This window comes from Sphingomonas trueperi (assembly GCF_011927635.1).
Taxonomy (GTDB): domain Bacteria; phylum Pseudomonadota; class Alphaproteobacteria; order Sphingomonadales; family Sphingomonadaceae; genus Sphingomonas; species Sphingomonas trueperi.
In genome coordinates this window covers 162,492-220,162 of sequence record NZ_JAATJB010000006.1, presented here as the reverse complement: position 1 = coordinate 220,162, position 57,671 = coordinate 162,492, and the positions used below count along the sequence as shown (strand labels likewise).

The 57,671-nt window shown below is 67.1% G+C and carries 45 protein-coding genes, 1 tRNA gene and 1 pseudogene (2 of these 47 cut by a window edge); 29 read left to right on the top strand and 18 right to left on the bottom strand.

Annotated features, from left to right (window positions below):
* The 3 genes from prfA to GGR89_RS12240 form a co-directional block, all read left to right on the top strand.
* Window positions 1-350 carry the 3' portion of a peptide chain release factor 1 gene (gene prfA / locus GGR89_RS12250; protein ID WP_125975897.1) on the top strand. Its footprint begins 724 nt before the window's first position, so the window shows 350 of its 1,074 coding nt (coding positions 725-1,074); its start codon lies beyond the left edge, outside the window; its stop codon occupies window positions 348-350.
* A gap of 30 nt (window positions 351-380) precedes the next feature.
* Entirely contained in the window at window positions 381-1,208 is an 828-nt protein-coding gene (gene prmC / locus GGR89_RS12245; RefSeq protein WP_241213356.1) for a peptide chain release factor N(5)-glutamine methyltransferase, read from the top strand.
* A 260-nt stretch (window positions 1,209-1,468) separates the two neighbouring features.
* A complete protein-coding gene (locus tag GGR89_RS12240) occupies window positions 1,469-2,287 on the top strand; it encodes a DUF4167 domain-containing protein (RefSeq protein ID WP_125975893.1) in 819 nt (272 codons plus the stop codon).
* 82 nt (window positions 2,288-2,369) lie between these two features.
* Here GGR89_RS12240 and GGR89_RS12235 read toward each other — a convergent pair whose 3' ends face one another.
* Window positions 2,370-3,431 (bottom strand): SDR family oxidoreductase, encoded by a 1,062-nt coding sequence (locus GGR89_RS12235; protein ID WP_125975891.1) that lies wholly within the window; start codon window positions 3,429-3,431, stop codon window positions 2,370-2,372.
* Between the two features lie 99 nt (window positions 3,432-3,530).
* Here GGR89_RS12235 and GGR89_RS12230 point away from each other — a divergent pair, with 99 nt between their 5' ends.
* On the top strand, window positions 3,531-3,911 hold the full coding sequence (locus GGR89_RS12230; RefSeq protein WP_125975889.1) for a winged helix-turn-helix transcriptional regulator: 381 nt from the start codon (window positions 3,531-3,533) through the stop codon (window positions 3,909-3,911).
* A gap of 150 nt (window positions 3,912-4,061) precedes the next feature.
* On the opposite strand, the gene GGR89_RS12225 is transcribed toward GGR89_RS12230, so the two are convergent.
* Window positions 4,062-5,858, bottom strand: coding sequence for an IlvD/Edd family dehydratase (locus GGR89_RS12225; RefSeq protein ID WP_125975886.1), 1,797 nt, complete (start codon window positions 5,856-5,858; stop codon window positions 4,062-4,064).
* A gap of 102 nt (window positions 5,859-5,960) precedes the next feature.
* On the opposite strand from GGR89_RS12225, the gene GGR89_RS12220 reads away from it, so the two are divergent.
* From GGR89_RS12220 to hemW, 6 genes are all read left to right on the top strand, one after another.
* On the top strand, window positions 5,961-6,887 hold the full coding sequence (locus tag GGR89_RS12220; protein ID WP_125975884.1) for a Gfo/Idh/MocA family protein: 927 nt from the start codon (window positions 5,961-5,963) through the stop codon (window positions 6,885-6,887).
* Between the two features lie 170 nt (window positions 6,888-7,057).
* Window positions 7,058-8,296, top strand: a complete 1,239-nt coding sequence (locus tag GGR89_RS12215; protein WP_125975882.1) for an efflux RND transporter periplasmic adaptor subunit — start codon at window positions 7,058-7,060, stop codon at window positions 8,294-8,296.
* A gap of 6 nt (window positions 8,297-8,302) precedes the next feature.
* Complete coding sequence (locus tag GGR89_RS12210; RefSeq protein WP_125975880.1) at window positions 8,303-11,500, top strand: efflux RND transporter permease subunit; 3,198 nt, start codon at window positions 8,303-8,305, stop codon at window positions 11,498-11,500.
* A complete protein-coding gene (locus GGR89_RS12205; RefSeq protein ID WP_125975878.1) occupies window positions 11,497-13,014 on the top strand; it encodes an efflux transporter outer membrane subunit in 1,518 nt (505 codons plus the stop codon). Before GGR89_RS12210 ends, GGR89_RS12205 begins: the two co-directional genes overlap by 4 nt.
* A 38-nt stretch (window positions 13,015-13,052) precedes the next feature.
* Window positions 13,053-13,126: transfer RNA gene (locus GGR89_RS12200), tRNA-Gly, on the top strand.
* Between the two features lie 11 nt (window positions 13,127-13,137).
* Window positions 13,138-14,280: a radical SAM family heme chaperone HemW gene (hemW, locus tag GGR89_RS12195; protein ID WP_125975876.1), complete on the top strand. Its 1,143-nt coding sequence runs from the start codon at window positions 13,138-13,140 to the stop codon at window positions 14,278-14,280.
* 124 nt (window positions 14,281-14,404) lie between these two features.
* Here the strand turns inward: hemW and GGR89_RS12190 are convergent, their stop codons facing one another.
* Window positions 14,405-15,604, bottom strand: coding sequence for a penicillin-binding protein activator (locus GGR89_RS12190; RefSeq protein WP_125975874.1), 1,200 nt, complete (start codon window positions 15,602-15,604; stop codon window positions 14,405-14,407).
* An 11-nt stretch (window positions 15,605-15,615) separates the two neighbouring features.
* Here GGR89_RS12190 and rsmI point away from each other — a divergent pair, with 11 nt between their 5' ends.
* The 12 genes from rsmI to GGR89_RS12130 all read left to right on the top strand — a co-directional run bounded on the left by rsmI (window position 15,616) and on the right by GGR89_RS12130 (window position 30,203).
* Window positions 15,616-16,449 carry a 16S rRNA (cytidine(1402)-2'-O)-methyltransferase gene (rsmI, locus tag GGR89_RS12185; protein WP_125975872.1) on the top strand — a complete coding sequence of 278 codons (834 nt, stop codon included), beginning with the start codon at window positions 15,616-15,618 and terminating at the stop codon, window positions 16,447-16,449.
* Window positions 16,446-16,799: a YraN family protein gene (locus GGR89_RS12180; RefSeq protein WP_125975870.1), complete on the top strand. Its 354-nt coding sequence runs from the start codon at window positions 16,446-16,448 to the stop codon at window positions 16,797-16,799. The genes rsmI and GGR89_RS12180 overlap by 4 nt, the downstream gene beginning before the upstream one ends.
* 31 nt (window positions 16,800-16,830) lie before the next feature.
* Window positions 16,831-17,784, top strand: coding sequence for a glutathione synthase (gshB, locus tag GGR89_RS12175; RefSeq protein WP_126001301.1), 954 nt, complete (start codon window positions 16,831-16,833; stop codon window positions 17,782-17,784).
* A 15-nt stretch (window positions 17,785-17,799) separates the two neighbouring features.
* Window positions 17,800-18,387 (top strand): DedA family protein, encoded by a 588-nt coding sequence (locus GGR89_RS12170; protein ID WP_125975866.1) that lies wholly within the window; start codon window positions 17,800-17,802, stop codon window positions 18,385-18,387.
* A gap of 224 nt (window positions 18,388-18,611) precedes the next feature.
* On the top strand, window positions 18,612-19,574 hold the full coding sequence (mdh, locus tag GGR89_RS12165) for a malate dehydrogenase (protein ID WP_125975864.1): 963 nt from the start codon (window positions 18,612-18,614) through the stop codon (window positions 19,572-19,574).
* Window positions 19,544-20,143 (top strand): hypothetical protein, encoded by a 600-nt coding sequence (locus GGR89_RS12160; protein WP_125975862.1) that lies wholly within the window; start codon window positions 19,544-19,546, stop codon window positions 20,141-20,143. Before mdh ends, GGR89_RS12160 begins: the two co-directional genes overlap by 31 nt.
* The gene (gene sucD / locus GGR89_RS12155; protein WP_125975860.1) at window positions 20,144-21,028 is read left to right on the top strand and encodes a succinate--CoA ligase subunit alpha; all 885 of its coding nucleotides are present in this window, start codon (window positions 20,144-20,146) and stop codon (window positions 21,026-21,028) included. It begins immediately after the preceding gene.
* A gap of 64 nt (window positions 21,029-21,092) precedes the next feature.
* On the top strand, window positions 21,093-24,023 hold the full coding sequence (locus GGR89_RS12150) for a 2-oxoglutarate dehydrogenase E1 component (protein WP_206431123.1): 2,931 nt from the start codon (window positions 21,093-21,095) through the stop codon (window positions 24,021-24,023).
* A gap of 2 nt (window positions 24,024-24,025) precedes the next feature.
* Entirely contained in the window at window positions 24,026-25,246 is a 1,221-nt protein-coding gene (gene odhB, locus GGR89_RS12145; protein WP_125975856.1) for a 2-oxoglutarate dehydrogenase complex dihydrolipoyllysine-residue succinyltransferase, read from the top strand.
* Between the two features lie 95 nt (window positions 25,247-25,341).
* Window positions 25,342-26,736 (top strand): dihydrolipoyl dehydrogenase, encoded by a 1,395-nt coding sequence (gene lpdA, locus GGR89_RS12140; protein WP_167712949.1) that lies wholly within the window; start codon window positions 25,342-25,344, stop codon window positions 26,734-26,736.
* Window positions 26,737-26,825: 89 nt separating this feature from the next.
* Window positions 26,826-28,010, top strand: coding sequence for a BaiN/RdsA family NAD(P)/FAD-dependent oxidoreductase (locus tag GGR89_RS12135; RefSeq protein ID WP_125975852.1), 1,185 nt, complete (start codon window positions 26,826-26,828; stop codon window positions 28,008-28,010).
* A 165-nt stretch (window positions 28,011-28,175) separates the two neighbouring features.
* Window positions 28,176-30,203, top strand: coding sequence for a TonB-dependent receptor plug domain-containing protein (locus tag GGR89_RS12130; RefSeq protein ID WP_241213355.1), 2,028 nt, complete (start codon window positions 28,176-28,178; stop codon window positions 30,201-30,203).
* A 127-nt stretch (window positions 30,204-30,330) separates the two neighbouring features.
* On the opposite strand, the gene metH is transcribed toward GGR89_RS12130, so the two are convergent.
* From metH to GGR89_RS12110, 4 genes are all read right to left on the bottom strand, one after another.
* A complete protein-coding gene (gene metH, locus GGR89_RS12125) occupies window positions 30,331-32,931 on the bottom strand; it encodes a methionine synthase (RefSeq protein WP_125975850.1) in 2,601 nt (866 codons plus the stop codon).
* Window positions 32,932-33,061: 130 nt separating this feature from the next.
* Window positions 33,062-34,108: a homocysteine S-methyltransferase family protein gene (locus GGR89_RS12120; protein WP_125975848.1), complete on the bottom strand. Its 1,047-nt coding sequence runs from the start codon at window positions 34,106-34,108 to the stop codon at window positions 33,062-33,064.
* Between the two features lie 134 nt (window positions 34,109-34,242).
* Window positions 34,243-35,142, bottom strand: a complete 900-nt coding sequence (metF, locus tag GGR89_RS12115) for a methylenetetrahydrofolate reductase (protein ID WP_019368396.1) — start codon at window positions 35,140-35,142, stop codon at window positions 34,243-34,245.
* Between the two features lie 14 nt (window positions 35,143-35,156).
* On the bottom strand, window positions 35,157-36,107 hold the full coding sequence (locus GGR89_RS12110) for an ArsR/SmtB family transcription factor (protein ID WP_125975846.1): 951 nt from the start codon (window positions 36,105-36,107) through the stop codon (window positions 35,157-35,159).
* A 116-nt stretch (window positions 36,108-36,223) separates the two neighbouring features.
* On the opposite strand from GGR89_RS12110, the gene GGR89_RS12105 reads away from it, so the two are divergent.
* Genes GGR89_RS12105 through GGR89_RS12095 form a run of 3 tightly spaced genes read left to right on the top strand, consistent with a single transcriptional unit; the run spans window position 36,224 to window position 37,673 of the window.
* A complete protein-coding gene (locus GGR89_RS12105) occupies window positions 36,224-36,457 on the top strand; it encodes a hypothetical protein (protein ID WP_125975844.1) in 234 nt (77 codons plus the stop codon).
* 38 nt (window positions 36,458-36,495) lie between these two features.
* Window positions 36,496-37,446, top strand: a complete 951-nt coding sequence (locus GGR89_RS12100; RefSeq protein ID WP_125975842.1) for an aldo/keto reductase — start codon at window positions 36,496-36,498, stop codon at window positions 37,444-37,446.
* Window positions 37,446-37,673 (top strand): hypothetical protein, encoded by a 228-nt coding sequence (locus tag GGR89_RS12095; protein WP_010543862.1) that lies wholly within the window; start codon window positions 37,446-37,448, stop codon window positions 37,671-37,673. The genes GGR89_RS12100 and GGR89_RS12095 overlap by 1 nt, the downstream gene beginning before the upstream one ends.
* Before the next feature lie 56 nt (window positions 37,674-37,729).
* Here the strand turns inward: GGR89_RS12095 and GGR89_RS12090 are convergent, their stop codons facing one another.
* Window positions 37,730-40,039: a TonB-dependent receptor domain-containing protein gene (locus tag GGR89_RS12090; protein ID WP_125975840.1), complete on the bottom strand. Its 2,310-nt coding sequence runs from the start codon at window positions 40,037-40,039 to the stop codon at window positions 37,730-37,732.
* 260 nt (window positions 40,040-40,299) lie between these two features.
* Between GGR89_RS12090 and clpB the strand changes: the two genes are divergently transcribed.
* A complete protein-coding gene (clpB, locus tag GGR89_RS12085) occupies window positions 40,300-42,879 on the top strand; it encodes an ATP-dependent chaperone ClpB (RefSeq protein WP_125975911.1) in 2,580 nt (859 codons plus the stop codon).
* A 3-nt stretch (window positions 42,880-42,882) separates the two neighbouring features.
* Here clpB and GGR89_RS12080 read toward each other — a convergent pair whose 3' ends face one another.
* Complete coding sequence (locus GGR89_RS12080) at window positions 42,883-43,608, bottom strand: 2OG-Fe(II) oxygenase (protein WP_125975838.1); 726 nt, start codon at window positions 43,606-43,608, stop codon at window positions 42,883-42,885.
* 64 nt (window positions 43,609-43,672) lie between these two features.
* On the opposite strand from GGR89_RS12080, the gene GGR89_RS12075 reads away from it, so the two are divergent.
* On the top strand, window positions 43,673-44,404 hold the full coding sequence (locus GGR89_RS12075) for a 2OG-Fe(II) oxygenase (RefSeq protein WP_125975836.1): 732 nt from the start codon (window positions 43,673-43,675) through the stop codon (window positions 44,402-44,404).
* A 119-nt stretch (window positions 44,405-44,523) separates the two neighbouring features.
* On the opposite strand, the gene GGR89_RS12070 is transcribed toward GGR89_RS12075, so the two are convergent.
* The 5 genes from GGR89_RS12070 to xseA all read right to left on the bottom strand — a co-directional run bounded on the left by GGR89_RS12070 (window position 44,524) and on the right by xseA (window position 53,492).
* A complete protein-coding gene (locus tag GGR89_RS12070) occupies window positions 44,524-47,376 on the bottom strand; it encodes a TonB-dependent receptor domain-containing protein (protein ID WP_125975833.1) in 2,853 nt (950 codons plus the stop codon).
* A gap of 364 nt (window positions 47,377-47,740) precedes the next feature.
* Complete coding sequence (locus GGR89_RS12065) at window positions 47,741-50,680, bottom strand: TonB-dependent receptor domain-containing protein (RefSeq protein ID WP_125975831.1); 2,940 nt, start codon at window positions 50,678-50,680, stop codon at window positions 47,741-47,743.
* 241 nt (window positions 50,681-50,921) lie between these two features.
* A complete protein-coding gene (locus tag GGR89_RS12060) occupies window positions 50,922-51,746 on the bottom strand; it encodes a M23 family metallopeptidase (RefSeq protein ID WP_125975829.1) in 825 nt (274 codons plus the stop codon).
* The gene (locus GGR89_RS12055) at window positions 51,743-51,943 is read right to left on the bottom strand and encodes a DUF2093 domain-containing protein (protein WP_066721469.1); all 201 of its coding nucleotides are present in this window, start codon (window positions 51,941-51,943) and stop codon (window positions 51,743-51,745) included. The genes GGR89_RS12060 and GGR89_RS12055 overlap by 4 nt, the downstream gene beginning before the upstream one ends.
* Window positions 51,944-51,983: 40 nt before the next feature.
* A complete protein-coding gene (xseA, locus tag GGR89_RS12050) occupies window positions 51,984-53,492 on the bottom strand; it encodes an exodeoxyribonuclease VII large subunit (RefSeq protein ID WP_125975827.1) in 1,509 nt (502 codons plus the stop codon).
* Between xseA and purD the strand changes: the two genes are divergently transcribed.
* Window positions 53,491-54,756 (top strand): phosphoribosylamine--glycine ligase, encoded by a 1,266-nt coding sequence (gene purD, locus GGR89_RS12045; RefSeq protein WP_125975825.1) that lies wholly within the window; start codon window positions 53,491-53,493, stop codon window positions 54,754-54,756. The two genes, xseA and purD, sit on opposite strands and share 2 nt — an antisense overlap.
* A gap of 166 nt (window positions 54,757-54,922) precedes the next feature.
* Here purD and GGR89_RS12040 read toward each other — a convergent pair whose 3' ends face one another.
* The 4 genes and pseudogenes from GGR89_RS12040 to GGR89_RS12025 all read right to left on the bottom strand — a co-directional run bounded on the left by GGR89_RS12040 (window position 54,923) and on the right by GGR89_RS12025 (window position 56,962).
* Window positions 54,923-55,813 carry an alpha/beta hydrolase gene (locus GGR89_RS12040; protein ID WP_206431121.1) on the bottom strand — a complete coding sequence of 297 codons (891 nt, stop codon included), beginning with the start codon at window positions 55,811-55,813 and terminating at the stop codon, window positions 54,923-54,925.
* Window positions 55,810-56,226 carry a DUF6691 family protein gene (locus GGR89_RS12035; RefSeq protein WP_241213353.1) on the bottom strand — a complete coding sequence of 139 codons (417 nt, stop codon included), beginning with the start codon at window positions 56,224-56,226 and terminating at the stop codon, window positions 55,810-55,812. Before GGR89_RS12035 ends, GGR89_RS12040 begins: the two co-directional genes overlap by 4 nt.
* A pseudogene (locus tag GGR89_RS12030) lies at window positions 56,223-56,537 on the bottom strand (YeeE/YedE family protein); the annotation flags it as partial. The pseudogene GGR89_RS12030 and the gene GGR89_RS12035, both read right to left, overlap by 4 nt.
* Entirely contained in the window at window positions 56,519-56,962 is a 444-nt protein-coding gene (locus tag GGR89_RS12025; protein WP_086129764.1) for a hypothetical protein, read from the bottom strand. The pseudogene GGR89_RS12030 and the gene GGR89_RS12025, both read right to left, overlap by 19 nt.
* 434 nt (window positions 56,963-57,396) lie before the next feature.
* Here GGR89_RS12025 and katG point away from each other — a divergent pair, with 434 nt between their 5' ends.
* A protein-coding gene (gene katG, locus GGR89_RS12020) for a catalase/peroxidase HPI (protein ID WP_241213352.1) crosses the window boundary here: on the top strand, window positions 57,397-57,671 show its beginning. It continues 1,888 nt past the right edge of the window; only the first 275 of its 2,163 coding nucleotides appear in the window; its start codon is at window positions 57,397-57,399; the stop codon falls past the right edge of the window.

The window sequence follows — 57,671 nt, the reverse complement described above, 5'->3', positions numbered from 1 at the left end:
CGGTGCGGATCACGCACCTTCCCACGGGGATCGTCGTGATCCAGCAGGACGAGCGCTCGCAGCACAAGAACAAGGCCAAGGCGATGAAGGTGCTCCGCACCCGCCTCTATGAGGCCGAGCGCGAGCGGCTGGCAGCCGAACGGGTCGGCGCGCGACGTTCAATGGTCGGCTCGGGCGATCGCTCGGAGCGGATCCGGACCTACAATTTCCCGCAAGGGCGGGTAACCGACCACCGGATCAACCTGACGCTGCACCGCCTGCCCGAGATCCTGGAAGGCGAGCTCGACGAACTGGTCGGCGCGCTAGTCGCGCAGGACGAGGCCGACCGGCTTGCGCAGCTGGATGGCTAAAGCTCCTCCCCGGTACGGGGAGGAATTTCGGTGCGCCAAGCCGTGACCGTACGCGCAGCGCTCGCAGACGCCGCCCGCCAGCTCGAAGCCGTCTCCGACACGCCCCGGCTCGATGCCGAGCTGCTGATGGCGCACGCGCTGGGCACCAGCCGCGACATGCTGCTGCTCGGTCGTCTCGATGATCCCGCGCCCGAGACCTTCGCCGCGCTCCTCGCCCGCCGCCGCACCCACGAGCCGATCGCCTATATCACCGGCACCCGCGCCTTCTGGACGATCGACCTTGCGGTCGGCCCCGGCGTGCTGATTCCCCGCCCCGACAGCGAGACGCTGATCGAGACCGCGCTTGCCTGGTTCGGCACCCGCGTGCCGCAGCGCGTCCTCGACCTCGGCACCGGCCCGGGCACGCTGCTCCTCGCCGCGCTCGCCGAATGGCCGGAGGCACGGGGACTCGGCGTCGACGCCTCGGAGGCCGCGCTCGGCTATGCGCGGCGCAATGCGGAGGCCCTCGGCATGGCGGACCGCGCCGCATTCCGCCAGGGCGACTGGACCACGGGTATCGACGGCAAGTTCGACCTGATCCTCGCCAACCCGCCCTATATCGGGACCGACGAACCCCTCCCCCCGCAGGTGCTCGACCACGAGCCGGCGGAGGCGCTGTTCGCCGGTACCGACGGCCTCGACGACTATCGCCGCATCGTCCCCGCCCTCCCCGCCCTGCTCGCCCCCGGCGGCGCGGCCGTGATCGAAATCGGATGGACGCAAGGCGATGCAGTTTCTTTGCTCGGCCAGGAACAGGGCCTGTCCTCAAGCGTCTATAAAGACATGGGTGGACGACCGCGCGTGGTCCGGCTGACTTGAAACTACGCGCAAACGTCACATATTTCTGCTTGGAGATTGGTACGCCAGCGGCTAGAAGAAGGCCGGGGCGAGGCACCTTCAACCAAGTTGTTGAGATAAAGGGCTGAGGCCCGACTCCATGGTCATGTGTGCCGCTGCAGTCCGGCGGCCATGGCAAGCGGTAGGCGCTGGGATACCCCGGCACCGCCCGCGAACGTAACCCTGCATCCGGAACCTCGATGGATCGACGTACGGCTTTGTAAAGACAGGACACAAAGACCTTGATCAACAATCGTCAGGCCGGCCGCCGTCGCGGCCGGGGCGGCCAGCAACAGCGCCAGGGCGGAAGCTCGAACAATCAGGGCAATGGTAGTCGGATCGATAACCGCGCCCGTGGTAACGCCGCCCAGTTGCTTGAGAAATACAAGAACCTGGCACGCGACGCCCAGATGCAGGGCGACCGCGTCAACGCCGAATATTATCTGCAGTTCGCCGATCATTATTTCCGCGTATTGAACGAGAATCGCTCGCGCTTCGAAGAGCAGAACCAGCAGCGCCGCCAGCGCGAGGAATTCGACGGCGACGAAGAAGAGTTCGAGATGGAAGGCGAAGCCGGCCGCGAGGACGAGGGCGACGCCTCCCGCCAGCAGCAGCAGCCCCGTCGCGAGCGCGAACCCCGCTACGAGCGCGAAGCCCGCGAACCGCGCGGCGACCGTGAGCAGCGTGCAGAACGCGAGCCCCGCGAAGCCCGTGAGCCGCGCGAGGGCCGCGAGCAGCGCAGCTATCGCGAAGACCGCCGCGAGCGCAGCAACGGCGCATCGAACGGCCAGGCCAATGGCCATGCCGTCGAAGCCGCACCGGTAGAGGCGCCCGCCATCGAAGCGCCGGTCGCCGAGCAGGCCGCCGAGGCGCCCCGCCGTCGCGGTCGCCCGCGTCGCGAAGCCCCGGTCGAGGCCGAAGCGTCGCACGGCATCGACGCCGCGATCCTCCCGCCCGCGATCGGCACCGATGCGGCGCCAGCCGCGGACGAGGAAGCGCCGAAGAAGCCCCGCCGCCGTCGCACCGTGAAGAGCGACGAGGCCGAGGCGCCCGCCGCCTGAGGCACCGCCAACTGGCAACGAAAAAGGCCCGCTTCCGAAAAGGAGGCGGGCCTTTTTCGTTTCCGCGCCCTCGCGCGCAGGCTTACGGAATCAGCCGGTCCGCGCGCAGCCGCTCGAACAGCGCGAAGAAGGCGTCGTCGGTCGGCTGATAGGCGGTGAAGCCCATCCGGCGGCTCTTCGAAATGTCGGTGACCACCTCGATCGGGCGCCCCAGATCGGCATCGGTGTGCCAGGGAGAGGCGAGGCGGGCGAGGTTGGGCTCGGCCAGCCCCTCGCTCTCGGCGATGGTGCGCCACAAGTCCGCATCGCCGGCCATCTGCTGCTCGAGCGGCTGGACGGTGCCGTCGAACGGCGCCGGCTCCAGCCCGAACCACGCGGCGATGCGCGCCCACATCCATTGCCAGCGGAAGACGTCGCCGTTGACGACATTGAACGCCTCGTTGGCCGCGCCCGGCGTCTCCGCTGCCCAGAGCAGGTGCCGGGCGAGCAGGCCGGCGTCGGTCATGTCGGTGAGCCCGCTCCACTGCGCGGCCGAGCCGGGAAAGCGGAACGGCCGACCGGTCTCGCGGCACAAGGTCGCATAGACCGCGAGCGTGGTTCCCATGTTCATCGCGTTGCCGACCGCCTTGCCGATCACGGTGTGCGGGCGGTGGACGCTCCAGCTGAAGCCGTCGCGCGCCGCTGCCGCGAACAGTTCGTCTTCCTGGGCATAATAGAAATTGTCGACGTCGAGCCGACCCTGCTCCTCGCGGAACGGCGTCTGCGGCAGGCTGCCCTTACCATAGGCCTCGAACGGCCCGAGATAATGCTTGAGCCCGGTGACCAGCGCGACGTGGCGCGGGCCGGTCGGCCTGGGCAGCCCGTCGAGCAGGTGGCGCACCATCGCCGAGTTGACCCGGATATTCTCCGCCTCGCTGTCCTGCCGCAGCCAGGTGGTGATGAACACCGCGTCGGGGTTCACGCCCGCCAGCGCCTGCGCGGTCGCGGCCGCATCGGTGAGGTCGGCGGCGACCGGCGCCACGCCTGGCTGTTCCACCGGTCGACGGGCCAGCCCGTGCACCGTCCAGCCCTGCGCCACCAGCAGGTCCGCCGTTGCGCTGCCGACGATGCCGCTTGCGCCTACCACCAAAGCCGTCTTGGCCATTTCTGCCTCCATAAAGCGTTGGAGAGCGAGCTAGGCAGCCGGTCGCGCGGCTTCTAGACGGCACCAAATCGGAACCTAGGCACCAGAAGGTACCCACCTATGCACCCCGGCACGGCGGATTCGGAATGGCGGGAGGATTGCGCACCGCGCCGCGTGCTGGCGCTGTTCGCCACCAAATGGACAAGCATGGTGCTCCACACGCTCCACGCCCGGCATGGCGGGGCCGCGCGGAGCGGCGTGCTGCTGCGCAGCCTGCCCGGCATCTCCAAGAAGATGCTGACCCAGACGCTGCGCGAGATGGAGGAGGTGGGGCTGATCGACCGGATCGTGCAGAACGCGGTGCCGCCGGCGGTGGAATACCGGCTGACACCGCTGGGCAACCGCTTCGTCGAGCCGGTCGAACTGCTCTATGCCTGGGGGCGCGACAATGCCGATGCGCTCGACCAGCTCGGCAGGCGGCCCACCGCCCGGCGCGCCTGAGATTGGGAAGCGAACGCCCTCCCCTTCATCGTCATCCCGGCGGAAGCCGGGATCCAGTCACCATTCGGCCGCAGCACGAGCCGCGACGGCAGCGCCAATGCATTCGGGCTTCCGCCGGAATGACGAAGGGAGGGCCGTTGCCGCGACCGCTTAGTGGCTGTCGCGCGGGAGACCCTTGGTCTGGGCGATGCGCTGATACTTCACCGCATTCTCGAACACCGCACCACCATCGAACTGACCGACCAGCCCGCGATGGATCTCCTGCCACGGCGTCTGCGATTCGGGCACATAGTCGATGCCCAGGTCCGCGCGGCGCTGCGCCAGTTCCGCGTCGCTGACCAGCATGTTGGCGCTGCGCGTGTTGAGGTCGATGCGGATCCGGTCGCCGGTGCGGACCAGCGCGAGCCCGCCGCCCACCGCCGCTTCCGGCGCGGCGTTGAGGATCGACGGGCTGCCGCTGGTGCCCGACTGGCGACCGTCGCCCAAGCACGGCAGCGCGTGCACGCCCGCCTGGATCAGCGCCACCGGCGGGCGCATGTTGACCACCTCGGCACCGCCGGGATAGCCGACCGGCCCCGCGCCGCGCATGATCAGGATGCTGTTCTCGTCGATGCCGAGCGCGGGATCGTCGATGCGGTGATGATAATCCTCCGGCCCGTCGAACACGAACGCCGTGCCTTCGAACGCGCCGGGATCGTCCGGGTTGGAGAGATAGCGCGCGCGGAATTCGTCCGAGATCACGCTGAGCTTCATCACCGCATTGTCGAACAGGTTGCCCGACAGCACCGTCAGCCCCGCCGCCGGGCGCAGCGGCGCGGCAAGCGGACGGATCACGTCGTCGTCCTCGATCTCGGCCGTGCCGATATTCTCGCCGACGGTGCGGCCGTTGACGGTCAGCGCATCGTTGTGGAGCAAGCCGGCGCGGTACAGCTCGCCCATCACCGCGGGCACGCCGCCGGCGCGGTAGAAATCCTCGCCGAGATAGTTGCCCGCCGGCTGCAGGTTCACCAGCAGCGGCACGTCGGCGCCATGGGATTCCCAGTCCTCCAGGGTCAGCTCGACGCCAATGTGGCGGGCGATGGCGTTCAGATGGATCGGCGCATTGGTCGAGCCCCCGATCGCGGAGTTGACGCGGATCGCGTTGAGGAAGGCCTCGCGGGTCAGCACGTCGCTGGGCTTGCGGTCGGCGAGGGTCATCTCGACGATCTGCAGGCCGGTGCGATAGGCGCATTCGGCGCGGTCGCGATAGGGTGCGGGGATCGCGGCGGAACCCGGCAGCGACATGCCGAGCGCCTCGGCCATCGAATTCATCGTCGTCGCGGTGCCCATGGTGTTGCACCAGCCGGTCGACGGCGCCGACGAGGCGACGAGCTGGATGAAGCCCTTGTAGTCGATCTCGCCCGCCGCGAGCATCTCGCGCGCCTTCCACACGATCGTGCCCGAGCCGGTGCGCTCGCCCTTGAACCAGCCGTTGAGCATCGGCCCGACCGACAGCGCGATCGCGGGAATGTTCACGGTCGCCGCTGCCATCAGGCAGGCCGGGGTCGTCTTGTCGCAACCGATGGTCAGCACCACGCCGTCGATCGGGTAGCCGTACAGCGTCTCGACCAGGCTGAGATAGGCGAGGTTACGGTCGAGCCCGGCGGTCGGACGCTTGCCGGTTTCCTGAATCGGATGGGTCGGAAACTCGATGGCGATGCCGCCGGCTTCGCGAATTCCCTCGCGCACCCGCTTGGCGAGTTCGAGATGGTGGCGGTTGCAGGGACTGAGGTCGCTGCCGGTCTGGGCGATGCCGATGATCGGCTTGCCCGATTGCAGTTCCTCCAGGCTCAGCCCGAAGTTGAGGTAGCGCTCGACATAGAGCGCGGTCATGTCGGGGTTATCGGGATTGTCGAACCAGGACCGCGAGCGCAGCGCCGCGCGACGAGTTCCAGCTTCTTCGGTCATGATTCCTCCGCTACGGCGCAACTTGGGGCGTACAGGCGGACCTTGATAACCGCCGCGCACGCCCATAGGAAGCATATATATCTTATAAAAGGATTGCCTGATATGTCGGAGCGGATTCGTCTTGGGTTGGTGGGCATCGGCAAGATCGCGCGCGATCAGCATCTGCCGGCGCTGAAAGGCGATGACCGTTTCGAGCTGGTCGCCACCGCAAGCCGCAACGCCTCGGTAGACGGGGTCGCCGCGCACAAGGACATCGAATCGCTGATTGCCGGCGGGCATGATCTCACCGCCGTCTCGCTCTGCACCCCGCCCGAGGGCCGCTACGATCAGGCACGCATCGCGATCGAGGCCGGGCTGCACGTGATGCTGGAAAAGCCGCCGGCCGCGACGCTGACCGAAATCTTCGACTTGGCCGAGCGCGCCCGCGCCAAGGACGTGACGCTGTTCACCACCTGGCATTCGCGCGAGGCCGCCGGCGTCGAGCCCGCCAAGGCCTGGCTCCAGGGCAAGCAGATCAAGGCCGCGCGCATTACCTGGCGCGAGGACATCCGCCGCTGGCACCCGGGGCAGGAATGGATCCTGGCGGCGGGCGGCTTCGGCGTGTTCGATCCGGGTATCAACGCGCTCTCGATCGTGACCGCGATCCTGCCCGAAGCGCTGCTGCTCGACGAAGCATGGATGGAAGTGCCCGAAGGGCGCGCCTCGCCGCTGCGCGCCAAGCTCCACATGCGCTGCGCGGGCGCCCCGGTGACCGCCGATTTCGATTTCCTCCAGACCGGCCCGCAAACCTGGGACATCGAGGTCGACACCGATTCCGGTACGCTGCGCCTCGGCATGGGCGGCAGCATCCTGCAACTTCCGGGCGAAGACGAGCAAAAGGCACCGGACCGCGAATATGCCCGGCTTTATGCGCGCTTCGCCGAGCTGGTGGCGGCAAAGCAGAGTGACGTTGACGTGCGTCCGCTCCAGCTGGTCGCGGACGCCTTCCTCGTCGGCGAGCGCGCGATCGGCGAGACTTTCGCGTTCTGAGGCGCTTCGGCGCCTGCCCGTGGGGAAATCGCCGCGCAAGTCGCTACGCCGTTCGACATATTTTGCGACAACCTTTTTGTGGCACGTGGGATACGTGCCATCTAATGGCGAGTTTGGCAGTGACCGGTGGTCCGGCATTCTTCGGGCCACCCCTAAGCGGGTTCTGAAATTTGAACGCTCCGACCAGCTATGGCCGTTCGGGCCTGATCGTGTTTGCATCGGCCCTGCTTCTCGCCGCGTGCAGCTCCGGCGAGGGTGCCGGCAAGCAGCAGGGCGGCGGCCGCCGCGGTCCCTCGGGCCCGCCGCAGGTCGGCTATGTCGTGGTGCAGCCGAGCAGCGTGCCGGTGACCACCGAGCTGGCCGGACGCGTTACGCCCTATCAGATGTCGCAGGTCCGCCCGCAGGTCGCTGGCATCGTCCAGCGCCGGCTGTTCAAGGAGGGCGAGGTCGTCCGCCAGGGACAGACGCTCTACCAGATCGACCCGAGCCTCTATCAGGCCAGCGTCGCACAAGCGCAGGCGAACCTGCAAAATGCCCAGGCGACGCTGGAAGCGGCGCGGATCCGGGCCGATCGCTACAAGCCGCTCGCCCAGATGCAGGCCGTGAGCCAGCAGGACTATACCGACGCGGTGGCCCAGGCGCGACAGGCGGCGGCGCAGGTGGCGCAGTTCCGCGCCGCGCTGCAGACCGCCCAGATCAACCTGCGCTTCACGCGCGTACCGGCACCGATTACCGGCCGCATCGGGCGATCGCTGTTCACCGAGGGCGCGCTCGTCACCGCCAACCAGGCCGATCCCCTCGCGGTGATCGAACGGCTCGACCCCATCTTCGTCGACATCCAGCAATCCAGCGCCGACATGCTGGCGTTGCGCCGCGCGCTGGCGCGGGGGGGCACAGCCCCCGCCACCGCGACCGTCCGGCTCAAGCTTGAGGACGGCAGCGACTATGGCGCCACCGGGACGGTCGAATTCACCGAGGTGATCGTCAACGAGAGCACCGGCACGGTCACGCTGCGCGCGCGATTCCCCAACGCGCAGAACATCCTGCTGCCGGGCATGTTCGTCCGCGCGGTGTTCGCGCAGGCGATCGATACCCAAGCTTATCTGGTACCGCAGGCGGGCGTGTCGCGCGATCCCAAGGGCAATGCGACCGTCTATGTCGTGGGGCCGGGCAACAAGGCGGTGGCGCGCACCGTCGTCGCCGATCGCACGATCGGGCAGAACTGGGTGATCACGCAAGGACTTGCGCCGGGCGATAAGGTGATCGTGCAGGGCACGGCGAACCTCAAGCCGGACATCGATATCAAGCCGGTCCCCGCCAACACGCCGCAGAAGATCGAGCCGCCCAAGAAGGGCCAGGGGCAAGGCGGCGCCCAGACCAAGGGCGGCAGCCAGGCCAAGGCGGGCTGAGCCGCCATGTCGCGCATCTTCATCGACCGGCCGATCTTCGCCTGGGTGCTCGCCATCATCGTGATGCTGATGGGCCTGGCGGCGATCTTCTCGCTGCCCATCGCGCAATATCCGGACATCGCGCCGCCGCAGGTCAATATCCGCGCCACCTATCCCGGCGCCTCGGCGGAGACGGTGCAGAACAGCGTCACCCAGGTGATCGAGCAGCAGCTGAGCGGCATCGACGGCCTGCTCTATTTCAGCAGCTCGTCCACCTCGCGCGGCCAAGTGACCATCTCGGCGACCTTCGAGAAGGGCACCAACCCGGACATCGCCCAGGTGCAGGTGCAGAACAAGGTGCAGCAGGCGCTGTCCCGCCTGCCCAGCCAGGTGCAGCAGCAGGGCCTGACCGTCACCAAGTCGAACCCCGACTTCCTGATGATCGTCGGCGTGTATGACTCGACCGACAAGAAGACCAATCTCGACGTCTCGGACTGGCTCGCCTCCAACCTGCAGGACCCGCTGTCGCGCATCGAAGGCGTCGGCGACACCAACGTGTTCGGCGCCCCCTATGCGATGCGCATCTGGCTCAACCCGGCGCGGCTCGCCAGCTACGGGCTGATCCCGGGCGACATCATCACCGCCATCCAGGCGCAGAACACCGAGATCGCCGCCGGCGAGCTCGGCGGCCAGCCGATGCCCGACGAGCAGATGCTCAATGCGACCGTGACCTCGCAGTCGCGGCTGCAGACGCCCGAGCAGTTCGCCAACATCATCGTGAAGACCGATTCGACCGGCGCCGCGGTGAAGCTGCGCGACGTCGCGCGGGTCGAGCTCGGCTCGGACAATTACAACTCCTCCAGCCGGATCAACGGCCATCCCGGCGCCGGCCTCGCCATCTCGCTGTCGCCGGGCGCCGACGCGCTCAAGACCGCCGATCTGGTGAAGGCCCAGGTCGAGGCCGCCGCCAAGGGCTTCCCGCCGGGCTTCAAATACGCCTATGCCAACGACACCACCGGCTTCATCAAGCTTTCGATCGAAGAAGTGGTGAAGACGCTGCTCGAAGCGATCGTGCTCGTCGTCATCGTGATGTTCGTCTTCCTGCAGAGCTGGCGCGCGACGCTGATCCCGGCAATTGCGGTGCCGGTGGTGTTGCTCGGCACCTTCGGCGTGTTCTACGCGCTCGGCTTCTCGATCAACACGCTCACCCTGTTCGGGCTCGTCCTCGCCATCGGCCTGCTCGTCGACGACGCGATCGTCGTCGTCGAGAATGTCGAGCGGCTGATGGAAGAGAATCCGGACATGACGCCGCGCGAGGCGACGATCCGCTCGATGGACGAGATCCAGGTGGCGCTGGTCGCGATCGCGCTGGTGCTCTCGGCCGTCTTCCTGCCGATGGCGTTCTTCGGCGGCTCGACCGGCGTGATCTACCGCCAGTTCTCGGTGACGATCGTCTCGGCGATGGTGCTCTCGGTGCTCGTCGCGCTGGTGCTGAGCCCCGCGCTCACCGCCACGCTGCTCAAGCAGAAGAACCAGGAAAAGAACCCCGAGGACACCTGGATGGGGCGTCGCTTCCCCTGGGTCGGACGCGGCCTGACCGCCGCCAAGACCAAGTTCAACAACGGCTTCGATCGCGGCGTCGATCGCTATGTCCGCGGCGTGCAGGCGGTGGTCGATCGCAAGTGGATCTTCCTGCTCGTCTATGTCGCGGTCTGCGCGATCCTCGTGCTGATGTTCGTCCGCCTGCCCACCGGCTTCCTGCCGACTGAGGACCAGGGCGCCGCCTCGGTGCAGTTCCGCCTGCCTGCGGGCGCGACCATGGCGCGCACCAAGGAAGTGCAGCTCGCGGTGGAGAAATACTTCCTGACCAAGGAAGCCAAGAACGTGTCCGTGATGTTCTCGGTCTCCGGCGGCGGCGGCGGCGGGGTCAATGGCCAGAATACCGGCCAGGGTTTCATCAATCTCACCGACTGGTCGGACCGCAAGGGCGCCGAAAACAGCGCCGACGGCATCGTCAACCGCGCGGCCGGCGCCTTCCGCAACTTCCGCGACGCACAGGTCTTCGCGCTGGTGCCGCCGGCGATCCGCGGCCTCGGCCAGTCGACCGGCTTTACCATGGAGCTGCTCAACACCAGCGGGATGAGCCGCGAGCAGTTCGTCGCCGCGCGCGACAAGCTGCTCGCCGCGGCCAATGCCGATCCGGAGCTGGCGCAGGTCCGCCTCACCGACCTTCCCGACGTGGCGACGCTCAAGGTTGATCTGGACCAGCAGAAGCTCGCCACGCTGGGCCTCAGCCAGACCGACGTGAACGCGACGCTGTCGACCGCCTGGGGCGGCCGCTACGTCAACGACTTCATCGATCGCGGTCGCGTGAAGCGCGTCTATGTCCAGGGCGACGCCCCCTATCGCTCGGAGCCCGGCGACCTGGCGCAGTGGTTCGTCCGCAGCAGCAACGGCCAGATGGCGCCCTTCACCTCCTTCTCCTCGACCAGCTGGGCGACGGCGCCGACCTCGATGGCGCGGTTCAACGGCGTCCAGTCGTTCGAGTTCAGCGGCCAGGCCGTCCCGGGCAAGAGTTCGGGCGAGGCGATGAAGCGCATTGCCGAGCTCGCCGCGCAGATCCCCGGCACCAGCATCGCCTGGGCGGGCCTGTCCTATCAGGAGCGGCTCTCCTCCGGCCAGGCGCCGCTGCTCTACGGCGTGTCGCTGCTCGTCGTGTTCCTCTGCCTCGCCGCACTGTACGAAAGCTGGTCGATCCCGATCGCGGTGCTGCTCGTCATTCCGCTCGGCCTGGTCGGCGCGATCTTCGCGGTGACGCTGCGCGGCCTGCAGAACGACGTCTATCTGCAGATCGGCCTGCTCACCACCATGGGCCTCGCCGCCAAGAACGCGATCCTGATGATCGAATTTGCCGAACAGGCCGAGAAGCAGGGCAAGCGCGTGATCGAGGCGGCGCTGGAAGCGGCCCGCATCCGTCTCCGCCCGATCCTGATGACCAGCCTCGCCTTCATATTCGGCGTGCTGCCGCTGGCGATCTCGACCGGCGCGGGCGCCAACAGCCGAATCGCGATCGGCACTTCGGTGATCGGCGGCATGCTGACCGCGACGATCCTCGCCATCTTCTACATCCCGCTGTTCTTCGTGCTCGTCCGCCGCGGCGTGCGCGACGGCCTCGCCGCGCTGCGCAACCGCCGCCATCGCAACACCCCGGAGGCCAAGGCATGAAGCGCGCGCTGACGCTCCTCACCACCGCAGCACTCGCCGGCTGCTCGATGGCGCCGAAGGACGTGCGTCCCGCCGCGCCGGTGCCGCCGAGCTGGCCGGTGGGCGATTCCTACCTCCGCGAGAGCGAGGCGACGCTGCCCGCGCTCAGCTGGCGCGAGGTGTTCCGCGACGCACGGCTGCAGACGCTGATCGAGCAGGCGCTCGTCAACAATCGCGACCTGCGCGTGGCCGCGGCGAACATCGCCGCGGCGCGCGCGCAGTACCAGATCCAGCGCGGCGCGCAGCTGCCCCAGGTCGACGCCAGCCTCGGCATCACCGAGCGGCGCGGCAACGTGACCAATGTCGGCAACGGCCTGGGCACCGGGAACACGGGCAATACGGGCAACACCGGCGGGAACGTCGGCAATGTCGGCGGCGGCGTGCGGACCAACTATTCGACCCAAGCCGGCATCACCGGCTTCGAGCTCGACCTGTTCGGCCGCCTCGCCTCGCTCACCCGCGCGCAGCAGGAGACCTATTTCGCCACCGAAGCCGGCGCCCGCGCGACCCGGCTGACCTTGGTCGGCGACATCGCCACCGCTTGGCTCACCTATGCCTCGGACGCGAGCCTGCTCGCCGTCGCGCAGCAGACCGCGAAGAGCGCCGAGGACAGCGTCCGCCTCACCCGCGCGCGCCTCGAGGGCGGCGTCGCCCCGCGCACCGACCTGCGCCAGGCCGAACAGACGCTCGCGACGGCGCAGAACGACGTCGCCCGCCAGACCAGCGCGCTGGCGCAGGACGTCAATGCGCTGCGCCTGCTCGCCGGCTCCGAAATCGACCCTGCGCTGCTCCCCGCCTCGATCGAAGAGGCGGCCCCGACCATCGCCGCCGTCCCGGCAGGGCTCGATTCGAGCATCCTGCTGCGCCGGCCGGACGTGGTGCAGGCCGAATATCAGCTGCGCGCCGCCAATGCCCAGATCGGCGCGGCGCGGGCGGCGCTGTTCCCGCGGATCAGCCTCACCACCGTGCTCGGCTTCGCCAGCACCGCGCTATCCAGCCTGTTCGACGGCGACGCCTTCACCTGGCAGGCGGGCGGCACTGGCAGCTATTCGATCTTCCGCGGCGGCGCGGCACGCGCCAATGTGCGGCTGACCGAAGCGCAGCAGCAGGCGCAGCTCGCCAATTACGAGCGCGCGATCCAGACCGCCTTTCGCGACGTCGCCAATGCGCTGGCGGTGCGCGGCACGATCGATGCCCAGCTCCGCGCGACTCAGCTGCAGGAAGAGGCGGCGGCCGACACCTATCGGCTGAGCGAGGCGCGCTATCGCGGCGGCATCGACACCTTCCTGCAGAGCCTGGTCTCGCAGCGCTCGCTCTATGCGGCGCAGCAGCAGCTGGTGACGGTGCAGTTCACCGCCGCGACCAACCGCGTGAACCTCTACCGCGCACTCGGCGGCGATTCGCAGCTGGAGGTGACACGGCAAGGGCCCCAGCCGGTGAACGCGCAAGGGCCTGCAGGAAGCACGGGCGGTTGACCGCACGCCCCTGCTTGTGGCAGGCGCATCGGCAGCGGGCGGGTATAGCACAATGGTAGTGCAGCAGCCTTCCAAGCTGAATACGCGGGTTCGATTCCCGCTACCCGCTCCATTTCTCGCCGCATGACAGACACCTCCGCCCCGCTCGCACTCTATGTGCATTGGCCGTTCTGCGTGTCCAAATGCCCCTATTGCGACTTCAACAGCCATGTCCGCGAAAGCGTCGACCAGGCGCGGTGGCGCGATGCGCTGCTGGCCGACCTCGCCCATGAAGCGGCGGTGCTGCCGGGGCGGCGGCTGGGGTCGATCTTCTTCGGTGGCGGCACGCCCTCGCTGATGCCCCCGGAGACGGTCGCCGCGATCATCGATGCGGCGGCGAAGGCATGGGCGTTCGAGGACGGCATCGAGATCACGCTGGAGGCGAACCCCTCCTCGGTGGAGGCCGCGCGGTTCGCGGATATCGCCAGGGCAGGGGTGAACCGCGTGTCGCTGGGGCTGCAGGCGCTCGACGATGAGGCGCTGGTCTTTCTCGGTCGCGCGCATGGCGTCGACGAAGGCCTGGCCGCGCTGGCGACGGCGCAGGCCGCGTTCGCCCGGGTGAGCTTCGACCTGATCTATGCCCGCCCCGGCCAGTCGCTGGAGGCCTGGGAGGCGGAATTGCGCCGCGCGATCGGCTTCGGCACCGAGCATCTCTCGCTCTACCAGCTGGCCATCGAGCCGGGCACGCGCTTCGCGACGCTGGCGGCCAAGGGGCAGCTGACCATCCCCGATGCCGATATGGGCGCGGACCTGTTCGAGATGACGCGCGCGATCACCGCCGCGGCGGGGCTGCCGGCCTATGAGATTTCCAACCATGCCCGGCCGGGCGCCGAGAGCCGGCACAACCTCACCTATTGGCGCTACCGCGACTATGCGGGCGTGGGCCCGGGTGCGCATGGCCGGCGCGGCGGGCTGGCAACGCTGCGCTACAAGAAGCCGGAGAACTGGCTGGCGGCACTGGACCGCAACGGCAATGGCATGGAGCGCGAGGACCGGCTCGATCCCGCCGATCGCGCGATCGAGGCGCTGCTGATGGGGCTGCGGATCGGCGAGGGTATCGACCTGGATCGCATCGCGGCGCTTGCCGATGGCGCACCGCCGATCGATGCTAGGGCGCTCGATCGTATCGTGCAGCAAGGGCTGGCCGAGCGCGAGGGAAACCGACTGCGGGTCACCGAGGCGGGCATGCCCGTGCTCGAAGCGATCCTGCGCGAGATCGTCGCCTGAACCGAAAAACCGTCGTCCCGGCGAAAGCCGGGATCCATTGGGGTCACCGTCGAGCTCTTGCCGATACGGAGTGGCGAATGGATCCCGGCTTCCGCCGGGATGACGACTTCGGACGTCGGCCTTCTTACTGCGCGCTGGCCGGCGCCGCCGACACGGTGACAATCGAGCCGTCGCGTACTTCCTGCACCTCCAGCGCGCGCGCGGCGATGCCGTCGCGGCCGAAGCGGAAGGCGCCGTCGACACCGCCGAAATCATGGTCGACCAGCATCGAGGCGGGGAAGTCGGTGTTGTTCTTCCAGTCGCGCGCGATGCGAACGGTCAGCAGCACCGCGTCATAGCCGAGCGCCGAAAGCCGGTAGGGTGCGGCGCCGAAGCGATTGCGGTACTTCACCGCATATTGCCGGTAGACGCCGTCGGGTACACTGGCGAACCAGGAGCCGTTGAGCACCGGCCGGCTGGCGATCGCCGAATCGGTGTTCCACAATTCCGTACCGAGCACGCGCGCCGCCTTGCCCGCGCCCGAGCGGCGGATCGCCGGCACCGCCAGCGTGGCCGAGCCAGCGCTGCCCGCAATCAGGATCGCCTGGTAGGGCACGCCCGACAGCTTGGCGATCGCGGCGTTCATCGAGCCCGGCCGCGCATCGTAATTCTGCATCGCCAGCACCTTGCCGCCGGCGCTCTCCACCGCGCGGAGGAAGGCCGTCGAGCTGCGCTGGCCATAGACGCCTGAGGGGATCAGCCCGGCGAACTGGGTGATGCCGTTGCCCTTGGCATAGTCGACAACGCGCTCGATCGACTGGGTGGGCGAATAGCCGAGCAGGTAGACGCCGTTCCCCGCCGCGCTGGCATCGTTGGAAAAGCTGAGCACCGGCACCCGCGCCTTGCGCGCGATCGGCGCGACGGCGCGGGCATCCTCGCCGAGCAGCGGACCGAGGATCAGCTTGTTGCCCTCGGCCACCGCGCGCTCGGCCGCCGCGATCGCCCCGCCGGGGCCGGCGGTATCGTAGCTGGTGATGCGAATGGCATCGGTGTTGGTGTCGAGGATCGCCAGCTGGGTCGCGTTCTGCAGCGAGCGGCCGAGCCCGGCATTGGTGCCGGTCAGCGGTACCAGCAGCGCCACGCGGTGGCGCGCGACGTCCTGCGGCAGTCCCTGCTGGATCGGGGTGCTCGGGCGCTCGGCCGGGCGCTCGGCCGGCGCGGTCGGTGCCGTCGGCGGACCGCCGCGCGGCGCGACGCAGGCGCTGGCCAGCAGGGCGAGACCGGTCACGGCCAAACGAAGGGACGCGGTGCGTCCCGGTTGCGATTTGCCGCTGCCCTCTGCCATGACACTCCCCGATGGAAAACACGCTTGCGCCCGGCCTCTATATCGTCGCCACTCCGATCGGCAATCTCGGTGACCTGTCGCCGCGCGCCAGCATGATACTCTCGCAGGCCGATGTGGTTGCAGTGGAAGACAGCCGGGTGACCGCCGGGCTGCTCCGCCATATCGGGGTGAAGCGGCCGATGCAGCCCTATCACGACCATAATGCCGATGCGGTGCGCCCCGGCCTGATCGCGCGGATGGGGAGCGAGGCGGTGGCGCTGGTCTCGGATGCGGGCACGCCGCTGATCTCCGATCCCGGCTACAAGCTGGTCCGCGACGCCCGCGCGGCCGGCCACACCGTGGTGACGATCCCCGGCCCCTGCGCCGCGATCGCCGCGCTGACGCTCGCGGGGCTGCCGACCGACCGCTTCTTTTTTCTCGGCTTCCTGCCCAGCAAGGCACATGCGCGGGCGGAGGCCATCGCGGAAGTGGCGGCGATCAAGGCGACGTTGGTGCTGTACGAATCGGGCCCGCGCCTGTCCGCCTGCCTGTCGGCGCTTGCCGAGGGCCTTGGCGACCGCGAGGCGGGCGTCGCGCGCGAGATCACCAAGAAGTTCGAGGAGTGCGTGACCGGCACCCTCTCCACCCTCGCCGCGCGCTATGCCGAGGCGCCGCCCAAGGGCGAGATCGTCATCATCGTCGGCCCGCCCGGCGAAGCCTCGCCCGCCACGCTCGAGGATGGCGAGGCCGCGCTGGTGGAGGCGCTGACCCGCCTCCCTGCCTCCAAGGCGGCGGGCGAAGTCGCCAAGAAGCTGGGGCTGGACCGCAAGGCGCTCTACGCCCGCGCGATGGAATTGAAGGGGTGAGGGACCGCCGCGCCGCCGAGCTGCGCGGTCGCGACGGCGAGCGCCGTGCCGCCTGGTGGCTATGGCTGCGCGGCTGGCGGATCCTCGACCAGCGGGTGCGCACGCCCGCGGGCGAAGTCGACATCGTGGCACGGCGCGGCAGCCTCGTCGCGTTCGTCGAGGTGAAGACGCGCAAGTCCGCCGCCGAACTCGACTATGCGATCGACGAAAGGCGCCTCGCCCGCGTCGCCGCCGCGGCGGAATTGCTGATACCGCGCTATGCGGGCCCAGGCGACGATATCCGCGTCGACGTGATCCTCATTGCCCCGCGGACGCTGCCTCGCCATATCGAGAACGCCTGGATCGGGTGACCTAGCCCGGCAAGACACCCAAGGAGGCCGCATGCTTACCGTCGCCGTGCAGATGGACCCGCTCGATTCGATCAACATCGCAGGCGACTCGACCTTCGCGCTGATGCTCTCCGCCCAGGCGCGCGGCCACCGGCTGTTCCATTATGCCCCCGAAGACCTGAACTACAGCGCCGGCCGCGTCTGGACCAAGGCGCATCCGGTGACGGTGCAGCGGGTGGCGGGCAACCACTTCAGCTTCGCCGATCCGGTGCAGCTCGATCTCGGCGACGAGGCCGACGTGGTGCTGATGCGCCAGGACCCGCCCTTCGACCTCGGCTATATCACCGCGACCCACCTGCTCGAGCGCATCGCCGATCGCACCCTGGTGGTGAACGACCCCGCCCAGGTCCGCAACGCGCCCGAAAAGGTATGGGTGCTCGATTTCGCCCAGTTCATGCCGCCGACGCTCGTCACTCGCTCGGTCGACGAGGCCAGGGCGTTCCTCGCTGAGCACGGCGAAATCGTCGTCAAGCCGCTGCACGGCAATGGGGGCAAGGCGATCTTCAAGATCGGCCGCGACGGCGCCAACCTCTCCTCGCTGATCGAGGTGTTCAACACCGCCTATCGCGAGCCGCACATGGTGCAGGCCTTCCTCCCCGACATCGCCAAGGGCGACAAGCGCATCGTGCTGGTCGACGGCGAGGTGGCCGGCGCGATCAACCGCCTGCCCGGCGAAGGCGAGATCCGCTCCAACCTTGCGGTCGGCGGATCGGCGGCGAAGACCGAGCTGACCGACAAGGAGAAGGAAATCTGCGCCGTGCTGGGGCCTGAACTCAAGAAGCGCGGGCTCCTTTTCGTCGGCATCGACGTTATCGGGGGGCAATGGCTGACCGAAATCAACGTCACCTCGCCCACCGGCATCGTCGCGATCGACCGGTTCAACGGCACCGACACGGCGGGCATGATCTGGGATGCGATCGAGGCCCGGGTGGCCGCACGCGCCTGAACGGGGCCTGAAGCGATGGGCATGGTCCTCGGCTGGGGCTATTGGGGCATCTTCCTGCTGATGGTGCTGGAAAACGTGATTCCCCCGGTCCCGTCCGAGGCAATCATGGGGATGGCCGGCATCGGCGCGGCGCGCGGGCATTTCGATCCCGTACTGCTGGTGCTGATAGGCACGCTCGGCACGGTGCTCGGCAATCTCTTCTGGTGGGAGATCGGGCGGCGGCTCGGCTATGAGCGGCTGCAGCCCTTCGTCGCGCGCTGGGGCCGCTGGCTCACGGTCGAGTGGCACGACGTCGAGCGCTTCAAGGGCTATTTCGATCGCTGGGGTGGCCCGACGATCTTCGTGTTCCGCTTCATGCCCTTCGGCCGCACGATCATTTCGTTGCCTGCGGGGCTGATGCACATGCCCTTCTGGAAATTCTGTCTCTACACCGCCGCGGGCAGCGCCTTGTGGAACGCGGCGCTGGTCGGCGTGGGCTATGGCCTCGGGGCCGCCGTTGCCGAGATCGACCGGTTCGTCACCCCGGCGATCGTCATCGGCGTGGTGGCCATGCTGATCTTCTATATCTGGCGCGTACTTACCTGGAAGCCCCGCGCGGCCTAGTCGGTCGCGGGCAGCGCTTGCGCCGCGCCGGCACCCCCACGCGCCGGACCCACGCAAATCCGCCGCAATCGCTCACTATTGCACTTGCGAACCATTTGCAAAGATATTCCTGCGCCTAAGCCGAATCCCGGGTTGCAGCCTCGCTATTATAGGCCTATCCCGCCCTCGCTTTCGCGGCGCATGTTCACGCGACCGCTTTGCTTGGAACCAACCAAGGAGATTCCATGGCCCGCAAGAAGATCGCGCTGATCGGCTCCGGCATGATTGGCGGTACGCTCGCGCACCTCGCCGCCATCAAGGAACTGGGCGACATCGTCCTTTTCGACATCGCTGAAGGCACCCCGCAGGGCAAGGCGCTCGACATCGCGCAGTCCGGCCCGGTCGAAGGCTTCGACGCCAACCTCAAGGGCGCCAACAGCTATGAGGACATCGCGGGCGCCGACGTCTGCATCGTCACCGCCGGCATCCCGCGCAAGCCGGGCATGAGCCGCGACGACCTGCTCAAGACCAATCTGGGCGTGATGAAGGCCGTGGGCGAAGGCATCGCCGCGCACGCGCCGGACGCGTTCGTGATCTGCATCACCAACCCGCTCGACGCGATGGTATGGGCACTCCGCGAGTTCTCGGGCCTGCCGCACCAGAAGGTCGTCGGCATGGCCGGCGTGCTCGATTCGGCACGCTTCCGCCACTTCCTCGCCGAAGAGTTCAACGTCTCGGTCGAGGACGTCACCGCTTTCGTGCTCGGCGGCCACGGCGACACCATGGTCCCGGTGATCGAATATTCGACCGTCGCCGGCATCCCGGTGCCCGACCTGATCAAGATGGGCTGGTCCACCCAGGAGCGCATCGACGCCATCGTCGCGCGCACCCGTTCGGGCGGCGGCGAGATCGTCGGCCTGCTCAAGACCGGCTCGGCCTTCTATGCCCCGGCCACCAGCGCGATCGCGATGGCCGAGAGCTATCTGAAGGACAAGAAGCGCCTGCTTCCCTGCGCCGCGCACCTCACCGGCCAGTACGGCGTCGATGACCTGTACGTCGGCGTGCCGATCGTGATCGGCAAGGACGGCGTCGAGCGCATCGTCGAGATCGAACTGAACGCCACGGCGAAGCAGAATTTCGACGTTTCGGTCGACGCGGTCAAGGAACTGGTCGCGGCATGCAAGTCGATCGACTCCTCGCTCGCCTGATCCTGCCCACGCTCGTCGCGGTGCCGGGCGTCGCTTCCGCACAGGAAGCGATCGCCACGGCACCGACCGAGCCGGTGGCGCTGTTCCGTGCCGTGTGCATGGGCGGCAGCGCCCGGTTGACTCGCGGCATGTCCGAAGCGGCGACCTATGCGACGCTGCCGCTGCCCGCGCAGCGCGCGATCGGCATCGGCGCTGCCTCGACCGCCAATGCCGCCGATGCGCTGAAGGCGCCCGCGCCCGAACCGGCCGCGGTGCCCAACAGCATCTATCGCATCGCCGGCGGCAACATCTATCTGTTCGTACCCAAGGCCGGCACCGGCACGGGCACCCTCGCCGAGTCCTGCATGGTCCTGTGGATCGGCGGCGGCGACGATTATCTCGCGGCCCGCAAGATCGTGCTGCCGAGCGAGGAAAAGGTGCCGCTCTATGCGCGCCCCGAATCCAAGCCCGACCGCGCGACCTTCACGGCCGCTTCGTTCGGAACGACGCAATATTCGCTCGCCACGTTCGGCGGCTGGATTGCGCTGCGCTCCTTTACCCCTCCCAGCGACCCGGAAAAGGCGAACTGAATGAGCATCCTCGTCGACAAGAACACCAAGGTCATCGTCCAGGGGATGACCGGTGCCACCGGCACGTTCCACACCGAGCAGGCGCTTGCCTATGGCACGCAGATGGTCGGCGGCGTCACCCCCGGCAAGGGCGGTAGCACGCATATCGGCCTGCCCGTGTACGACACGGTCGCCGAAGCCAAGGACAAGACCGGCGCCGACGCCAGCGTGATCTACGTGCCGCCCCCCTTCGCGGCGGATTCGATCCTCGAGGCGATCGATGCCGAGATCCCGCTGATCGTCGCGATCACCGAGGGCATTCCGGTGCTCGACATGGTCAAGGTGAAGCGCGCGCTCTCCGGCTCCAAGTCGCGCCTGATCGGCCCGAACTGCCCGGGCGTGCTGACGCCGGGCGAGTGCAAGATCGGCATCATGCCGGGCTCGATCTTCTCCAAGGGCTCGGTGGGCGTCGTGTCGCGCTCGGGCACCCTCACCTATGAGGCGGTGTTCCAGACCACCAACGCCGGCCTGGGCCAGACCACGGCCGTCGGCATCGGCGGTGACCCGGTCAATGGCACCAACTTCATCGACGTGCTCGAGCTGTTCCTCGCCGACGACGCTACCCAGTCGATCATCATGATCGGCGAGATCGGCGGCTCGGCGGAAGAAGAAGCGGCCCAGTTCCTGATCGACGAGGCCAAGCGTGGCCGCAAGAAGCCGATGGCCGGCTTCATCGCGGGTCGCACCGCGCCTCCGGGCCGCCGCATGGGCCATGCCGGAGCGATCGTCTCGGGCGGCCAGGGCGGCGCCGAGGACAAGATCGCGGCGATGGAAGCCGCCGGCATCCGCGTCTCCCCCAGCCCCTCGCTGCTCGGCGAGACGCTGCTGGAAGCGCTGAAGGGCTAAACTGCAACGGTAGCGCTCCTATATAGGTGGGAATGGGAGCGCTAACACGAACGGAAGCATGATCATGGGCTATGAAGGCCTCGACTTCGACGACATCGCCGGCGGTGTGAGCCCCGGCTTCGTCGAGACTTTGTACCGGCGCTACAAGAGCGATCCGGCTTCGGTGGAACCCAGCTGGCGGACCTGGTTCGAGGGTCTCGAATCGACCGCCTCGGGCCCCAGCTGGCAGCGGACCAACTGGCCGCTGACCGAAACCGACGCGCTGACGGCCGGGCTCGACCCCACCCAGATGGAGCCCGCGCCGAAGCCCGCCAAGGGCGGCGCGCCGGCCAAGCCGGCCGCTCCCGCCGCCTCGACGGCGGACGTGACCAAGGCCGCGGAAGATTCGATCCGCGCGATGATGCTGATCCGCACCTACCGGGTGCGCGGCCATCTCGCCGCCAATCTCGATCCGCTGGGCCTCGCCCGCCAGAACCTGCCCGCCGACCTGACGCCGGAATATCACGGCTTCTCGGGCGCCGATCTCGATCGCCCGATCTATCTCGGCGGCGCGCTCGGCCTGCAGCACGCCACGGTGCGCGAGATCGTCGCGATCCTCCAGGCCAATTACTGCGGTAATGTCGGCCTCGAATATATGCACATCGCGGACGTGGAGGAGCGCCGCTTCCTCCAGGACCGGATGGAAGGCAAGGACAAGGCGATCACCTTCACGCCCGACGGCAAGAAGGCGATCCTGTCCAAGGTGATCGAAGCCGAGCAGTGGGAAAAGTTCCTCGGCAAGAAATATGTCGGCACCAAGCGGTTCGGCCTCGACGGCGGCGAATCGATGATCCCGGCGATGGAAGCGATCATCAAGTACGGCGGCCAGCAGGGCGTCCGCGAGATCGTGTACGGCATGGCCCATCGCGGCCGCCTGAACATGCTCGCCAACGTCATGGAAAAGCCGTTCCGGGTGATCTTCCATGAGTTTGGCGGCGGTTCGGCCAACCCGGACGACGTCGCCGGTTCGGGCGACGTGAAGTATCACCTCGGCACCTCCACCGATCGCCAGTTCGACGGCATCAGCGTCCATATGTCGCTGGTCGCCAACCCGTCGCACCTCGAGGCGGCCGATCCGGTCGTGCTCGGCAAGGCGCGCGCGCTGCAGACCATCCGCGGCGACCTGGAAAAGCACGAGCAGGTGCTGCCGGTGCTGATCCACGGCGACGCGGCGTTCGCCGGCCAGGGCATCGTGTGGGAGACGCTCGGCTTCTCCGGCATCCGCGGCTACAACACCGGCGGCTGCATCCACTTCGTCATCAACAACCAGGTCGGCTTCACGACGAGCCCGCAGTTCGCGCGCTCCTCGCCCTATCCGTCGGACGTCGCCAAGGGCGTCCAGGCGCCGATCCTGCACGTCAACGGCGACGATCCCGAAGCCGTGACCTTCGCCTGCAAGGTGGCGATCGAGTTCCGCCAGGAATTCCACCGCGACATCGTGATCGACATGTGGTGCTATCGCCGCTTCGGCCACAATGAAGGCGACGAGCCCGGCTTCACCCAGCCGCTGATGTACCAGAAGATCCGCCAGCACCCGGGTGTGAGCAGCATCTATGGCCAGAAGCTGATCGCCGAGGGCGTGGTCGACCAGGGCTTCATCGACGAGAAGACCCACCAGTTCACCACCCTGCTCGAAGGCGAGTTCGAGGCGGGCAAGACCTATCTGCCGAACAAGGCGGACTGGTTCGCCGGCCGCTGGTCGGGCCTGGGCGCGCCGTCGGACGGCGAGGGCTCGCGCCGCAACGTCGAGACCGGCATCGAGAAGAAGCTGTTCGACAGCCTCGGCCGCACGCTGACCACGGTCCCCGAGGATCTCGAGATCCACAAGACCCTCGGCCGCGTGCTCGATGCCAAGCGCGAGATGTTCAAGTCGGGCACCAATTTCGATTGGGCGACCGGCGAGGCGCTGGCCTTCGGCTCGCTGCTCTCGGAAGGCTATGCGGTGCGCCTGTCCGGCCAGGATTCGGGCCGCGGCACCTTCTCGCAGCGCCATGCCGTCTGGGTCGACCAGAAGACCGAGGCCAAGTATGTGCCGCTCACCACGGTGCCGCACGGCAGCTTCGAGGTGCTCGATTCGCCGCTCAGCGAATATGGCGTGCTCGGCTTCGAATACGGCTATGCGCTGGCCGATCCGAAGGCGCTGGTGCTGTGGGAAGCGCAGTTCGGCGACTTCGTGAACGGCGCGCAGATCATGATCGACCAGTTCATCGCGTCGGGCGAGTCCAAGTGGCTCCGGGCCAACGGCCTGGTGATGCTGCTGCCGCACGGCTATGAAGGCCAGGGCCCCGAGCACAGCTCGGCGCGTCCGGAGCGCTTCCTCCAGCTCTGCGCGCAGGACAACATGCAGGTGGTGAACATCACCACGCCGGCGAACTATTTCCACCTGCTGCGCCGGCAGATGCACCGCAACTTCCGCAAGCCGCTGATCCAGTTCACGCCGAAGTCGCTGCTCCGCCACAAGCTGGCGGTCTCCAGCGCCGAGGAGTTCCTGGGCGACAGCCACTTCAAGCGGATCCTGTCGGACCCGAGCGCGCCGGCGGATACCGAGGTGAAGCGCCTCGTCCTCTGCACCGGCAAGGTCGCCTACGATCTGATCGAGGCACGTGACGCAGCGGGCGACAAGAACACTGCGATCGTCCGGATCGAGCAGCTCTACCCGTTCCCTGGCGAGCCGCTGACCGAGCGGCTGAAGCGCATGACCAACCTCGAAGAGGTGGTGTGGGCGCAGGAAGAGCCGAAGAACAACGGCTACTGGTTCTTCGTCGAGCCGCTGATCGAGCAGTGCCTGATCGATGCCGGCACCAAGGTACAGCGTCCGCGCTATGCCGGTCGCGCCGCGGCGGCCTCGCCCGCCACCGGCCTGATGAAGCGCCACACCGCAGAGCAGGGCGCGCTCGTTGCCGACGCGCTCGGCCATAATGTCCGCGATGAAATCCGCCGCACCCGGAAAGGTTGAAAATGGCCACCGAAGTCAAAGTCCCTGTACTGGGCGAATCGATCACCGAAGCCACCGTCGGTGAATGGCTGAAGAATCCGGGCGATCCCGTCCGCGTCGACGAGCCGATCGCCAGCCTCGAGACCGACAAGGTCTCGGTCGAAGTCCCGTCGCCGGTTGCCGGCGTGATGGGCGAGCAGATCGTCAAGGTCGGCGATACCGTCGAAGTGGGTGCGGTGATCGCGATCATCGCGGGTGAAGGTGCGGCCGCCGCTCCGGCTGCGGCTCCCGCCGCCGCTGCCCCGGCTGCAACGCCTGCCCCGGCGCCCGCCGCTGCCCCGGCCCCCTCGGCCGATGCCGCCGCGCTGTCGCCGTCGGTCCGCCGTGCGGTGCTCGAAACGGGCGTCGATCCCTCGACCGTGCAGGGCACCGGCAAGGACGGCCGCCTGACCAAGGACGACGTGATCGCCGCCGCCAGCAGCAAGCCTGCCGCTGCGGCAGCCGCTGCGCCTGCCCCGGCAGCCGCTCCGGCAGCCACCGGCGGTCGCAAGGAAGAGCGCGTGCGGATGACCCGCCTGCGCCAGACCGTTGCCAAGCGCCTCAAGGAAGCGCAGAACACCGCCGCCATGCTCACCACGTTCAACGACGTGGACATGACCGCGGTGATCGAGGCGCGCGCCAAGTACAAGGACCTGTTCGAGAAGAAGCACGGCGTCCGCCTGGGCTTCATGGGCTTCTTCGTGAAGGCCGCCTGCATGGCGCTCAAGGACATCCCCGGCGTCAACGGCTCGATCGAGGGCGACGAGATCGTCTACCACGATTATTGCGACATCTCGGTCGCGGTCTCGGCCCCGCAGGGCCTGGTCGTGCCGGTGATCCGCGACGCGCAGGACCTGTCGGTCGCCGGTATCGAGCGCACGATCGGCGACTTCGGCAAGCGCGCCAAGGACGGCTCGCTCAAGATGGACGAGATGAAGGGCGGGACCTTCACCATCTCGAACGGCGGTGTGTTCGGCTCGCTGATGTCGACCCCGATCATCAACCCGCCGCAGTCGGCCGTGCTGGGCCTGCACCGCATTGAGGAGCGCCCGGTCGTCCGTGACGGCCAGGTCGTCGTTCGCCCGATGATGTATCTGGCACTCAGCTACGACCACCGCCTGATCGACGGCCGCGAGGCGGTGACCTTCCTCGTCGCGATCAAGAACGCGATCGAGGATCCGACCCGTCTGCTGATCGACCTGTAATTCCCTTGCGCTCCCGCCAAAAGCGGGGGCGCAAAACCCTTAAGGGGCTACCCCCCTGCGCTCCCGCCACGGCCGGAGCACGCGTGGAGCGAACAATGGCTGAATATGATTTCGACGTCCTGATCATCGGTTCCGGCCCCGGCGGCTATGTCGCGGCGATCCGCGCGGCGCAGCTGGGTCTCAAGACCGGCTGCGTCGAAGCCCGTGAGACGCTGGGCGGCACCTGCCTCAACGTCGGCTGCATCCCCTCCAAGGCGCTGCTGAACGCCTCCGAGCTGTTCTACGAAGCCGCCTCGGGCGCGCTCGCCAAGCACGGCGTCAAGCTCGGCTCGGTCGAGCTCGACCTGCCGGCGATGATGGCCGACAAGGACAAGGCCGTGAAGGGCCTGACCGGCGGCATCGAATTCCTGTTCAAGAAGAACAAGGTCGAGTGGGTCAAGGGCCTCGGCACCTTCATCGACGCGCACACCGTGCAGGTGGGCGAGCGCACCGTCACCGCGAAGAACATCGTGATCGCCACCGGCTCGTCGGTCACCCCGCTGCCCGGCGTGACGATCGACCAGAAGGTCGTGGTCGACTCCACCGGCGCGATTGCGCTGGAAAAGGTGCCGGCGAACATGGTCGTGATCGGCGGCGGCGTGATCGGGCTCGAGCTCGGCTCGGTCTGGCAGCGCCTCGGCGCCAAGGTGACCGTGGTCGAGTATCTCGACCAGCTGCTGCCGGGCATGGACGGTGAAGTCCGCAAGGAAGCCGCCAAGATCTTCAAGAAGCAGGGCATGGAGATCAAGCTCTCCACCAAGGTGACCGGCGTCGTCGTCAATGGCGACAAGGCAACCGTCACCGTGGAGCCCGCCGCCGGCGGTGCTGCGGAGACGATCGAAGCCGATGCGGTGCTCGTCGCGATCGGCCGCCGTCCGAACACCGAGGGCCTGGGTCTCGACAAGATCGGCCTCGCCACCAACCAGCGCGGCCAGATCGAGACCGACCACAGCTTCCGCACCGCCGTCGACGGCGTGTGGGCGATCGGCGACGTGATCCCGGGCCCGATGCTCGCGCACAAGGCCGAGGACGAAGGCATCGCGGTGGCCGAGAACATCGCCGGCCTCACCGGCATCGTGAACCATGCGGTGATCCCGAGCGTGGTCTACACCCACCCCGAAATCGCCGGCGTCGGCCTCACCGAAGAGCAGGCGCGCGAAAAGGGCGACGTGAAGGTCGGCAAGTTCCCGATGGCGGGCAACAGCCGCGCCAAGGCGATCGACGACACCACCGGCTGGGTGAAGGTGATCGCCGACGCCAAGACCGATCGCGTGCTCGGCGCCTGGATCATCACCGCGCCGGCAGGCACGATGATCGCCCAGGTCGCCCAGGCGATGGAATTCGGCGCGACCTCCGAGGACATCGCCTACACCTGCCATGCCCACCCGACGCATTCCGAAGCGATCAAGGAAGCGGCGATGGGCGTGCTCGGCAAGCCGATCCACATCTGATCCGACCCATTCGGACCGAAGCAAGCGCCGCCGGCATCCCCGGCGGCGTTTTGCTGTTCGGACTCCTTGAACCACGCTAACGGCCAGCCATGACCAGCCCCCTCGGCACCCATGACGCAATCATCCTCGGCGCCGGCGCGGCGGGAATGTTCTGCGCCGCGATGGCGGGCCAGCGCGGGCGCCGGGTGCTGCTGCTCGACCATGCCGAGGCGCCGGGGAAGAAGATCCTCATTTCCGGCGGCGGGCGGTGCAACTTCACCAATCTCGGCACCGCGCCCGATCGCTACCTCTCCGCCAACCCGCATTTCGCCAAGTCGGCGCTCGGCCGCTACACGGCGCAGGACTTCCTCGCGCTGGTCGAGCGCCACGGCATCGCCTGGCACGAGAAGACGCTGGGCCAGCTGTTCTGCGACGGCTCGGCGCGGCAGATCGTCGAGCTGCTGCTGGGCGAATGCGCGATGGGCGGCGTGACCATCCAGCTCGGCGCAAGCATCACCGATGTCGACCATGCCGATGGCCACTTCCGCGTGACTACGAGCAAGGGCGTTGCCGAGGCCCCTGCCCTCGTCATCGCCACCGGCGGCCCGGCGATCCCCAAGCTCGGCGCGACCGGCTTCGCCTATGATCTCGCCCGCCGCTTCGGCCTCAAGGTGGTCGAGCCCCGCCCCGCGCTCGTCCCCCTCACGCTCGGCGCCGACCAGGCGCTGTTCCGCGATCTCTCCGGCGTCTCCACCCCCGTCGCCGCGCGCGCCGGCAAGGCAAGCTTCCGCGAGGCGGCGCTGTTCACCCATCGCGGCCTCTCCGGCCCGGCGATCCTGCAGGTCTCGTCCTATTGGAAACACGGTGAGTCGATCGCCATCGACTTCCTGCCCGAGCAACCGAGGGGCTGGCTGCGCGAGGCCAAGCGCAGCGAGCCCCGCCTGGGCCTCCGTGCCCTGCTGAACCGCCAGCTGCCCGACCGGCTCGCCACCACCCTGGCCGAACGCATCGCGCTGCCCAGCGAGCTCGGCAATTGCCGCGACGCGCTGCTGGAACAGGCGGAGGCGCAGCTGGCCGGCTGGCGCTTCACCCCCAACGGCAGCGAGGGCTTCGCCAAGGCCGAGGTGACCGTCGGCGGAATCAGCACCGCCGACCTTTCCTCGCAGACCATGGAAGCGCGGAAAGTGCCCGGCCTATACGCGATCGGCGAGGCAGTGGACGTTACCGGCTGGCTCGGCGGCTATAATTTCCAATGGGCCTGGGCGAGCGGCTGGGCGGCGGCACAAGCGATATAAGATCACATCTCTGTTGCGCGAACGGCACGCCAGACCCCCGAAAGTTGCTTAACGCCCGGTTTTCATTTGCAAAGCTTGCGCGGCTTCGGCCAGACTTGCCCGGAGGAGCAATTATCTTGTTGTTCCTGGGGGGACATTTCGAGTCGAATGAAAGTCAGGTGCGTTTTGGCAGCCGCCGTACTGGCCTGCCCTGTCACCGCGTTCGCACAGCAGCAGCCTGACCCGGCCTCAGGCCCCCCCGGCGCACCGCCCGCCGCGGGGGTGCTGGTCTATGGCCCGGACTTCTTCGCCAATACCGCGCTGCCGACCGCGCTGGACATGGTGCAGCGCCTGCCGGGATTCACCCTCGACGTGGGCAATGGCGATGCCCGCGGTATCGCCGGCAACACCGGCAACGTGCTGATCGACGGCAAGCCGCCCGCCTCCAAGACCGATGGCCTGGGCGAGATCCTGCGCCGGATCAGCGCAGGCAGCGTCGCGCGGATCGAGCTGATCCGCGGCGGCGCACCGGGCATCGACATGCAGGGCCGCGCGGTGATCGCCAATGTGGTGCTCAAGCGCACCGCCTCGACCGAGACGCTGATCAACTTCCAGAGCTATATCTACCGCGACGGCTATGTCGGGCCCGACGTGACGCTGCAATATGCCCGGCGCGACGGCGATCGCCGCGACGAAGTCTCGCTCGAGTTGATCAGCGATCGCACCAGCGGCACCGCGCAGGGCTATCGCGTCCGCCGCGACGCCGCGGGCAATCTGCTCGTCCGCCAGGCACTCGACCTGTGGGACCGCGACCGCACCGCGATCCTGCGCTCGACGATCCAGCGCGCCGCCGGCGGCGGCCTGCTCACCCTCAACGGTCGCTTCGACTATCTCGACTACCCCACCAGCTTCACGGTGACGACGCTGGAAGGCACCGGCAGCTATACCCGCGCGACCGACATCACCCATCAGTGGAAGGGCGAACTCGGGGCGAACTGGACGCGGTCGCTCGGCCGGAAGAGCGAGGTCGAGGTGATCGGGCTGCAGCGGCTGGGCCATCTCGGCTATGATTCGGATACGCTGATCGGCAGCTTCGATTCCACCTTCGGCCAGCAGTCGCGCACGGGCGAATCGATCCTGCGCACGATCCTGCGCCACAAGGCGAGCACCAAGCTGTCGTTCGAGGGCGGCGGCGAGATCGCCTATAATTTCCTCGACAACCGCACGACCTATACCGAGGAGGGCGCCCCCGTGGCGCTGCCGGACGAGAAGGTGTTCGTCAGCGAGGTGCGCGGCGAACTGTTCGGACTGGCGCGCTGGCAGCCCTCGGGGCCGGTGACGCTGGAGGCGGGGCTGCGCACCGAAATGTCGCGCATCCGCGCCGATGGCGACACCCAGCGCAGCCGTGCCTTCTTCTACCCCAAGCCGCGTGTGCAGCTGACCCTGCGCCCCACCGCGCGCGACCAGGTTCGGCTGCGCGCCGAGGAGAGCGTCAGCCAGCTCGATTTCACCAATTTCGTCGCCGCGACCGAGATCAACCTCGGCACGGTCCGCGCCGGCAATGGCGATCTGCGGCCCGAGCAGACGCTGACGCTGGAGGCCGTGTTCGAGCATCGCTTCTGGGGCAAGGGGGCGCTGGAGCTGGGCGCCAAGCACGAGGCGACCCGGCACGTGATCGACTATATTCCGCTGGAGGGCGGGTTCGACGCGATCGGCAATATCGGCACGGGCACCCGCGACACGCTGTCGACCACGCTGACCCTGCCCTTCGACAAGCTGGGCATCAAGGATGCGCGCTTCCGCGGCAATGCCGCGGTGGTGCGCAGCCACGTCACCGATCCGCTGACCCGCGAGCGGCGTCGCTACACCAATGAAGTGCCGTTCACCTGCTCGGGCAGCTTCAGCCAGGACCTGTTCGGCGGCCGCTTCACCTATGGCGTGTACGGCAGCTGCGGCCAGCCTGGGACGAACCTCTACCGAATCGGCGAGTTCCGGACGACCGAGATCGAACCGGTCGTCGAGATCTACGGCATCTGGAAGCCGAGCAAGAAGCTGACGATCCGGCTCGACGCCGGCAACCTCACCAACCCCGCGCGCATCTACGACCGCGACGTATATACCGGCGAGCGCAACGCCTCGCCGCTGGCCTATCGCGAACGGCGCGTTCAGCGGCGCGGCCAGTATCTCTACGTGCAGATCCGCCGGACGCTGTAGGGCTTCCGCAACTCCCCACGCTTGTCATTCCGGCGAAAGCCGGAATCCATTGGCGCTCCGCCATGACGCCTGCCGTAACGTAGAGGCGAATGGATCCCGGCTTCCGCCGGGATGACAGCCGATAACGTCAGTCCAAGTTCGGCCGCAGGTAGCGCGTCGCCAGCTCCTCGCTGATCCCGCGGCGGGCGGCATAGTCCTTGAGCTGATCGGGCCCGACGCGCGCGACGCCGAAATATTCGGCCTGCGGGTGGCCGAAATAGAAGCCCGACACCGCCGCGGTGGGCAGCATCGCGAAGCTTTCGGTGAGGCTGATGCCGGTGCGCTTGTGCGCGTCGAGCAGGTCGAACAGGATCGGCTTGAGGCTGTGCTCGGGGCAGGCGGGATAGCCCGGCGCCGGGCGGATGCCGCGATATTGCTCGCGGACCAGCGCGTCATTGTCGAGCTGCTCGCCCTCGGCATAGCCCCAGAGCGCGGTGCGGACGAACTTGTGGAGCCGCTCGGCGAACGCCTCGGCCAGGCGATCGGCCAGCGCCTTGAGCAGGATGTCCGAATAGTCGTCGATCGCCGCCTTGAAGCGGGCGAGGTGCGGCTCGATGCCGTGGATCGAGACCGCGAAGCCGCCGATCCAGTCGCCGTCATGATCGATGAAGTCGGCCAGGCACATATTGGCGCGGCCCTCGCGCTTGGCGATCTGCTGGCGCAGGAACGGCAGGCGGACATGCTCCTCGTCCGGGAGATGCACGATCACGTCGTCGCCCTCGCGGCGGCAGGGCCACAGCCCGGCAACGCCGCGCGCGGTGAGCCAGCGCTCGGCGATGATCTTGTCGAGCATCTTCTGGGCATCGGCGAAAAGCGAGGTCGCGCTTTCGCCGACCACGTCGTCCGTAAGGATCGCCGGATAGTTGCCGGCCAGCTCCCAGGCGCGGAAGAAGGGCGTCCAGTCGATATAGTCGCGCAGGTCCTTGAGGTCCCAGTCGTCGAACGTATGGATGCCCGGCATGCGCGGCTTGCCCGGCTTGAGCGTCATGTCCGCCTCGAACGCATTGGCGCGGGCGTCCTCCAGCGGCAGCAGCTCGCTCTGGCCCTTGCCGGCGCGCGCCTGGCGTACATGCTCATACTCGTCCGCGACCTTGGTCACGTACGGATCGCGCTGGGTGTCCGAGACCAGCGCGGTCGCCACGCCGACCGCACGGCTGGCGTCAAGCACATGCACCACCGGGCCGGTATAGGCCGGATCGATGCGCAGCGCGGTGTGGACGCGGCTGGTGGTAGCGCCACCGATCAGCAGCGGCATGGTCATGGCCGCGCGCTGCATTTCCTCGGCGACGGTCACCATCTCGTCGAGGCTCGGCGTGATCAGGCCGGACAGGCCGATCATGTCCGCATCATTGTCGATCGCCGCCTGGAGGATGGTCGACCAGGGCACCATCACGCCGAGATCGACCACGTCGAAGCCGTTGCACTGGAGCACCACGCCGACGATGTTCTTGCCGATATCGTGCACATCGCCCTTCACCGTGGCGAGCACGATCTTGCCCTTGCCCTTGGCGCCTTCTTCCTTCTCCGCCTCGATATAGGGGAGCAGGTGGGCGACGGCCTTCTTCATCACGCGCGCGGACTTCACCACCTGCGGCAGGAACATCTTGCCCGAACCGAACAGGTCGCCGACGACGTTCATGCCGTCCATCAGCGGGCCCTCGATCACCTCGATCGGGCGCGCGAAGATCTGGCGGCATTCCTCGGTATCCTCGACGACATGGGCATCGATGCCCTTGACCAGCGCATGTTCGAGCCGCTTGGCGACCGGCCAGCTGCGCCATTCGGCCGCCTGCTTCTCCGCCACCGCATCGGTGCCGCGATACTTCTCGGCGAGGGCGACCAGCCGCTCGCCGGCATCGGGATCGCGGTTGAGCACCACGTCCTCGCACGCCACGCGCAGCTCGGGATCGATCGCGTCATAGACGTCGAGCTGGCCGGCATTGACGATCGCCATGTCCATGCCGGCGGGGATCGCGTGGTAGAGGAACACGCTGTGCATCGCCCGGCGCACCGGCTCGTTGCCGCGGAAGCTGAACGACAGGTTCGACAGCCCGCCCGAGATATGGACGTGCGGGCAGCGCTTCTTGATCTCGCGACACGCCTCGATGAAGTCCACGCCGTAGTTGTTGTGCTCCTCGATGCCCGTCGCCACCGCGAACACGTTGGGATCAAAGATGATGTCCTCGGGCGGGAAGCCGATGCCGGTGAGCAGCTTGTAGGCGCGCTCGCAGATCTCGACCTTGCGCTGCTGGGTATCGGCCTGGCCGACCTCGTCAAACGCCATGACGACCACGGCGGCGCCGTACGCCATGCACTTGCGGGCATGGGCGAGGAACGCTTCCTCGCCTTCCTTCATGCTGATCGAGTTGACGATCGGCTTGCCCGAGACGCACTTCAGCCCCGCCTCGATCACCTCCCATTTGGAGCTGTCGATCATCACCGGCACGCGGGCGATGTCCGGCTCGGCGGCGATCAGCTTGAGGAAGGTGGTCATCGCCTCGACGGCGTCGAGCAGGCCCTCGTCCATGTTGACGTCGATCACCTGCGCGCCGTTCTCGACCTGCTGGCGCGCGACTTCGACCGCGGCGGGATAGTCGCCGGCCATCACCAGCTTCTTGAAGCGGGCCGATCCGGTGACGTTGGTGCGCTCGCCGACATTGACGAAGTTGGTGGAGGAAGGCGTGGTCATGGATCAAAACTCATCCCCCTCCCGCATGCGGGAGGGGCTAGGGGTGGGCGCCCGCTGTCCACGGGCCGTATCGCTGGAGGCGAGCGGGCGCCCACCCCCGACCCCTCCCGCACGCGGGAGGGGAGAGAAGTCACGCCGCCATGGTGAACGGTTCGAGGCCGGCGAGCCGGGTCCGCACTTCGGGCGTGGGAATGCTGCGCGGGCTCAGGCCCTGCACCGCCTTGGCGATCGCGCCGATATGCGCGGGCGTCGAGCCGCAGCAGCCGCCGAGGATGTTCACCTGCCCCGCATCGGCCCATTCCTTGACGAGACCGGCGGTGGTCGCCGGCATCTCGTCATAGGCACCGAGCTCGTTGGGCAGGCCGGCGTTCGGGTAGACCATGATCAGCGTGTCGCAGAGCGCCGACAGCGTCTTCACATGCGGGCGTAGCTGCTCGGCACCGAACGAGCAGTTGAGCCCGATCGTCACCGGCTTGGCATGGCGCACCGCGTGCCAGAACGCCTCGACCGTGTGGCCGGAGAGGTTGCGGCCGGACAGGTCGGTCAGCGTCATCGACAGCATGATCGGCAGGTCGCGGCCCAGCGCCTCGCCCGCCTCGATCGCCGCCATGATGCCGGCCTTGGCGTTGAGCGTGTCGAACACCGTCTCGATCAGCACGAAGTCGATGCCGCCCTCGACCAGCGCGTCGATCTGCTCGCGGTAGACGTCCTTGAGGTAATCGAAGTCGATCTCGCGATAGCCGGGATCGTTGACGTCGGGGCTCAGCGACAGCGTCTTGTTGGTCGGGCCGAGGGCACCGGCGACGAAGCGCGGGCGGCCGTCCTTGGCCTCATACTCGTCAGCAATGCTGCGCGCGAGCCTGGCGCTCTCAATGTTGATCTCGCGGACCAGATGCTCGGCGCCATAATCGGCCTGGCTGATCCGGTTGGCGGAGAAGGTGTTGGTTTCGGCAATGTCGGCACCGGCCTCGAAATAGGCGCGGTGGATCGAACCGGGCACCTCGGGCTTGGTCAGCGCGAGGATGTCGTTGTTGCCCTTCTGGTCGTGGCCGAGGCCGAGATTGCCGGCATAGGCGGCCTCGTCGAGCTTCCAGTTCTGGATCTCGGTGCCGAACGCGCCGTCGGTGATCAGGATGCGCTTGGCGGCTTCGGCCAGCAGTTTCTCGCGTGCAGTCATGTCAAATTCCTCTCCCCCTCCCGCGTGCGGGAGGGGGTTGGGGGTGGGCCCCCGCCATCCACGAGCGATGCATCAGGTGGTGAGCGTGGGCCCACCCCCTGCCCCCTCCCGCTCGCGGGAGGGGGTTCAGAAGATCAGGCCGCCGCCACCGCCGCCTGCTGCCGCGGGCGCAGGCCCAGCAGGTGGCAGATCGCGTAGCTCAGCTCGGCGCGGTTGAGCGTGTAGAAGTGGAACTGCCGCACGCCGCCCGCATAGAGCTTGCGGCAGAGTTCCGCCGCAAGCGTCGCCGCGACCAGCTGCCGCGCGCCCGGGTGCTCGTCGAGACCCTCGAACAGCTTCTCCATCCAGGCGGGCACGTCGGTGCCGCACATCGCGGACATCTTCACCACGCTGGCATAGTTCATCACCGGCATGATGCCCGGCACGATCTCGGCATCGATTCCCGCCGCCGCCGCGCGGTCGCGGAAGCGCAGGAAGGTCTCGGCCTCGAAGAAGAACTGGGTGATCGCGCGGTTGGCGCCGGCGTCGATCTTGCGCTTCAGATTGTCGAGATCGGCCTCGGGGCTCGGCGAATCCGGATGGCATTCGGGATAGGCGCTCACCGAAATCTCGAAGGGATGCAGCCGGCGCAGACCCGCGACCAGGTCCGCCGCATTCTCATAGCCGCCGGGATGGGTGCGGTACTTCTCGCCGGCGCGAGGCGGATCGCCGCGAAGGGCCACGATATGCCGCACGCCCGCCGCCCAATATTCCTCGGCGATCTGGTCGATCTCCTCGCGCGTCGCCTCGACGCAGGTGAGGTGCGCGGCCGCCGCCAGCGGCGTCTCGCGGGCGATCTTCGAAACGGTCGCGTGGGTACGCTCGCGGGTGGTGCCGCCGGCGCCATAGGTAACGCTGACGAAGCGCGGCCCGAGCGGCGACAGCGTCTCGATCGAGGCCCAAAGCGTCTCTTCCATCTTCTCGGTCTTGGGCGGGAAAAATTCGAAGCTCACCGCCACATCGCCCGCCACATCGGCGAACAGGGGCGGTGCCATGGGGTCTACGATACTCATGCCGCCTTCACCTTTTCCACGCTCTCCCCGGTCTTGCGACCGAGCCACAATTTCACCGTCAGTGCGCCGCCTTCCAGCGTCTGCACCTGCACCGGGGCGAGCCCGGCGCGATCGAACCAGCCGAGCATCTGCTCGTCCGAAAACCCCAGTCGCGCATGCGCATCGCGGGTGCGCAGCTCCTCCCGCTCGTGCGGCGCGAAATCGACGATCAGCAGCCGCCCGCCGGGACCGAGCACGCGGGCCGCCTCGCCGATCGCCGCTGCCGGCTGCTGCGCGAAGTGGAGCACATGATGCAATATAGCAGTATCCGCAGCGCCATCCTGCAGCGGCAGCGCATAGAGATCGGCCTGGCGCAGTTCGGCATGGCCGAGATCGGCCAGCTTGGCGCGCGCCAGACGCAGCATTTCGGACGAGCGATCGATTCCCACCGCCTGCGCCGCCCTCGGTCCGAACAGCTCGAGCATGCGGCCGGTGCCGGTGCCGATATCGACCAGCGTGCCGAGCGAGCCTTCGCCCAGCGCCTGGCCCATCGCGGCCTCCACTTCGCTTTCCGCGACATGGAGCGATCGGATCGCGTCCCACTGGCCGGCATTGGCCTCGAACCAGGCCTCCGCCGCGCTCGCCCGATCGGCGCGGACCGCCGAGAGCCGTGCCTGGTCGGCGATCACCCAGGGGTCGCCCGCCAGCGCCCAGGCGTCGAGCGCCGCCAGCACCGGCGCGGTAACCGCCTGCCGGCCGAGCGCCACGAATACCCAGCTGCCTTCCTTGCGCCGCTCGGCCACGCCGGCATCGCACAGGATCTTCACATGGCGCGAGACGCGCGGCTGGCTCTGCCCCAGCACCTGCGCGAGTTCGCCGACGCTCAGCTCCATCGCGCGCAGCAGCGCGACGATGCGCAGCCGGGTCGAATCCGCGAGCGCGCGGAAGATGGCGAGGGGCTCTGTCATGGGCGGCTTAGAGATATAAAGATATCTTTATATCAGGTCAACGCATCGCAGCGCGGTTGCGTGCGTTTGCCGCTCTGGCTAGCCCCGAGCCAAACCCCGTGAAGGAACCCAGTCCCATGCGCAAGCTTCTCCTCCTCCCCGTCGCCGCGCTGGCGCTCACCGGCCTGTCGGCCTGCGGCAACCAGGCGAAGAACGAAGCCGCCGAAGCGAACGAGGCGATGGCCGGCGACAGCAACACGATGGGCGAGGCGGTTACCGACGTGAACGCCGCCGAGGATGCGGCCTTCGCCAATGCCGAGAGCGCCTATTCGAACGACACGGGCCCGGCGAGCAACGAGATCACCGACTGACGCGTTCTCCGCCCTCCCTTCCCCATCGGAGACCGTCCATGCCGCATCTTCGCCACCTCGGCGCCTCGGGCCTCGAGATCTCGCCGCTCGTCCTGGGCGGAAACGTGTTCGGCTGGACCGCCGACAAGGCCGCCAGCTTCCGCATCCTCGATCGTTTCGTCGAGCGCGGCGGGGTGATGATCGATACCGCCGATGTCTATTCGGCCTGGGTGTCGGGCCATACGGGCGGCGAATCCGAAAGCGTGATCGGCGAGTGGCTGCGCACCTCCGGCAAGCGCGACCAGGTGCTGATCTCGACCAAGGTCGGCATGCTGCCGGGCGAAGGCGGGGCGAAGCTGGCCCCGGCGCGGATCGCGGCGGCGGCCGAGGCGTCGCTCCAGCGGCTGGGCATCGAGACGATCGACCTCTATTTCGCCCATCAGGACGATGAGGACGTGGCACAGGCGGACTATCTGGCGGCGTTCGGCACGCTGATCGACGCGGGCAAGGTTCGCGCGCTGGGGGCGTCCAACTTCCATGCGATGCGGCTCAAGTCGGCGCTCGACCTCGCCGCGAAGGAAGGCCTGCCGCACTTTCGCGTGCTCCAGCCCGAGTACAACCTCGTCAGCCGCCGCAAGTTCGAGGGCGAACTGCAGGACCTGTGCATCACCCATAATCTCGGCGTGATCCCCTATTACGGCCTCGCCTCGGGCTTCCTCACCGGCAAGTATCGCAGCGAAGCCGATCTCTCGAAGAGCGTGCGCGGCGGCGGCATGGCCAAGCTGCTCGCCGGCAAGGGCGGCGCGGTGCTGGCGGCGATGGACGAGGTCGCGGCCGAGACCGGCGCCAGCCTCGCCCAGATCGCGCTCGCCTGGCTGGCGGCGCAGGACGGCGTCACCGCGCCGATCGCCAGCGCGACGAGCATCGCGCAGCTCGACGAACTGATCGGCGCCTGGGACGTGGAGCTCACCCGCGACCAGCTTGACCGCCTGACCGCCGCCGGGGCCTGATGACCGCCGCCGACCTGATCGACCGCATCGTGGCCCAGCTCGTCCGCCGCCATGGCGGGACCGTGCGCCGCTGGAAGACGGTGCTGGGCAAGGTGCGCGTCTACGACGCCGAGACGCACCCGCATTGCAACTGGTCGCTGGCCCCCAGCGGCGCGGCGGGCGACGTCGCGGCGGTGGAAAAGCTGCTCGACGAGCTGCGGATCACCTATCCGATCGTCACCGGCTGAACGAAAAAGGGCGGAGCACTTGGTGCCCCGCCCCGTTTCTTCGCTTCCGACAGCCCTTAGATCCCGACCTTCAGCGTCAGGAAGAACTGCTGCGGTGCGCCGACCATCAGCGTCTGGTTGTCACCGCTGTTGCCGAAGCCGTTGGTACCGATCGTCGAGATGTACTTCTTGTCGAACAGGTTGGTCACGTTGCCCTGCAGCTCGAGCTTTCGCCCGCCCAGGTCGAACTTGTAGCCGAGCGTCGCATCCACCACCACGCGACCATCGACATACTGATCGTTGGTGTAGGTGAAGTAGCGCTTGCTCATGTAGTTCGCGCCGACGCGGGCGTTGAAGCCCTGGCCCGACCAGGTGACTTCGCCCTTCAGCATGTGCTTGGGCGAATCGACCACCGTCTTGCCCTTGGTGGGGATCACGCCGCTCGCGGTGACGACGTCGTCGCGATAGGTCGAGTCGTTGTAGCTGTACGAGGCGAACAGCCCGAAGCCCATCGGCAGGCGCACGTCGCCGGTCGCCTCGACACCCACCGAGCGCGCATCGCCGACATTCTGCAGGATCGCCGGGTTGCCGACGATGCCAGCGCTGGTCGTCACGGCGAGCAGGCGGTTGCGGAAGTTGACGTAATAGCCCGCCAGCGAGCCGGTGAAGATGCCGCTGCGGTAGCGACCGCCCACCTCATAGGTGTCCGACGCTTCGGGCTTGAGCTTGGTCGCGCCGCTGTTGAGCGCATCGAAGCCCGCCTGGGTCGTCGCGAACGGGCCGCTGGTCGCCGCCGACACGAAGGCGCGAGTCACCTGGGTGAAGCCGGCGAACAACTCGGCATTGTCGGTCACCCGATAGTTGAGGCCGGCATGCGGCTGGAACCAGTCGGTCACCTTGATCCGGCCGCCGGCGAGCCCACCCGCGACGATCGGCGTCGCATGGTTGGTGACGGCGAAGCCCTTCCAGCCCAGGTTCGCGGTCAGCGCGCCGAGCTCGATCTTGTCCTGCACATAATATTGGACGGTGTCGGTCTGGTACTTCCAGTACCACTGGGTGGCGAACGGATTGCTCTGGAACGAGAGGCTGTCGCGGCCCGGGTTGGTGCGGCTGTCCAGCGCGTAGAAGCGGCGCGCCTGGCGGAAGTCGTTGCGCTCGTACCAGCCACCGACGGTCACGTCGTTGAAGCCGAGCTTGGTGCCGATATTGCCGAACACGCCGCCGCGGCGGACGTCATATTCGGTGGTGCGCAGCGACATCGGCACGCCGTTGGGCGAGGCGACGTAGGGCGTGTACCACAGCCCCTGGCCATGGTTGTTGTGGAAATAGCCCTTCAGCACGCCGTGGACCGGCGAGTCGCCGGTCGTCTCCAGGCCCGCCGAGGCGAGATAGTCGCGGCGCAGGCCCGCGGCGTTGTAATAGGCGTCGTCCGGGTTGAGGAACGGCGCCGGATAGACCTTGCCGGCACCCGGGTTGGTCGGCGTGACGCCGGTATAACCGTTGTTGGCGCCCACGTCGGAGACGAGGATCGCCTTGGCATAATCGTTCGAGATATTGTCCCAGTTATAGCCGAGACGCTTGATCATACCGAGCGACATGTCCTGATAGTCGTTCTCGCGACGATCGGAGAAGTCGAACGTGCCGACCGCGCGCAGCTCGGGGCTGATCGGGGTGACGATCTTGCCGTTGACCTGGTTGATGCGCTGGGCGCCCCAGCCCTTCCACTTGTCGGTATCCGAGTGGAGGTAGGAGAGATAGGCGCGGGTGCCGCCGGGGGTCAGCTCGCCGAAGTCGAGCCGGCCGAACACGCGCCAGAAATTGTCGCTGCCGCCGGTGGCGTTGACGTCGATGCCGAGCTTCTCCTTGGGGTCGCTCGACAGGAATTCGAGCGTGCCGCCGAGATTGTTGGTCGCCTGGGTGTCGATCCCGCCCGAGCCCTGCGACACGCGGGTCTCGGCGATGTTCTCGCTGATGATCGCGCGGCTGATGTGCAGGCCGTTGACGTTGCCGTAGCTGGCATCGCCGAGCGGGATGCCGTCCAGCGTGAAGCCCAGCTGGTTCTGGTTGAAGCTGCGGATCGACACGCGCTGCGCCCATTCATAGGCGCCGAACGGATCGGCGCCCTGGAAGTTGACGCCCGGCAGCTTCTCGATCGCCTTGAGCGGGCTGGTGCCCGGCGTGAGCAGCGCGATGTCGGCCTGGGTCAACGTCTGGATCTGGCGGGTCTCGCCCTTGCCGATCACGACGATGTCGTCGGCCCCGCTCTGCGGCTGGGTGTCGTCGATCAGCGTGGCGGTGGGTAGCGTCTGCGCGAAGGCCGCGCCGGCAGTGAACAGCGACGTGCCGGCAAGCAGTCCGGCAGCAAGCATACGGATGCGCATGCGCATGATCCCCTTGGGAAAGCACCAGGCCCCTCGCCCGTGCTAGGCCGCCGCTACGCGTGCCGCGTTGCAACATTCGATAGTTAACGCTTCACGACCGGGACTCCTTCGTGACGTCTTCGTGACGTTTGGATTTACGCTTCGGAAAAGTCCGGATTTCCCGTTGTCGACCGCTGCCGCACTACGATAGCCATGAAGCACGTCGCCCCTCTTGTGTTGCCCATTTGCAACACTATCTGCTGGTCAACTTCGAACAGGGATCAGGCATGAACCTCGAAAAATTCACCGACCGCGCCAAGGGCTTCCTGCAATCGGCGCAGACCGTGGCGATCCGCATGAACCATCAGCGGATCAGCCCGGAGCATCTTCTGAAGGCGCTGCTCGAGGACGAGCAGGGCATGGCCAGCGGCCTGATCCAGGCGGCGGGCGGCGACGCCAAGCGCGCGCTGGGCGAAACCGACCTCGCGCTCTCCAAGATTCCGGCCGTCAGCGGCTCGGGCGCGCAATCGACGCCGGGGCTCGACAATGATCTGGTCCGCGTGCTCGACCAGGCCGAAACGATCGCGCAGAAGTCCGGCGACAGCTATGTCACCGTCGAGCGGCTGCTCGTCGCGCTGGCGCTGAGCCTCAACACGGCTGCCGGCAAGGCGCTGCAGGCCGCGAATGCCAAGCCCGAGGCCCTGAACACTGCGATCAACAGCATGCGCGGCGGCCGCACCGCCGACACCGCGTCCGCGGAAGATCGTTATGACGCGCTCAAGAAATTCGCCCGCGACCTCACCGAGGCGGCACGCGCCGGCAAGCTCGATCCGGTGATCGGCCGCGACGAGGAAATCCGCCGCACCATCCAGATCCTCGCCCGCCGCACCAAGAACAATCCCGTACTGATCGGCGAGCCCGGCGTCGGCAAGACCGCGATCGCCGAAGGCCTCGCGCTGCGCATCGCCAATGGCGACGTGCCCGATACGCTGAAGGACCGCACGCTGATGGCGCTCGACATGGGCAGCCTGATCGCGGGTGCCAAATATCGCGGCGAGTTCGAGGAGCGCCTCAAGGGCGTGCTCGACGAGGTGAAGGGCGCCGAGGGCCAGATCGTGCTGTTCATCGACGAGATGCACACGCTGATCGGCGCCGGGAAAGCCGAGGGCGCGATGGACGCCGGCAATCTGCTCAAGCCCGCGCTGGCGCGCGGCGAGCTGCACTGCATCGGCGCGACCACGCTCGACGAGTATCAGAAGCACGTCGAGAAGGACCCCGCGCTGCAACGGCGCTTTCAGCCGGTGTTCGTCGGCGAGCCGACTGTCGAGGACACGATCTCGATCCTGCGCGGGCTCAAGGAAAAGTACGAGCTGCACCACGGCGTGCGGATCACCGACGCGGCGATCGTCGCCGCAGCGACGCTCTCCAACCGCTACATCGCCGACCGCTTCCTGCCCGACAAGGCGATCGACCTGATGGACGAGGCCGCGAGCCGCATCCGTATGGAGGTGGAGAGCAAGCCCGAAGAGATCGAGACGCTTGACCGGCGGATCATCCAGCTCAAGATCGAGCGCGAGGCGCTGAAGCGCGAGACCGACGAAGCCTCGCGCGACCGGCTCGCCACGCTGGAAGAGGACCTCGCCAATCTCGAGCAGCAATCGGCCGAGCTGACCACCCGCTGGCAGGCGGAGAAGGACAAGATCAACGCCGAAGCGGTGCTCAAGGCACAGCTCGACCAGGCACGGCTGGAGCTGGAACAGGCGCAGCGCGCGGGCGACCTCGCGCGTGCCGGCGAGCTGTCCTATGGCGTGATCCCCCAGCTCACCCGCCAGCTCGACGAGGCGCAGAGCGCCGCCAAGGGCGCGATGCTGCGCGAGGAGGTGACCGCCGACGACATCGCCGGCGTGGTCGCGCGCTGGACCGGCATCCCGATGGAGCGGATGCTGGAGGGCGAGCGCGAGAAGCTGCTCCACATGGAGGAGCAGCTCGGCAAGCGGGTGATCGGCCAAGCCGATGCGGTGAAGGCAGTCTCCACCGCCGTCCGGCGCAGCCGCGCGGGGCTGCAGGATCCGAACCGGCCGCTGGGCAGCTTCCTGTTCCTCGGGCCGACGGGCGTGGGCAAGACCGAGCTGACCAAGGCGCTCGCCGAATTCCTGTTCGACGATCCCAACGCGATGGTGCGCATCGACATGAGCGAGTTCATGGAGAAGCACGCGGTGGCGCGGCTGATCGGCGCCCCTCCGGGCTATGTCGGCTACGAGGAAGGCGGCGTGCTCACCGAGGCGGTGCGGCGCCGCCCCTATCAGGTGGTGCTGTTCGACGAGGTGGAGAAGGCGCACAACGACGTGTTCAACATCCTCCTCCAGGTGCTGGACGACGGCCGCCTGACCGACGGCCAGGGCCGCACGGTGGACTTCTCGAACACGATCGTGATCCTCACCTCGAACCTCGGCAGCCAGTATCTCACCAACTTGGCCGACGGCCATTCGGTGGAGGAAGTCGAGCCGCAGGTGATGGAGGTGGTGCGGGCGCATTTCCGCCCCGAGTTCCTCAACCGGCTGGACGAGATCATCCTGTTCCACCGGCTGGGCGCGGATCACATGGCGCCGATCGTCGACATCCAGGTCGGCCGCGTCGCCAAGCTGCTCAAGGACCGCAAGGTGGGCATCGACCTGTCGCCGGCGGCACGCGAGTGGCTGGGTCGGGTCGGCTATGATCCGGTGTACGGGGCGCGTCCGCTCAAGCGCGCAGTGCAGAAGTATCTGCAGGACCCGCTCGCCGACCTGATCCTGCGCGGTGCGGTAAAGGACGGGTCGACCGTCCATGTCGACGAAGGGGACGGCGCGCTGACGCTCCGCGTGGGGTGAGACTCAGCGCCGCGATCGCAGCCATCCGGTGATCGAATAGCGCCGGATGGCTGCGGCGCGGCTTACCTCGGAAACACTGTGCATCTTGGGGACTTTGAAAAGCGTCAGCACGTTGAAGGCAGGTACGTATCCGCGCACGTCGCTGCCGTTGGCATCGTGAAACAACAGCAGACCTCCCCACTCCGCCCTCCACACGGGCGTCAAGCCCAGGACATAGGCAGCGTGGCGATGCTTGCCGGGCACGGCGTCGTCGTGCCCGGTCAGGAAGTCGCCGGGACCATAGGCAGTCCCCTGAAGATCGACGAAGTCGATTTCCGGCATGGCGGTGATTTGGCGGAGGAGGGTGCGGACCGGATCGGAGGACATCCAATGTGCGAGATGCGCCAGGGGGTCTTCGCTCGCCAGGCGATCCGCCGATTCGTCGGGCACCCGCAAGGTCTCATAGCGATACTGGAACCCGTCGCGTGCGGCGCTATAGACCGCGTCGTCCAGCGCGCGCCGCTGGGCGTCGCTCATCGAGGCGCGCGTTTCGCGGCCGAATTCCAGAGGCTTGTCGCCGCTGTTCACAACCGTGCGCCAATCGGTGCGGCGCCGCAGCATCTCGAAAAGTGCCTGAGCGGATTCGGGCGCCAGGAACGGGCCGAGGCGCACCCGGTGATCGCGGTCGAATTGCTGCGCCAGCGCGGGAATGTCGAAGTCGGAATGAAGCGCGAGGCCTGCGGTCTGCATCCGCGCGTTGTGCACGACCCGAAAGCAGCCGAAAAGAGCCCAAACCCCTGGGAGGAATGCCCGCGTGACGCTTTCCCTGTTCGAACTCTCCCCTGCGATCGATCGCGCCACGGCAGCAGCGCAGTTCGCCCAACACGGACGCGTGCAGATCCGCGACGTACTCACGCCCGAATCCGCTTCCAACCTTGCTCGGGTCCTGCACCGCGAGACGCCATGGGGTTTCGCCTATTTCGCCGATGGCGGGCCGCCTGCAGTATTGCGGATGGAGGAGCTGCAGGCCGCCTCCGCGCAACGAAAGCGCGACATTGCCGCCGCGATCCATCGTTCCGCCGCAGCGGGCGACTATGCCGCGCGGTTCGGTCGCTACCCTCTCGTCGAAGCCTATTTGCAGGGTTGGGCGCCCGGCGGGGCGCACGACCTGCTGCTGGAGCATATCAACGACACGCCGTTCCTGGATCTGGTGCGCCACGTCACCGATATTCCGGAGCTCGTAAAAGCCGATGCACAGGCGACGTCCTTCGCGCCCGGCGATTTCCTGTCGATCCATACCGACAGCCATGTCGCGGAGGGATGGAGAGTCGCCTACGTCCTCCACCTCACCGGGACGGATTGGAAGCCGGACTGGGGCGGCTACCTGAACTTCTTCGATGAAGAGGGAGACATCGTCGCAGGCTGGAAACCGCGCTTCAATACGCTCAACCTGCTGAAAGTCCCCCAACCGCACCATGTGAGCTACGTACCGCCCTTCGCGCCGGCGGGACGCATGGCAATCACGGGCTGGTGCCGCGATCGATAGGGCGTTGGAACCCGCATCGCGCGCGGCCCCGGACATCCTCCCGACCCATTGCCAGCCTGCAGGCAACAAAAAAGGCGGCGGACCTTCGTCCGCCGCCCCTCTTTCCTTACCTCAGACGCTCAGAACTTGAAGCGACCCGAAACGAAGAAGTCCCGGCCCAGCACATCATAGGTAGCAGGATAGGTATTCGCCTGCTGCTGGTTGTTGCCGAGGATCGTCGGCTTCTTGTCGAACAAGTTGTTCACACCGATCGAGAAAGTGAACTTCTTGTCGAGTTCCGCCGCGAAGCTCAGGTCGAAGAGATCGTACGACGGAATTTTCTCGACGAAGTAGGTCGTCGACGAATCGTCGTCGTTCACGCTCGACAGGTGCCGCCAGCGGACGCTCGAGGTCAGCATACCGTCCACCCAGGTGAGGCGGCTGGTCCACTTGTACTTCGGTGTCGGATTGCCGCAGACGAGGCCGAACTTGCCGGCGCAGCGATTGACGGTATCCGGCAGCTCGGCGACCGGCGTGCTGTTCGACTTGATGGTGTAGGTACCCATCACGTTCACGCTCAGGCGAGACGTATCGGCGAGCAGGCCGAAGCCGAGGCTGCGGGCATAGTTGACTTCTACGTCGATGCCCTCGACCTCCAGCTTCCCGACGTTCGCGTTCAGGATCGCCGGTGCATTCACGCCGTCGAACTGGCCCAGTGCGTTACGCTTGCCGACAAAGGCCTGGCAGTAGACGCTGCTGATGTTCTGGATGACGTTATAGCACAGGTTCAGCGTGTTCGCGAGACCGCCGCCCAGGGTCGAGATCTGGTTGTCGACCTTGATGTTGTACCAGTCGACCGTCGCCGTCAGACCCGGCAGGAAGCTGGGCGTGAACACCGCGCCGGCGGTGTAGGAGTCCGACGTTTCCTGCGTCAGGTTGGGGTTGCCGCCTTGCAGGCTTTGGATCTGCGTGTTGAGCTGCAGGCCTGCCGTCCCCACCGCAGCCGCCGGAACGCCGGTCGCGATGCAGAGGTTGCGAATGGTGGCATTGCTTGCGGCCGTCGCGAGCGCACAGGGGTCCTGCGCGGTCGGGAAGTTGATCGCCTGGCCACCGAACAGTTCGCCGACGTTCGGCGCACGCACCGCCCGCTGATACTGGCCGCGGATGGCGAAATCGCGCACCGGCGCCCACTTCGCGCCCGCCGCATAGGCCCAGACGCCGCCGACGGCGGTGAGCGAATAGTCGGAATAGCGCGCGGCGCCGTTCAGTTCGAGCTCGTGGACGAAGGGCTTGCCGGCGATGATCGGGACGCGAAGTTCCCCGAAGACTTCCTTCGCGCTGTACGAACCGGCAGTGGGATCGCCGGCGTTGAAGCCGATCACGTCACCCGAAGCCAGCGCGGTGTCCGGGATGAACCGCGACGTCATCTTGCGATATTCGCCGCCCAGCGCGAAGCCGACGTCTTCCGCGCCCAGCCCGAAGTTGAATACGCTGCCCGAGATCGAGCCGTTCACCACCTGCAGTTCCGAGGAATCGCCATTCTGGGCGAGGATCGAAACCTGATCCACCATCCCCGAGGTCATCGTGCCCGGACCGAAGATATTGATGGCGTTCGCCGTACCGTCCAGGCCCGCCTGGAAGGCCGAGCGCGAGATGTTGCCGGCCTGCACGTTCGCGTTCCGCGTACGCGCATAGTTATAGTAGATGTCGTAGTTCAGCGACTCGGTGATGTCACCGCGCACGCCCACCAGCACGCGGAACGCGTTGCGCTCGTCGAGCGAGTTGCGCGAACCCGTTTCGTTGATGCGGCGCTGGATGGCCAGCGGCACAACCCCGTCACCAACGGTGTTGCCGGTCGCCGCAACCGTGTCCAGCTGGCGAAGCGCGGCAACGTCGCGGGCCGAAAGGAACGGCGACACGGCGTTGATGTTGACCTGGAACGTCCCGGTCACCGGGGTCGGCGCAAGCTCGTTGGCCACGCGATTGTTTACGTAGGTGACTTCCGCATAGGCCGTGTGGCCGTCGGCGATCTCGTAATCGGCATAGCCGCCGAGCATGTACCGCTCCTGCGGTACCTGCAGATAATTGTCCGGCGCGAAGTTGTACAGATCGGTGCCGGTGCGAGGACGGCTCACGCCCGGCGCGGTGTAATAGGCACCAGGCGAGCAGAAGACGTTGCCGGTCGGGCAAGCGCCAGCCGCATAGGTGGAGGTGACGCGTCCGTTCGGCGTGGTCGAGGAACCTGCGGGAACCAGGCCGGTGGCCGTGCCGTTTTCGCCGAGCGCGGAGCTGGAGAAAGAGCGGGCACCCTGGAAGATCGCCTCGCGGTTGAAGTATTCAGCGTAGACCGTTGCGTGACCGCGATCGCCGATCTTGCCGCCCATCGCGACATAGGCTTCGTATCGGGGACCGTCACCACGGCCCGTGACGCTGTACTGGCCGCCGGCGATCATGCCGTCCAGATTGTTGTTGAGGGTGAAGTTGACAACGCCCGCAAGCGCGTCCGAACCATAGACGGCCGACGCACCGCCGGACACGACCTCGACGCGGTCGATCAGGAACGCCGGGATGGTGTTGAGGTCAACGATCTGCGCGGTATCGTACGAAACCCAGCGGCGGCCGTTGACCAGCACCAAGGTGCGCTGCTCGCCGAGGCCACGCAGGTTGAGCGTCGAGACACCGCCGCCCGGATTGTTCGAGAACGCGGTCGTACCCGGGATGACCTGCGGCAGGGTGTTGATGACCTGCTCGACGTTCACCGTACCGGACAGCTGGAACTCTTCGGCCGAAACGGTCGCGACCGGTGCGGCGGATTCGAGATTGCGGCGCGCGATGCGCGAGCCGGTGATCACGATCTCCTGCCCACCGTCGTTCGCGCCATCGCTGGCCGGTACCGTATCTTGCGCCATGGCGGGCGCAGAGAGCAGCGCGCCTGCGAGAACGACCGCAGAGAGCGCAATGCCCCCGCGCAGCTTGGTCTGCTTCTTCGTCATGAATTTCCCTCGTTTGCTCCGGGTCCTCAGCAGCGCCGGGTCCCGGGATGTCTCCCCGCTTCTCCAACCCGCCGAGGCGTGAAAGATAAGCTTGTGCAGAGAGAAGCAGGCGTTGCGTGGCGGTGTAAACGGGCACGCATCGGATGTCCGAAATGTTTCATCGCGGTGTATCTATAAGAGCACAGTCTGATTTGATTGTGTCTCCAAGATTGGCCTTATTGAAACATTCGATGACATCTGCAAGCAGGATTGCTACTTTTTTGAGCACCTTCCGGTGTATTGCGAGGCTGTAACGCTCCAGAAAAGAAAGACGCCGCCGCTCCGAAAGGAGCGACGGCGTCGAGGGACTACGAATCTGACGCGGTTAGAAGCTGAACTTCGCGCCCGCGCGGAACATGCGGCCGTAGACGCCGTTGCCCGCCTGAACTGGGTTGTACAGATACGCACCATAGGTGACCGGATCGACGCCCGGCAGGCGATCGAACAGGTTCAGCACCGTACCATAGACGGTGAGGCGATCGTTGACGTTGACCGCGGCGTTGAGGTCGAAGGTGATGTAGCTCTTCACCCGGCACCCGCCGAACCAATCGGGCTTCAGGCCACAATCGGAATAGGCGTTGTCCTGGTCCATCGCCGACAGGTCGTAGCCGGAGGTATAGTTCACGGTGCCGGACACAGTGTACTGCTTGTAGGCGATCGTGTTCTGCCAGTTGCCGTGCCACTGGAAGGTGCCGCTGCCGGCCGTCAGGTTATAGTTGCCCAGCGTGTCGACATAGGTCTGGCGGGTACCGTCCGGCAGCGTCGTGCTCAGCTCGAGCTGGAGCGTCGCATCGAGGTTGCTCGTCCAGCTCACTTCGCCGAACTGCTTGCGTACGTTCATGCCGAAGTCGATGCCTTCGGACTTGATCGTGTTGGCGTTCACGAAGCTCGAGCGGATGAACGCGATGCGCGGCTTGGCGTTCGGGAACGCCGGATCGGGCGAATCCGCGATCACCTCATAGCCCGCCGGGATCGCCTGGCCCGAATAATAGGCGGAGATCGCCGGACCCGACGGCAGCGTGGTGATCGCCCCGGTCTTCTTGATGTTGAAATAGTCGACGGTGAACGAGATGTTGCGGATCGGCTCAAAGTAGATGCCCGCCGTCCAGCTGCGCGACTTCTCCGGCTTCAAGTCTGGCGTCGCCAGGGTGGTGGCACCGTAGCTGCCCGAGCGGATGTAGGTGGGGCATGCCGAAAAGGTTGCCGTGGTGCAGCCATATTGCGCCAGATAGGCATCGTTGAAGTTCGACACACTGTTGTTGACGTAACCCGTCGTCGGCAGCGCATTGGCTTCGGCGAAGCTGGGGATGCGGAAGCCGCGCGACCAGGTACCGCGCACCGTCAGCTGGCGGATCGGCGTAAGCTTGGCGCCGACCTTCGGCGAGAAATAGCTCTGGCCGGTCGAATAATGGTCGTAGCGGCCAGACAGGTTGAGATCGAGGATCGGCAGGATCGGCGCGTTCACTTCGCCGAATGCCGAAGCGACGGTCCGGTGGCCTTCGGTGCCGAACGCGTTGATGGTGAAGTAGCGTTCCGTCGGGCCGTTGAAGTCGCTGTTGGCCGATGGCGCGTCGACCGCTTCATAGAAGACCGAGCCGCCGAAGCCCACGTTCAGCGGGCCGCCCGGCAGGTCCATCACCGCCTTCTTGAACGAAAGCTGCGCCTGGTAGAGATCGGACGAGGCGTTGGTGATGTTCTGCGGCATCAGGTAGTTCATCGTCGCAGCGCTGTTGGCCGACGGATCGATGAAATTGTACGAGCCGTCAGCGATCACGTCGAGCAGGTGCTGGATGTAGACATAGCCGTCCTGCCGATGCTTCAGATCGCTGTGCATCGCCGTCGCATCGAAGGTGTAATCCCAGCCGAACACCTGTCCGGTCACGCCCAGCGCCGCGCGGTACACGCGGTTGCGGGTCAGGTCCGACGTCACCGAATTCGGCAGCGCGCCCACCAGCAGCGCGGTGTCGCCGGTGGCGGCGAACGGATTGTTGGGGTTCAGGCGACCATCGGCCGCCGTCGCGCAATTGACCCGCGCGGCACAGACATAGACCGGCAGCGTCAGCGGCTGCGAACCCGCGGCGAAGCGCGTCGCATCCGAACGCGTCGAATATTGCGGGTAGAAGACCCCCGTCGGGGCATGCGCATAGATCGTCGAAGGCGAGCCAGTATAGCTGCTGGTCGACTGCTGGAAGTTCAGCGCAAGGAAGGCCTGGGTGGTATCGTTCAGGTTCGCCGTGAACCGCGCCGAGGCGCCGAACCGCTCGATTTCGGGCGCGACGACTCCATAGCGGTTGGTGCTGTCGACCCGGCACACGCTGGACGGAAGCAGATCGTTGTCGGCAAGCTGCGCCGCCGTGCTGGCTACCGCATTGCCGTTGAGGCAGTTGTTGGCGAGCAGCTGGTAGCGACCGCCCGATCCCGGCGCGACATAGAGATTGGATCCGGCGCTGGTGACGCCGAACGTGCCCGGGTTGATCGTGTCGTCCGGGCCGCCGATGCGGGTCTTGTCGTCGCTGTTGAACGGCGCCTTCAGGTCGCTGTTCCGCACCAGCGCGCTGTGATAATAGAAGCCGCTGATATAGGCGTTGTAGCCCTTCTCATCGAGGTCGCCAGTGCCCGCGGTGAGCGACAGGCGCTGGCTGGCGCCGAAGCCGCCCTCGGCCACGCCCGCCTCGACCCGGCCCGACAAGCCCTTGAACTGCTTCTTGGTGATGATGTTGACCACGCCGGCAATCGCATCCGCGCCGTAGCTGGACGAGGCGCCGTCGCGCAGCACTTCAATGCGGTCGACGATGTCGTCCGGGATCGTGTTCAGGTCGACGAAGTTGCGCGATCCGTCGTCCGCCAGCGGATAATAGGCCGCGCGCATGCCGTCGAACAGCACCAGCGTCGAATTGGTCGTCATGCCGCGGAGCGACACCGCCGAGGCGCCGCCGGCGAACGCGCCGTTGGCCGAGAAGGAGTTCGTCAGCGCCGGGCCGTTGTTCGACGACAGCTGCTGCACAGCGTCCTGGATGGTACTGATGCCGCGCTGGTCCAGCGTCTCGGACGTGATGGTGGTGACCGGCGACGGCGTGATCTTCGATCCGCCGAACAACGAGCCGGTGACGACGATTTCCTGCCCCGGCGCCTGATCGGCAGCGGGCGCACTGGTCTGCGCGTCGGATGGGCTCTGGGTCTGCGCCATCGCGGGGACGGCGGCGATCGCCAGGATTGCGGCCGATAGGCTGGTTCCAGCCCGCAATGCGGATCGATAAGTCTGCATGATCACCCTCTAGAAAATCCGCCGCCGAACATTTCCGGCAGCATCGTCGCCCGCCTTGAACGTGGCGGCTAAGGCGCAGTGGAACCGGAGAAGCCTGGGGTGTAAAGAAAGCCTGCGGTATATGGCGGCGGTTTTCACACAGGGTGTCACGTTAAAAGCACATTTATTTTCAATGTGTTGTTGAACATTTCAGAAAAGTGTCGCCCGAATTTCCATAACGTTAACGACGCACATCATTCTCTCAGCGCCCGAGTATGAGCAGTGGATCGATCCGCGTTCCCCGCCACATTGACCCCCAATGCAGGTGCGGCCCGGTCGCACGGCCGGTAGCTCCGACCGCGCCGATTGGTTGCCCCTGGCGCACGCCATCCCCCTCGCGCACGTCGATCCGCGAGAGGTGCAGGAACGCGCTGGAAAGCCCCATGCCATGGTCGAGCATCAGCAGATTGCCCTCCAGCGTGAAGGGCGCCTCGGCGGCGAGAATCACGACGCCGTCGGCCGGCGCGCGCACCGGCGTCCCGGTGGGCAGCGCGATGTCGATGCCCGAATGATAGGCCCCCGGCTCGCCCGCATAGATACGCTGCGAACCGAACAGCGTGGAAATGCGCCCCGTCGCCGGCCAGACGAAGCGCTGGCGCCACCCTTCGGCCTTGGTCTGCAGCGCGCGTGCCGCCTTGATCCGCGCGAGTTCGGCCGGGCGCCGCGCCTCGAACTCGGCGCTGGGCACCGGATATTTGGGCAGCTGGTCCAGCCGCGAGATGTTCCAGGCGCGCGGCGCGATCTGCAGGTCTTCGCGCACCGTGCGGCCGTCGCCAGTCTTTGCCTCCAGCACCGCCGTCGCCGCCGCATCGCGGTCGAACGCGATCAGGAAACGACGATCGGCGGCGAAGGGGATCGGCTGGCCGTCGAACTGGAGCTCGGTGGTGCCGGGTGGCACCTGCCCGCGCGCGATGCCGCCCTGCTCGAAGCTGCCGTCGAGCGCGAAGGCGTCGCTGCCCGCGCGCGCGGGCCGCACCATCAGCGTCGTCGCCAGCATCGCCGCGGCGAAGCGCCGCCGGTCGATCATGCCTCGAGCAGCGCCTTGGTGGCCGCCTCCGGCGTGGCATAGGCTTCCTGTCGCGCGACGCTCCAGTAGCGGAGCGAGTCGACGGGAATGCGCTCGCCGGTCACCGCACACAGCACATGGTCGCCGGGCGAGAGGACGCGGAAGCCATTGGCCATATAGTGCAGCTTGGCGACGCGGGCGGTGTTGGACATCAGCATGGGCGGCGCCATTCCTGCTCTTGAAGGTGGTGGATGCGCCCTAGAGCAGCGTCGGCTGCTCGGGCTTGGGAGGAACATAGGCCTTGGCACCCCCACGCTCAACCCGGGCATCCACCGATCCGTCTGCGAAGTGGAGCGTCACGGCCTGCGCCGCGCGCGCATCCTCGGCCGAGGCGACCACCTTGCCGGTGCCGCGCCCCTCCACCCAGGCATAGCCCTTCTTGAGCGGCAGTTCGGGATCGAGCAGTTCGAGGTGCCGGCCCATCGCCGCCAGCCGTTCCGAGGCGGTGGCGAAGCGGCGTTCGAGCGTGGCGAACCCGAGCGCCTCGGCCGGGCGGGCGAAGCGCTGGCGCAGTGCTGCCAGCTCGCGATCGGCGGCGCGGTCGAGCGCAATGCCGCCCAGCCGCTGGCGGGCGGTCGCCAGCCGCTGCTCCAGCGTCGCCGGGCGCAGCGCAGCGCCAGCGCGATCGAGCTGGCCGCGCGCAACGCCCACGCGGCGTTCGAGCGCAAGCCCCAGCCTGGCGCCGACATCGTCGAGCCGCTGGCGCTGGGGGCCAAGCAGCGCATCGCGGCGCGGCAGCACGCGGACTAGCGCCGCCAGCCGCTCGCCGGCGCGCTCGTGATAGCGGCGGACACAGCGTTCGGTGCGGTGCGCCATCGTGGCGATGCCGTGGCGCACTTCGGAGAGCACCGGCACCGCGATCTCGGCGGCGGCGGTAGGCGTGGGCGCGCGAAGGTCGGCGGCGAAGTCGCAGAGCGTCGTATCGGTTTCGTGCCCCACCGCCGAGATGATCGGGATCGAACACTCCGCCACCGCGCGGACCACGACTTCCTCGTTGAACGACCAGAGATCCTCAATCGAGCCGCCGCCACGCGCAACGATCAGCAGGTCCGGTCGCGGCACCGGGCCGCCGGGCTGGATCGCATCGAACCCGCGCACCGCCCGCGCGACCTCCTGCGCCGAACCGTCGCCCTGCACCTTCACCGGCCAGACCAGGACGTGGCTGGGAAAGCGGTCCTCCAGCCGATGGAGGATGTCGCGGATCACGGCACCGGTGGGTGAAGTCACCACGCCGATCACCTTGGGCATATAGGGCAGCGGCTTCTTCCGCTCCCGGTCGAACAGCCCCTCGCCCGTCAGCTTGGCCTTGAGCTTCTCGAGCAGCGCCATCAGCGCGCCTTCGCCGGCCAGCTCCATCCGCTCGATGACGATCTGGTATTTGGAGCGGCCGGGATAGATGGTGAGCTTGCCGGTGGCGATCACCTCCAGCCCGTCCTGCGGCTGGAAGGGCAGCGCCGAGGCCGCCCCGCGCCAGATCACCCCGTCGATCACCGCATCCATGTCCTTGAGCGCGAGATAGGCATGGCCCGAAGCCGCGCGCTTCCAGCCCGAAATCTCGCCGCGCAGGCGGACATGGCCGAACTCGCCCTCCACCATCCGCTTCAGCCGGCCGGAGAGTTCGCTGACGCTCATCGGCGCCGCGTTGTCCCCGGGCACCGCCTCGGCTACGAGCCGCGTCGATGAAGTCTCGAAAAGGGGGTCGGCCATGAACGTCCTGCTACTGGGTTCGGGGGGGCGCGAACATGCGCTCGCCTGGAAGCTCGCGCAATCGCCGCTGCTGACGCAGCTCTTCGCCGCACCGGGCAATCCGGGCATAGCGGCGCATGCCACGCTCGTCGACCTCGTGCCGACCGATCCCGCGGCAGTGCTTGCGTTCGCGCAGGCGAACGGCATCGGCCTGGTCGTCGTCGGGCCCGAGGCACCGCTGGTGGCGGGCGTGGGCGATGTGCTGCGCGCGGCCGGCGTGCCCGTGTTCGGGCCCAACCGCCTGCCGGCGCAGCTGGAAGGATCGAAGGGCTTCACCAAGGATCTATGCGCCCGCGCGAACATTCCGACCGCGGGCTATGTGCGCGTGCATGGGCTGGACGAGGCGCTGGCGGCGCTGGAGCCGTTCGGGCTGCCGGTGGTGGTCAAGGCCGACGGTCTCGCCGCCGGCAAGGGCGTCACCGTCGCGATGACCCGCGACGAGGCAACGGCCGCGCTCACCGCGATCTTCGCCGATGCGGGCGCGAGCGCGGTGATCGAGGAGTTTCTCGACGGCGAGGAGGCCAGCCTGTTCGTCATCACCGACGGCACCAGCGCGGTGCCGTTCGGATCGGCGCAGGACCACAAGCGCGTCGGCGAGGGCGATGTCGGCCCCAACACCGGCGGCATGGGCGCCTATAGCCCCGCCCCGGTGCTCACGCCGGCACTGGAGCGCGACGCGATCGAGCGCATCGTCCAGCCGACCATCGCCGCGCTGGCGGCCGAGGGCATTCCCTATTCGGGCGTACTCTATGCCGGGCTGATGCTGACCAAGCATGGCCCGAAGCTGATCGAATATAACGCGCGCTTCGGCGATCCCGAATGCCAGGTGCTAATGCTGCGGCTGGAGGACGATTTGCTCGACTTGCTGCTGGCGACCGCGCGCGGCGAACTGGCCGGACGCCCCTCGCCCCGCTTCCGCCCCGACACCGCGCTCACCGTCGTGATGGCCGTCCGCGGCTATCCGGGCACCCCGGAGACCGGCGGCACGATCGAAGGCATCGAGGCGGCGGAAGCAGGCGGCGCGCAGGTGTTCCATGCGGGCACCAGGCGCCAGGGCGATTCGCTGGTGGCGAGCGGCGGCCGGGTGCTCAACGTGACCGCGATCGGGCCGGACATCGCGACGGCGCAGGCTGCGGCCTATCGCGGCGTCGCTGCGATCGATTTTCCCACCGGCTTCTGCCGGCGCGACATCGGCTGGCGCGAACTCGCCCGCACGCGCGGCTGACCGGGTATGGCGCGGCTGCACCTGCAGCCGCGTCCTGCCGGGCGCATGCACGAACCGTCGTCGCCCGATGGCGATGCCGATGGTTTCACTATGTCGGAAAAAATTGGCGCCCCGCACCGGATAAACATAACGAATATATCTCGCCGTTTGCCCTACTATAGCGCCGTCACTCCACGTCAGCTGATGCAGCGTGTCGCCGTGCGCCGCCGATAGTAGTGCGAAGAGCGTCAGCCGGGCTACCCGTCGGCGTCACGAGGCCGCGTGCCTGCAACCACCAGATCAGTTCATCGAACCAGTGGTCGCTTGTCGTGCCCTGAGGACGCAGATCGAACCCGTGCCCGCCGCGCTCGTACAGATGCAGCTCTGCGGCTGCTCCGGCTCGTCGCCAAGCCGAATAGAGCAATATGGGATCGTTCGGCTGATACTCATCGTCGGCAGCGCCGGCGATGAACGCCGGGGGCGCATCTGCTGGGACAGGGGTGCGCAAACCGCCATAGATCAGCCCGACGAAGTCAGGGCGCGACGGCTTCGCGCCGATCGCTAGATCGGCCGCGAGATAGGCCCCCGCCGAGAAACCGATCACGCCGACCTTGTGCGGATCGATGCCCCATTCGGCGGCGCGTTGGCGCACGATGGCTACCCCGCGCGCGCCGTCTTCGATCGCATGGGGTTCGCCTGCGAACGCCGGCATCTCGACGGGCTCGCCGCCTTTCGCCCGCGCCATGACCATGTCCATCTCGCGCATATGGGCATCGGGCATCCGCATCGGGCCGTCGCCGCTCCGGATCGTCCGGTATTTGAGAACGAACGCGGTGAAGCCGTGACGGGCCAGCGCTTGCGCTATTTCCGTTCCGCCGCGCGTATAGCCCAGCGCCACGAATCCGCCCCCTGGCGCGACGATGACGGCAGTGCCGTTCGCCTGCCCCGGCGCTGGCCGGAACAGTTCCAATGCTGGTTCGCTGACATCATAGATCAGCGTTTCGCCGTCCGGTTGCGTGTCCCGAGCTTCGGGCACGCCCAGCGCCGGAATGCTACCCTTGGGATAGAGCGGGATCACCGCTCCCCTTGCGCCCACCATCGTCCAGCCCGGCTGATAGTAGTGGTCCGCGCTCGGCTCCACGATGGCAAGGTGGATGCCGCGGCGGCGCTTAAGGATGCGGGGCCAGGACATAGCCCGCCCACGCCCCAGCCCATGCCGAACAGGATCGCTCCAAGCGCAAGCTTTCCGTTCAACTCGCGCGTCTCGGGCAGATTGAAGGCAGCGTCGGCCAAAGGGCGTTCCAGACGTCGCTGGATTATCCATGCGATCGCCATCGGAATGATCGCGCCACCCATGACGAATGCCAGCGTCGGGTCCCAGCGTCCGAACAGGTCTAGGAAGCTATGAACGCGCGCCGGATCGGCCATACCTGAGATGGCAAGCCCGGCACCGAACAGCATGCCCGAGATCAAGGCCAGGATCGCCTTCATGCGACCCAACCGGCCAAACGCATGATGGCGACCGTGGCAAAGCCGCTGGCCATGAAAAGAGCAGTCGCAAGCACAGAGCGCAGCGACAGGCGCGAGACCCCGCAGACGCCGTGACCGCTGGTGCAACCCGAACCGAGACGCGTGCCGAAGCCGACCAGAAGACCAGCGACCACGAGCAGGCTGGGTCCGGGAAAGCTGGCGTCGATAGCCCCCCGCAGCGAAACGATCAGCGCGCCGAGCGGCAGGCCGAGGATGAACGCGGTCGCGATTCCACGCGGCGCGCCGTTGTCGGCTAGTCCGATGGCACGCGCCCCTTAGCGGTCGCCGCGTAGATCGAATAGGAGACGAGGCGGCCTGCGAAAAACGCGGCAGTGAAGTGAAGAAGGCGTACCTTTGCCAGTCCCGCCGCGGCAAACAATTGCGCTGATGGCAAGGGCGACAGAGCAAACAAACCAAGCCCGAGGATCATATTGCGCGGCCGCGCTTCTAGCGCTTCGCGCGCAGCGCCGAGATTGCGCTTCTGTTTTTCCGGTAGGCGGCCGCCGAGAAACCGGAAGCTATGGGCGAGCAACAGCCGCCCCAAGGCGGCGGCAAGCGCGCTAACGATGACGATCGATGCGATCGGCAGATCACTGTTTAGACCATAGAAGACGATGATCGACCAGGTGGGTGGTCCGAAGGCAGGCAGGAGGTTGATGCCCAAAACGATCAGGAACAAGAGGAGGAAGGAAGTCATGATCCGGCTAGAATTGGCAATCCCCGCCAATTCAAGCTCCGATGCTGACCGACAAGAAGTCGGCTTACATCCCGAATGTTGCCCACATGATTGAACGATACGGCTCGTCAGGGTTCCGTCAGGAAAGTTTGGAATCCCCATGCCGCCTTGTGAGGACATGATGAGCAAACTGCGATCCCATCATAGGTCCGTCGAAACCCGCCGATCGCGCGGCGCTGACCGCCTACCTGAAATCCCCGGCCCAATGAACGGTCGCGTCATCCCCTCCCCTAATTCCGATTTTGTATGGCGGCGCCTGCTGTCGTGCGGCACGGGCGGCACGGGCGGCACGGGCGGCACGGGCGGCCCAACCGTCCACGGGACTCCCACTTCTTCAACCACAACAGGAGGACATAATGCGTAGGACAACAATATCTTTATTGGCGATAGCCGTCATGGCGATCTCGCCGGCCGCCTTCGCCCAAAGCGCGGCACCGACGGCCAAGGAATGGTATCCCAAAAGCCTCGATCTGAGGTCGTTGCGTCAGCACGAAGCGCAATCCAATCCCTATGGTGCGGACTATGACTATGCGAAGGAATTCGCCTCGCTTGATCTCGATGCGGTCAAAGCCGACATCCGCAAGGTTTTGACCACTTCGCAGCCGTGGTGGCCTGCGGATTATGGGCATTATGGCCCCTTCTTCATCCGCATGGCCTGGCATGGTGCGGG

Coding starts and splice junctions, on each gene's coding strand:
- GGR89_RS12025 (WP_086129764.1), bottom strand. CDS start 56,962: ATGACTTCCTTCCTCCTCTTGTTCCTGATCGTTTTGGGCATCAACCTC.
- GGR89_RS12190 (WP_125975874.1), bottom strand. CDS start 15,604: ATGGCAGAGGGCAGCGGCAAATCGCAACCGGGACGCACCGCGTCCCTT.
- GGR89_RS12065 (WP_125975831.1), bottom strand. CDS start 50,680: ATGCAGACTTATCGATCCGCATTGCGGGCTGGAACCAGCCTATCGGCC.
- GGR89_RS12120 (WP_125975848.1), bottom strand. CDS start 34,108: ATGACTGCACGCGAGAAACTGCTGGCCGAAGCCGCCAAGCGCATCCTG.
- clpB (WP_125975911.1), top strand. CDS start 40,300: ATGAACCTCGAAAAATTCACCGACCGCGCCAAGGGCTTCCTGCAATCG.
- purD (WP_125975825.1), top strand. CDS start 53,491: ATGAACGTCCTGCTACTGGGTTCGGGGGGGCGCGAACATGCGCTCGCC.
- GGR89_RS12205 (WP_125975878.1), top strand. CDS start 11,497: ATGAAGCGCGCGCTGACGCTCCTCACCACCGCAGCACTCGCCGGCTGC.
- GGR89_RS12225 (WP_125975886.1), bottom strand. CDS start 5,858: ATGACCGAAGAAGCTGGAACTCGTCGCGCGGCGCTGCGCTCGCGGTCC.
- GGR89_RS12095 (WP_010543862.1), top strand. CDS start 37,446: ATGACCGCCGCCGACCTGATCGACCGCATCGTGGCCCAGCTCGTCCGC.
- GGR89_RS12210 (WP_125975880.1), top strand. CDS start 8,303: ATGTCGCGCATCTTCATCGACCGGCCGATCTTCGCCTGGGTGCTCGCC.
- metF (WP_019368396.1), bottom strand. CDS start 35,142: ATGGCACCGCCCCTGTTCGCCGATGTGGCGGGCGATGTGGCGGTGAGC.
- GGR89_RS12230 (WP_125975889.1), top strand. CDS start 3,531: ATGCACCCCGGCACGGCGGATTCGGAATGGCGGGAGGATTGCGCACCG.
- sucD (WP_125975860.1), top strand. CDS start 20,144: ATGAGCATCCTCGTCGACAAGAACACCAAGGTCATCGTCCAGGGGATG.
- GGR89_RS12035 (WP_241213353.1), bottom strand. CDS start 56,226: ATGAAGGCGATCCTGGCCTTGATCTCGGGCATGCTGTTCGGTGCCGGG.
- GGR89_RS12110 (WP_125975846.1), bottom strand. CDS start 36,107: ATGACAGAGCCCCTCGCCATCTTCCGCGCGCTCGCGGATTCGACCCGG.
- GGR89_RS12135 (WP_125975852.1), top strand. CDS start 26,826: ATGACCAGCCCCCTCGGCACCCATGACGCAATCATCCTCGGCGCCGGC.
- GGR89_RS12170 (WP_125975866.1), top strand. CDS start 17,800: ATGGGCATGGTCCTCGGCTGGGGCTATTGGGGCATCTTCCTGCTGATG.
- rsmI (WP_125975872.1), top strand. CDS start 15,616: ATGGAAAACACGCTTGCGCCCGGCCTCTATATCGTCGCCACTCCGATC.
- GGR89_RS12100 (WP_125975842.1), top strand. CDS start 36,496: ATGCCGCATCTTCGCCACCTCGGCGCCTCGGGCCTCGAGATCTCGCCG.
- GGR89_RS12060 (WP_125975829.1), bottom strand. CDS start 51,746: ATGATCGACCGGCGGCGCTTCGCCGCGGCGATGCTGGCGACGACGCTG.
- GGR89_RS12055 (WP_066721469.1), bottom strand. CDS start 51,943: ATGCTGATGTCCAACACCGCCCGCGTCGCCAAGCTGCACTATATGGCC.
- xseA (WP_125975827.1), bottom strand. CDS start 53,492: ATGGCCGACCCCCTTTTCGAGACTTCATCGACGCGGCTCGTAGCCGAG.
- GGR89_RS12160 (WP_125975862.1), top strand. CDS start 19,544: ATGCAAGTCGATCGACTCCTCGCTCGCCTGATCCTGCCCACGCTCGTC.
- odhB (WP_125975856.1), top strand. CDS start 24,026: ATGGCCACCGAAGTCAAAGTCCCTGTACTGGGCGAATCGATCACCGAA.
- GGR89_RS12090 (WP_125975840.1), bottom strand. CDS start 40,039: ATGCGCATGCGCATCCGTATGCTTGCTGCCGGACTGCTTGCCGGCACG.
- gshB (WP_126001301.1), top strand. CDS start 16,831: ATGCTTACCGTCGCCGTGCAGATGGACCCGCTCGATTCGATCAACATC.
- GGR89_RS12235 (WP_125975891.1), bottom strand. CDS start 3,431: ATGGCCAAGACGGCTTTGGTGGTAGGCGCAAGCGGCATCGTCGGCAGC.
- GGR89_RS12080 (WP_125975838.1), bottom strand. CDS start 43,608: ATGCAGACCGCAGGCCTCGCGCTTCATTCCGACTTCGACATTCCCGCG.
- GGR89_RS12105 (WP_125975844.1), top strand. CDS start 36,224: ATGCGCAAGCTTCTCCTCCTCCCCGTCGCCGCGCTGGCGCTCACCGGC.
- GGR89_RS12220 (WP_125975884.1), top strand. CDS start 5,961: ATGTCGGAGCGGATTCGTCTTGGGTTGGTGGGCATCGGCAAGATCGCG.
- mdh (WP_125975864.1), top strand. CDS start 18,612: ATGGCCCGCAAGAAGATCGCGCTGATCGGCTCCGGCATGATTGGCGGT.
- lpdA (WP_167712949.1), top strand. CDS start 25,342: ATGGCTGAATATGATTTCGACGTCCTGATCATCGGTTCCGGCCCCGGC.
- GGR89_RS12150 (WP_206431123.1), top strand. CDS start 21,093: ATGGGCTATGAAGGCCTCGACTTCGACGACATCGCCGGCGGTGTGAGC.
- hemW (WP_125975876.1), top strand. CDS start 13,138: ATGACAGACACCTCCGCCCCGCTCGCACTCTATGTGCATTGGCCGTTC.
- GGR89_RS12070 (WP_125975833.1), bottom strand. CDS start 47,376: ATGACGAAGAAGCAGACCAAGCTGCGCGGGGGCATTGCGCTCTCTGCG.
- metH (WP_125975850.1), bottom strand. CDS start 32,931: ATGACCACGCCTTCCTCCACCAACTTCGTCAATGTCGGCGAGCGCACC.